General features: G+C 59.0%; 52 protein-coding genes (2 of these 52 running past the window's edge). 32 read left to right on the forward strand and 20 right to left on the reverse strand.

What is annotated here, in order from left to right:
* Positions 1-214, reverse strand: partial view of an isochorismatase family protein gene (locus ACJ8HH_RS03350; protein WP_033637699.1) — the start only. Its footprint begins 518 nt before the window's first position; only the first 214 of its 732 coding nucleotides appear in the window; it begins with the start codon at positions 212-214; the stop codon falls past the left edge of the window.
* A gap of 132 nt (positions 215-346) precedes the next feature.
* Between ACJ8HH_RS03350 and ACJ8HH_RS03355 the strand changes: the two genes are divergently transcribed.
* Complete coding sequence (locus tag ACJ8HH_RS03355) at positions 347-1243, forward strand: LysR family transcriptional regulator (RefSeq protein ID WP_033637701.1); 897 nt, start codon at positions 347-349, stop codon at positions 1241-1243.
* Between the two features lie 168 nt (positions 1244-1411).
* Positions 1412-1909 (forward strand): AAA family ATPase, encoded by a 498-nt coding sequence (locus ACJ8HH_RS03360; protein WP_048321385.1) that lies wholly within the window; start codon positions 1412-1414, stop codon positions 1907-1909.
* Positions 1910-2024: 115 nt separating this feature from the next.
* Here ACJ8HH_RS03360 and cynS read toward each other — a convergent pair whose 3' ends face one another.
* A complete protein-coding gene (gene cynS / locus ACJ8HH_RS03365; RefSeq protein ID WP_033646810.1) occupies positions 2025-2495 on the reverse strand; it encodes a cyanase in 471 nt (156 codons plus the stop codon).
* 19 nt (positions 2496-2514) lie between these two features.
* The gene (locus ACJ8HH_RS03370; protein ID WP_033646809.1) at positions 2515-3168 is read right to left on the reverse strand and encodes a carbonic anhydrase; all 654 of its coding nucleotides are present in this window, start codon (positions 3166-3168) and stop codon (positions 2515-2517) included.
* Between the two features lie 114 nt (positions 3169-3282).
* On the opposite strand from ACJ8HH_RS03370, the gene cynR reads away from it, so the two are divergent.
* The gene (gene cynR, locus ACJ8HH_RS03375; protein WP_049196255.1) at positions 3283-4182 is read left to right on the forward strand and encodes a transcriptional regulator CynR; all 900 of its coding nucleotides are present in this window, start codon (positions 3283-3285) and stop codon (positions 4180-4182) included.
* A gap of 22 nt (positions 4183-4204) precedes the next feature.
* On the opposite strand, the gene ACJ8HH_RS03380 is transcribed toward cynR, so the two are convergent.
* A complete protein-coding gene (locus tag ACJ8HH_RS03380) occupies positions 4205-5509 on the reverse strand; it encodes an MFS transporter (RefSeq protein WP_053088908.1) in 1305 nt (434 codons plus the stop codon).
* A gap of 677 nt (positions 5510-6186) precedes the next feature.
* Here ACJ8HH_RS03380 and ACJ8HH_RS03385 point away from each other — a divergent pair.
* Positions 6187-7779, forward strand: a complete 1593-nt coding sequence (locus ACJ8HH_RS03385) for an ABC-F family ATPase (protein WP_033646804.1) — start codon at positions 6187-6189, stop codon at positions 7777-7779.
* Between the two features lie 51 nt (positions 7780-7830).
* Here ACJ8HH_RS03385 and moeB read toward each other — a convergent pair whose 3' ends face one another.
* Together moeB and moeA are read right to left on the reverse strand one after the other, a co-directional pair.
* On the reverse strand, positions 7831-8586 hold the full coding sequence (gene moeB / locus ACJ8HH_RS03390) for a molybdopterin-synthase adenylyltransferase MoeB (RefSeq protein ID WP_033646802.1): 756 nt from the start codon (positions 8584-8586) through the stop codon (positions 7831-7833).
* Positions 8587-8588: 2 nt separating this feature from the next.
* Positions 8589-9827 carry a molybdopterin molybdotransferase MoeA gene (gene moeA, locus ACJ8HH_RS03395; protein ID WP_197766152.1) on the reverse strand — a complete coding sequence of 413 codons (1239 nt, stop codon included), beginning with the start codon at positions 9825-9827 and terminating at the stop codon, positions 8589-8591.
* Between the two features lie 157 nt (positions 9828-9984).
* Here moeA and ACJ8HH_RS03400 point away from each other — a divergent pair, with 157 nt between their 5' ends.
* The 8 genes from ACJ8HH_RS03400 to ACJ8HH_RS03435 all read left to right on the forward strand — a co-directional run bounded on the left by ACJ8HH_RS03400 (position 9985) and on the right by ACJ8HH_RS03435 (position 17839).
* Positions 9985-10521, forward strand: a complete 537-nt coding sequence (locus ACJ8HH_RS03400) for a DUF924 family protein (protein WP_101427963.1) — start codon at positions 9985-9987, stop codon at positions 10519-10521.
* A gap of 357 nt (positions 10522-10878) precedes the next feature.
* Positions 10879-11835, forward strand: a complete 957-nt coding sequence (locus ACJ8HH_RS03405; RefSeq protein WP_197766153.1) for an isoaspartyl peptidase/L-asparaginase — start codon at positions 10879-10881, stop codon at positions 11833-11835.
* Between the two features lie 19 nt (positions 11836-11854).
* The gene (locus ACJ8HH_RS03410; RefSeq protein ID WP_197766154.1) at positions 11855-13729 is read left to right on the forward strand and encodes a dipeptide ABC transporter ATP-binding protein; all 1875 of its coding nucleotides are present in this window, start codon (positions 11855-11857) and stop codon (positions 13727-13729) included.
* Between the two features lie 23 nt (positions 13730-13752).
* A complete protein-coding gene (gsiB, locus tag ACJ8HH_RS03415; protein WP_033646792.1) occupies positions 13753-15288 on the forward strand; it encodes a glutathione ABC transporter substrate-binding protein GsiB in 1536 nt (511 codons plus the stop codon).
* 52 nt (positions 15289-15340) lie between these two features.
* On the forward strand, positions 15341-16261 hold the full coding sequence (gene gsiC, locus ACJ8HH_RS03420; RefSeq protein ID WP_049213005.1) for a glutathione ABC transporter permease GsiC: 921 nt from the start codon (positions 15341-15343) through the stop codon (positions 16259-16261).
* Between the two features lie 9 nt (positions 16262-16270).
* Complete coding sequence (gene gsiD / locus ACJ8HH_RS03425; protein WP_049233469.1) at positions 16271-17179, forward strand: glutathione ABC transporter permease GsiD; 909 nt, start codon at positions 16271-16273, stop codon at positions 17177-17179.
* A 106-nt stretch (positions 17180-17285) separates the two neighbouring features.
* Positions 17286-17522 carry a type II toxin-antitoxin system CcdA family antitoxin gene (locus ACJ8HH_RS03430; RefSeq protein ID WP_039566839.1) on the forward strand — a complete coding sequence of 79 codons (237 nt, stop codon included), beginning with the start codon at positions 17286-17288 and terminating at the stop codon, positions 17520-17522.
* 2 nt (positions 17523-17524) lie between these two features.
* Entirely contained in the window at positions 17525-17839 is a 315-nt protein-coding gene (locus tag ACJ8HH_RS03435) for a CcdB family protein (protein ID WP_019454426.1), read from the forward strand.
* A 39-nt stretch (positions 17840-17878) separates the two neighbouring features.
* Here ACJ8HH_RS03435 and fghA read toward each other — a convergent pair whose 3' ends face one another.
* Genes fghA through ptrR form a run of 3 tightly spaced genes read right to left on the reverse strand, consistent with a single transcriptional unit; the run spans position 17879 to position 20811 of the window.
* The gene (fghA, locus tag ACJ8HH_RS03440) at positions 17879-18721 is read right to left on the reverse strand and encodes an S-formylglutathione hydrolase (protein ID WP_049213004.1); all 843 of its coding nucleotides are present in this window, start codon (positions 18719-18721) and stop codon (positions 17879-17881) included.
* A 14-nt stretch (positions 18722-18735) separates the two neighbouring features.
* Positions 18736-19860, reverse strand: a complete 1125-nt coding sequence (locus ACJ8HH_RS03445) for an S-(hydroxymethyl)glutathione dehydrogenase/class III alcohol dehydrogenase (RefSeq protein ID WP_033637718.1) — start codon at positions 19858-19860, stop codon at positions 18736-18738.
* Positions 19861-19890: 30 nt separating this feature from the next.
* The gene (gene ptrR, locus ACJ8HH_RS03450; protein WP_049213003.1) at positions 19891-20811 is read right to left on the reverse strand and encodes a putrescine utilization regulator PtrR; all 921 of its coding nucleotides are present in this window, start codon (positions 20809-20811) and stop codon (positions 19891-19893) included.
* 105 nt (positions 20812-20916) lie between these two features.
* Between ptrR and ACJ8HH_RS03455 the strand changes: the two genes are divergently transcribed.
* The 8 genes from ACJ8HH_RS03455 to ACJ8HH_RS03490 all read left to right on the forward strand — a co-directional run bounded on the left by ACJ8HH_RS03455 (position 20917) and on the right by ACJ8HH_RS03490 (position 29920).
* Positions 20917-22074, forward strand: a complete 1158-nt coding sequence (locus ACJ8HH_RS03455) for a YbfB/YjiJ family MFS transporter (RefSeq protein ID WP_033654978.1) — start codon at positions 20917-20919, stop codon at positions 22072-22074.
* Between the two features lie 244 nt (positions 22075-22318).
* Complete coding sequence (folE, locus tag ACJ8HH_RS03460) at positions 22319-22984, forward strand: GTP cyclohydrolase I FolE (protein ID WP_004938969.1); 666 nt, start codon at positions 22319-22321, stop codon at positions 22982-22984.
* Positions 22985-23063: 79 nt separating this feature from the next.
* The gene (gene yeiB / locus ACJ8HH_RS03465) at positions 23064-24236 is read left to right on the forward strand and encodes a DUF418 domain-containing protein YeiB (RefSeq protein ID WP_049213002.1); all 1173 of its coding nucleotides are present in this window, start codon (positions 23064-23066) and stop codon (positions 24234-24236) included.
* 127 nt (positions 24237-24363) lie between these two features.
* On the forward strand, positions 24364-25401 hold the full coding sequence (galS, locus tag ACJ8HH_RS03470) for an HTH-type transcriptional regulator GalS (protein ID WP_033646782.1): 1038 nt from the start codon (positions 24364-24366) through the stop codon (positions 25399-25401).
* 264 nt (positions 25402-25665) lie between these two features.
* The gene (gene mglB, locus ACJ8HH_RS03475; RefSeq protein ID WP_039566832.1) at positions 25666-26658 is read left to right on the forward strand and encodes a galactose/glucose ABC transporter substrate-binding protein MglB; all 993 of its coding nucleotides are present in this window, start codon (positions 25666-25668) and stop codon (positions 26656-26658) included.
* A 99-nt stretch (positions 26659-26757) separates the two neighbouring features.
* Positions 26758-28266: a galactose/methyl galactoside ABC transporter ATP-binding protein MglA gene (mglA, locus tag ACJ8HH_RS03480; protein ID WP_033637724.1), complete on the forward strand. Its 1509-nt coding sequence runs from the start codon at positions 26758-26760 to the stop codon at positions 28264-28266.
* Positions 28267-28277: 11 nt separating this feature from the next.
* A complete protein-coding gene (gene mglC, locus ACJ8HH_RS03485) occupies positions 28278-29288 on the forward strand; it encodes a galactose/methyl galactoside ABC transporter permease MglC (protein ID WP_004938953.1) in 1011 nt (336 codons plus the stop codon).
* A gap of 239 nt (positions 29289-29527) precedes the next feature.
* Entirely contained in the window at positions 29528-29920 is a 393-nt protein-coding gene (locus ACJ8HH_RS03490; RefSeq protein ID WP_033654967.1) for a tautomerase family protein, read from the forward strand.
* Between the two features lie 124 nt (positions 29921-30044).
* On the opposite strand, the gene sanA is transcribed toward ACJ8HH_RS03490, so the two are convergent.
* The 8 genes from sanA to metG form a co-directional block, all read right to left on the reverse strand.
* Complete coding sequence (sanA, locus tag ACJ8HH_RS03495) at positions 30045-30788, reverse strand: outer membrane permeability protein SanA (RefSeq protein WP_039566829.1); 744 nt, start codon at positions 30786-30788, stop codon at positions 30045-30047.
* A 169-nt stretch (positions 30789-30957) separates the two neighbouring features.
* Positions 30958-32655, reverse strand: a complete 1698-nt coding sequence (locus ACJ8HH_RS03500) for an NAD-dependent malic enzyme (protein WP_033637726.1) — start codon at positions 32653-32655, stop codon at positions 30958-30960.
* 221 nt (positions 32656-32876) lie between these two features.
* Positions 32877-33761: a cytidine deaminase gene (gene cdd, locus ACJ8HH_RS03505; RefSeq protein ID WP_049233460.1), complete on the reverse strand. Its 885-nt coding sequence runs from the start codon at positions 33759-33761 to the stop codon at positions 32877-32879.
* Between the two features lie 137 nt (positions 33762-33898).
* Positions 33899-34594, reverse strand: a complete 696-nt coding sequence (locus ACJ8HH_RS03510) for a CidB/LrgB family autolysis modulator (RefSeq protein WP_033646779.1) — start codon at positions 34592-34594, stop codon at positions 33899-33901.
* Positions 34591-34998 carry a CidA/LrgA family protein gene (locus tag ACJ8HH_RS03515; RefSeq protein ID WP_033654965.1) on the reverse strand — a complete coding sequence of 136 codons (408 nt, stop codon included), beginning with the start codon at positions 34996-34998 and terminating at the stop codon, positions 34591-34593. Before ACJ8HH_RS03515 ends, ACJ8HH_RS03510 begins: the two co-directional genes overlap by 4 nt.
* A gap of 138 nt (positions 34999-35136) precedes the next feature.
* Complete coding sequence (locus ACJ8HH_RS03520) at positions 35137-36351, reverse strand: MFS transporter (RefSeq protein ID WP_033646776.1); 1215 nt, start codon at positions 36349-36351, stop codon at positions 35137-35139.
* 130 nt (positions 36352-36481) lie between these two features.
* Complete coding sequence (locus ACJ8HH_RS03525; RefSeq protein WP_048321386.1) at positions 36482-37549, reverse strand: sugar ABC transporter substrate-binding protein; 1068 nt, start codon at positions 37547-37549, stop codon at positions 36482-36484.
* Positions 37550-37771: 222 nt separating this feature from the next.
* Entirely contained in the window at positions 37772-39799 is a 2028-nt protein-coding gene (gene metG, locus ACJ8HH_RS03530; RefSeq protein WP_033637732.1) for a methionine--tRNA ligase, read from the reverse strand.
* Between the two features lie 159 nt (positions 39800-39958).
* Here metG and apbC point away from each other — a divergent pair, with 159 nt between their 5' ends.
* Positions 39959-41071 carry an iron-sulfur cluster carrier protein ApbC gene (gene apbC, locus ACJ8HH_RS03535; RefSeq protein WP_033646773.1) on the forward strand — a complete coding sequence of 371 codons (1113 nt, stop codon included), beginning with the start codon at positions 39959-39961 and terminating at the stop codon, positions 41069-41071.
* 45 nt (positions 41072-41116) lie between these two features.
* Here the strand turns inward: apbC and ACJ8HH_RS03540 are convergent, their stop codons facing one another.
* On the reverse strand, positions 41117-41746 hold the full coding sequence (locus ACJ8HH_RS03540; protein WP_060451424.1) for a phosphatase PAP2 family protein: 630 nt from the start codon (positions 41744-41746) through the stop codon (positions 41117-41119).
* 232 nt (positions 41747-41978) lie between these two features.
* Here ACJ8HH_RS03540 and udk point away from each other — a divergent pair, with 232 nt between their 5' ends.
* The 4 genes from udk (at position 41979) to dcuC (ending at position 46733) form a co-directional block, all read left to right on the forward strand.
* On the forward strand, positions 41979-42620 hold the full coding sequence (udk, locus tag ACJ8HH_RS03545) for a uridine kinase (RefSeq protein ID WP_004938922.1): 642 nt from the start codon (positions 41979-41981) through the stop codon (positions 42618-42620).
* A 126-nt stretch (positions 42621-42746) separates the two neighbouring features.
* The gene (gene dcd / locus ACJ8HH_RS03550; protein ID WP_004938917.1) at positions 42747-43328 is read left to right on the forward strand and encodes a dCTP deaminase; all 582 of its coding nucleotides are present in this window, start codon (positions 42747-42749) and stop codon (positions 43326-43328) included.
* Between the two features lie 44 nt (positions 43329-43372).
* The gene (gene asmA, locus ACJ8HH_RS03555; RefSeq protein ID WP_060451425.1) at positions 43373-45205 is read left to right on the forward strand and encodes an outer membrane assembly protein AsmA; all 1833 of its coding nucleotides are present in this window, start codon (positions 43373-43375) and stop codon (positions 45203-45205) included.
* A 175-nt stretch (positions 45206-45380) separates the two neighbouring features.
* Positions 45381-46733, forward strand: coding sequence for an anaerobic C4-dicarboxylate transporter DcuC (gene dcuC, locus ACJ8HH_RS03560; protein WP_033637736.1), 1353 nt, complete (start codon positions 45381-45383; stop codon positions 46731-46733).
* A gap of 31 nt (positions 46734-46764) precedes the next feature.
* Here the strand turns inward: dcuC and ACJ8HH_RS03565 are convergent, their stop codons facing one another.
* Positions 46765-48348: a TerC family protein gene (locus ACJ8HH_RS03565; protein WP_033646770.1), complete on the reverse strand. Its 1584-nt coding sequence runs from the start codon at positions 48346-48348 to the stop codon at positions 46765-46767.
* A 609-nt stretch (positions 48349-48957) separates the two neighbouring features.
* Between ACJ8HH_RS03565 and galU the strand changes: the two genes are divergently transcribed.
* Positions 48958-49854 carry a UTP--glucose-1-phosphate uridylyltransferase GalU gene (gene galU / locus ACJ8HH_RS03570; protein ID WP_033638708.1) on the forward strand — a complete coding sequence of 299 codons (897 nt, stop codon included), beginning with the start codon at positions 48958-48960 and terminating at the stop codon, positions 49852-49854.
* Positions 49855-49907: 53 nt separating this feature from the next.
* Entirely contained in the window at positions 49908-50801 is an 894-nt protein-coding gene (locus tag ACJ8HH_RS03575; RefSeq protein WP_033637738.1) for a UTP--glucose-1-phosphate uridylyltransferase, read from the forward strand.
* Between the two features lie 201 nt (positions 50802-51002).
* Here the strand turns inward: ACJ8HH_RS03575 and ACJ8HH_RS03580 are convergent, their stop codons facing one another.
* Complete coding sequence (locus tag ACJ8HH_RS03580) at positions 51003-51314, reverse strand: hypothetical protein (protein ID WP_162062228.1); 312 nt, start codon at positions 51312-51314, stop codon at positions 51003-51005.
* Between ACJ8HH_RS03580 and ACJ8HH_RS03585 the strand changes: the two genes are divergently transcribed.
* The 5 genes from ACJ8HH_RS03585 to ACJ8HH_RS03605 form a co-directional block, all read left to right on the forward strand.
* Complete coding sequence (locus ACJ8HH_RS03585) at positions 51250-52386, forward strand: polysaccharide export protein (protein WP_033637739.1); 1137 nt, start codon at positions 51250-51252, stop codon at positions 52384-52386. The genes ACJ8HH_RS03580 and ACJ8HH_RS03585 overlap by 65 nt on opposite strands.
* 14 nt (positions 52387-52400) lie before the next feature.
* The gene (locus ACJ8HH_RS03590; protein WP_033637740.1) at positions 52401-52835 is read left to right on the forward strand and encodes an arsenate reductase/protein-tyrosine-phosphatase family protein; all 435 of its coding nucleotides are present in this window, start codon (positions 52401-52403) and stop codon (positions 52833-52835) included.
* A gap of 12 nt (positions 52836-52847) precedes the next feature.
* On the forward strand, positions 52848-54995 hold the full coding sequence (gene wzc / locus ACJ8HH_RS03595) for a tyrosine-protein kinase Wzc (protein ID WP_039566818.1): 2148 nt from the start codon (positions 52848-52850) through the stop codon (positions 54993-54995).
* A gap of 88 nt (positions 54996-55083) precedes the next feature.
* Positions 55084-55773, forward strand: a complete 690-nt coding sequence (locus ACJ8HH_RS03600) for an acylneuraminate cytidylyltransferase family protein (RefSeq protein ID WP_033637742.1) — start codon at positions 55084-55086, stop codon at positions 55771-55773.
* A 3-nt stretch (positions 55774-55776) separates the two neighbouring features.
* Positions 55777-57671, forward strand: the 5' portion of a protein-coding gene (locus tag ACJ8HH_RS03605; protein WP_033637743.1) for an N-acetylneuraminate synthase family protein. It continues 346 nt past the right edge of the window; only the first 1895 of its 2241 coding nucleotides appear in the window; its start codon is at positions 55777-55779; its stop codon lies off the right edge, out of view.

The raw sequence follows: 57671 nt of genomic DNA on the forward strand, positions 1-57671 counted from the left end.
CGGCGTTATTGACCAGGTTGGTTTGATCGATAGAGGAAATGGTCATGCCGAACATGTCCTGCAGATCGACCAACAGCAACAGGCTGTTCTCGGCGGTCAGCGGCTGCACATAACCCGCCTGGCGGCTGTCGGCGGCGGGGGATTGCGCCAGCGCGGCGACGGGGGCGGCGGCTGCGCTCAGGCCGAGCATCAGGGCGAACAGGGTCTTTTTCATTATTAACTCCATGATTATCAGTAGATTAAATTCACCTCTCACTCAGGGAGGCGGTTGAATAAAGTCTACTGAGGTTGTTGAAGTTAATAATCTGTGTTTTATTGAATTTATAATTAACTATCAGGACATAATATGGACGTGCTACTGACGATGCGCGCCTTTCGTCGCGTGGTTGAGCGCAACAGTTTTTATAAGGCGGCGGAGGATCTGGCGATCACGCCGGCGGCGTTGAGCAAGCAGATTAAGCAGTTGGAAAACCGGTTGGGGACGCTGTTGCTGGTGCGCACCACCCGTAGCATGAGCCTGACCGAAGCCGGGCAGCTCTATTACCAGGAAGCCTGTCGGTTGCTCGGCGAGTTCGACGCGCTGGAGCAGACGGTTGCCGCCAGCGCGCAGCAGGTCTCCGGCACGCTGCGGGTCAATGCGCCGCTTTCGTTCGGCCTGACGGTGTTGTCGCCACTGCTGCCGCCGTTTATGCAACGTTACCCGCAGCTGCAGGTGGAGCTGACGCTCGACGACAGGGTATTGGACGTGGTGGCGGCCGGTTTCGATATTTCCTTGCGCATTCGCCGACGGCTGCCGGATTCTTCCCTCAGCGCCCGGGCGCTGGGTGAAGTGCACCAGCGAATTTGCGCCGCGCCCGGCTATTTGGCGCAGCACGGCGTGCCGCAAACGCCGAATGAATTGCAGCGACACAGCTGTCTGGCCTATTCCCTGGCGGAAAGGCCGGGGCAGTGGCAGTTCACCGCCGGCGAGGAGAGCCTGAGCGTGACGTTCACTCCCAGGTTGATCGCCAACAACAGCCTGATGCTGCGGGATATGCTGGTGGCGGGACTGGGTATCGGTTCGCTGCCGTCGTTCGTGGCGGATCCCGAAATCGCCGCCGGCAGGCTGGTGCGGCTGTTCCCTGAACAGATTGCCGACGTGCATCAGGTTTTCGCGGTTTACCCGACGCGCCGGCATGTGCAGCAGAAAGTGAGTTTATTCACCGAATTTGTGCGAGAACAGGGATTGATGACGGCGAATTGACAACGGCGCACGATTGTCATATTCATTAGCTATGAAAAAATCCTACCGCCCATTCGCGCAAATTATTATCACCCTTCTCCAAAGGGTGGGATAGCGCGTGTGTCGCCAATAAAAACCCGCCGGCAGGCGGGTTTTTTTATCCCCTTCCGGCAACGACCGGAGAACGTCATGAAAACCTACCCTGCAGTTTTACACCTGATGTGTGGCAAGGCCGGCGCAGGCAAATCGACGCTGGCGCAGCGTTTGGCGCAGCAACCGCAAACGCTGTTGCTGGTCGAAGATGCGTGGCTGGCGACGCTGTATGAGCAGGAGATGACCAGCCTGCAAGACTATGCGCGCTGTTCCGACCGGTTGCGGCGGGCGCTGGGCGGGCACCTCGTTCAGCTGCTGCGCGGCGGCTGGTCCGTGGCGCTCGATTTCCCGATGAATACGCCGGACAGGCGGCGCTGGGCCAAAGCGTTGGCGGAGGAGGCCGGCGTTGCGCACTGTCTGCATTTTCTCGACGTCAGCCATGCGCAATGCCTGAGCCGGATAACGCTGAGAAACGTGCGCGGCGAGCACCCGTTTACACTGAGCGAAGCGGAGTTTGAGCGCCTGGCGCAGTACTTTGTTCCCCCGGCGGAAGAGGAAGGAATGACAGTCTTGCGTTATGGCGAACAGGACTGAAAACCGGCGCCATGACGGCGCCGGCAATAGGGTTAGGCTTCGGCGTTAAACGCGTTGTGGAAGGCGACTTCCGCATACGGCAGCGTGGCCTGGAAGGCGATGGCGCGGAAGTAGATTAGAAAGGCTTGGTCGGCAGGTATTTGCCGTCCAGGGTGATCACCGCGCGTTCGCCGCCTTCCGGATCGGCCACCTTCTTGATATCCAGCTTGAAGTTGATGGCGCTGATGATGCCGTCGCCGAACTGCTCGTGTACCAGCGCTTTCAGCGTGGAGCCGTAAACCTGCAGCATTTCATAGAAGCGATAAAGGGTCGGATCGGTCGGCACGCCGCCGGGAATGCTGCCGCGCAACGGGATGGTTTGCAGCAGCTGTACCGCCTCTTCGTCCAGCCCGAGCTTGGCCGCCACGGTGCGTGCCGCTTGTTCCGGCAACGCATGCTGCCCCAGCAGCGCGGCGGTGACGAACGCCAGGCTGAGTCCGGTGCCCTCAGCCAGCGCGTCGAAAGTCAGGTTATGGCGGATCTTGGCGGCCATGATGGTGTCGGTGAGCGCTGCGCGCGGGACGGCGTTGTGCAGAGAGTGTGTCATGTTAGCTCCTTTTGTTGACTTAAAAACGGGCGAGCGCCGGGGTGGCGGTCACCTCGGGATGGGTGGCGAGCGGCACGAAGCGGCGGGTTTCGCCGTCCAGCGCCTCGATAGCGCCGCTGGCGATGTCATAGACCCAACCGTGCAGCGTCAGGCGTCCCTGATCCAGCGCCAGGGCGACGGAAGGGTGCGTTTTGATGTTGTTGAGCTGGGCGATGACGTTTTCGCGCACCATCGATGCGACCCGCGCCTCGTCCGAGGCGTGCGGATAAGCCTGATTGACCGCCTTCGCGGAATCGGCGTAACGCAGCCAGCCGGCGACCGTGGGCAGGTGATCCAGACACTGGCAGGTGGCGATGGCGGTCATTGCGCCGCAGTCGGAATGGCCGCAGATCACGATATCTTCGACGCCCAGCGCGGCGACGGCGTACTCGACCGAGGCGGTAACCCCGCCGGGTTCGGGGCCGAAAGAAGGCACGATGTTGCCGGCATTGCGGATCACGAACAGATCGCCCGGCTCGCGCTGGGTGACCAGCTCCGGCACCAGGCGGCTGTCGGAACATGAGATAAACAGGGTGCGCGGGTTTTGGCGGGTCGCCAACTGCTGAAACAGCGCCGTGCGTTCAACAAAGGCTTCGCGCTGGAACTTCAGGAAGCCTTCAATCACCTCTTTCATCCGTTTCTCCATTGGGTGTCGTTATGCGATGGCGGCATGATGAACGCTTCTGGCTATAGGGTCTAAGACCCATTTATAATGCCAGCTATAGGTTTTACTAATAGCTGGGGCGTTATGCTGCTGCGACACATCCGTTATTTTCTGGCCGTTGCCGAACAGGGCAACTTCACCCGCGCCGCCGAATCGCTGCACGTCTCGCAACCGACGCTGTCGCAACAGATCAAGCAGCTGGAAGACACATTGGGAGCGCCGCTGTTCGATCGCAGCGGCAGAGCCGTGCGCCTGACCGACGCCGGTGAGGCGTGGATGCGCTATGCGCGCTTGGCGCTGCAGGATCTGGATGCCGGCGCGCGGGCGATCCATGACGTGGCGACGCTGGCGCGCGGCCATTTGCGGCTGGCGATGACCCCCACGTTCACCGCCTATCTGGTGGGGCCGGCGGTCGATGCCTTCTACCGCCGCTATCCGGGGATTACGCTGAGCATTGAAGAGATGGCGCAAGAGCGAATGGAGGCGCTGCTGGCGCAGGATAGGCTGGATCTGGGCATTGCCTTCGAGATGGCGCAGTCGGCGGAGGTGGAAGCGGCGCCGTTGTTCAATGAGTCGCTGGAGCTGATGGTCGGCACCGATCATCCCTTGGCATCTCATCGCCGGCCGCTGACGCTGGCGGAGTGGCAACATCTGCCGCTGGCCTTGCTGAGCGGCGACTTTGCCACGCGCCAGTTTATCGATCGCTACTGCACGCAGCTGGGTTTCCGGCCGCAGGTGGCGGTGGAGGCCAATGCGCTAGGCGCCATCGTCGAGATCGTGCGGCGCGGGCAGCTCGCCACGCTGCTGCCGGCCGCCATTGCGCGCGAGAACCGGCAGTTGAAAAAAGTGGCTTTGGCCAACGCCATGCCGGTGCGGCAGGCGGTATGGCTGCAGCGCAAAGGCGCTTACCGCAGCGCCGCCGCGCAGGCGTTTATTGCCCTCTTGCAGGAACAGGGCATTACGCCGGCGCCGGGCAGCCGATAGCCGCACGGCTCGGCAGCAGGCGCTATTCTTTATGACGCTCCCGGAACAGCAGAGTGGCGATCAGGCTGACGGTCAACATGCCGGTGACGTACCACGCCGGCGCCATCGGATTGCCGCTGACGTCCAGCAGCCAGGTGACGACCAACTGCGCCGATCCGCCGAACAGCGTCACGCCAAAGGCGTAGATCATCGAGGTGCCGGTGGCGCGCACGTGGCGCGGCAGCGCCGAGACGATCAGCATAGTGCTGGCCAGCATGTTGATGCCCAGCGCGCCGATCAGCAGGATGCGGAAAACGATCGCCAGCCACAGGGTTTGCGTGGCGCTGAGGAACCAGAAGGTCGGGTAAATCAGGATCAGTGCTGCAAAGATTGAGAACAGCAGCGGCCTTTTGTAGTTCTGCACCCGATCGACGTAACGGCCTGCGCAATAGACGGCGATGATCTGTACCACAGAGGCAATACAGCTGAACAGGTAGGCGGTCGGGCCGGCGATGTGATAGGTCTGCATCATGTAGGTCGGCATATACAGCAGCACCACGTAGACCATCACGGTGCCGGACATGATGATCAATACGCCCAGCAACAGATCTTTGGCATGATTGCTCACCAGATCCCATACCGGATTCAGCGGCGGCCGCGCGTGAGCCGGCGCCTCTCCAGTGTAGGTCTCTTCCAGATGTTTGCGAATATAGATGCCGACGGGAATGATCAACAAACCGATGATGAACGGCACGCGCCAGCCCCAGGCATACAGTGCCTGCTCCGGCAGAAAATAGGTGAGCGCCAGGCCTAAAGAGGCGCCAAGCAGGGCGCTGATGCCCTGGCTTATCGCCTGCCAGCTGACGAAGAAGCCGCGTTGGTTGGCCCCTGCCGACTCCAGCAGCAGCGTGGTGGCCGAGCCCACTTCACCGCCGGCGGCAAACCCCTGAATCAGGCGGCCAACCACGATCAGCACCGGCGCCAGAACGCCGATTTGCGCATGGGTGGGCGCGAAGGCGATCAGCGCGGTGCCGACGCCCATCAGCACGATGGTCATCAGCATGGCGGCCTTGCGGCCGACCCGATCGGCATAGGCACCCAGCACCATGCTGCCCAGCGGGCGCATGATAAAGCCGACGCCGAACACCGCCACCGACATCAACAAGGAGCCGTAGGCGCTGTCGCTGGGAAAATAGAGTTTGCCGATAATGGCGGCAAAGAAGCTGTAGACGGTGAAGTCGAAAATCTCCAGGCCGTTGCCCAGGCTGGCGCCGACAATGACTTTGTAATTTACCGCGCCCTTCCCCGCCGTTTGGCTTTTGGGCAATGCGTTTTCAGCAGTGTTCATCGTTATCTCTCGCGATAGGTGGACGGTGTGTTGTTATTATTTTCTGGCCGGGGTGGTGTTATCCGGGGCGGCGATAACCGAGCCCCGAAACGCCAACAAAACGGCAACGTCACGTTTACATATACTTGTATGTACAATCATATGCAATATGAGAGTAGTTAGCGGGATAACGGTGGTTTGATTTTCACATATTTCTGTATTTAATTGTTTTTATTTGATTTTCTCTTCAGCTGGAACGAATGTGCCATGTCGATTTAGTGAGCTGTAACGCATTAATCCTCTAAAAAACCTTGGTAATTAAGAAGGCGGTCACAAAATGTCGCGTATAGCAGAATGTGTGGCGATAGTCGGAAAAAACTAGAATTAAATAGAGACGTGTTGGCTGTATTAATGATTTTCATAAGGTGAACAGATACGATTTATTCGTGCCTGGGGCGGTTCTGGGGAGAATAAATGTCATTTTTAAGTTTAATTAATATATTTGGCGAATTGGTTTCAAATATTGTACGGCTTGCTGCGTGAAATCTCGCCGTGAATTTTATCGGTATTATTCAACCCAGCTATGACTCATCCGTCGTCACCGCTCAAAATGTCACCAAAACTTCCCGCGATCTCTTAACCCCGTTGTGGCATAATGCGCGCCAAATCACATTCCCTATGTATAAAGAGCGAGCGCTGTGTTAAGCACCAACAACATCACCATGCAGTTCGGCAGCAAGCCGTTGTTTGAAAACATCTCTGTTAAATTCGGCGGCGGCAACCGTTATGGCCTGATCGGCGCCAACGGCTGCGGCAAGTCCACCTTTATGAAAATCCTCGGCGGCGATTTGGCGCCGACCGGCGGCAACGTGTTCCTCGATCCGAACGAGCGCCTGGGTAAACTGCGTCAGGATCAGTTCGCCTTCGAACAGTACAGCGTGCTGGACACCGTGATCATGGGCCACACCGAGCTGTGGGCGGTGAAGGAAGAGCGCGACCGCATCTACGCCATGGCGGAGATGAGCGAAGAAGACGGCTATAAAGTGGCCGACCTGGAAGTCGCCTACGGCGAGATGGACGGTTACACCGCCGAAGCGCGCGCCGGCGAACTGCTGCTTGGCGTCGGCATTCCGGTGGAACAGCACTATGGCCCGATGAGCGAAATCGCGCCGGGCTGGAAGCTGCGCGTGTTGCTGGCGCAGGCGCTGTTCTCCGATCCGGAAATCCTGCTGCTCGACGAACCGACCAACAACCTGGACATCGATACCATTCGCTGGCTGGAGCAGGTGCTGAACGAACGCAACAGCACCATGATCATCATCTCGCACGACCGTCACTTCCTGAACATGGTCTGCACCCACATGGCGGATCTGGACTACGGCGAACTGCGCGTTTATCCGGGCAACTACGACGAATACATGACCGCCGCCACCCAGGCGCGTGAACGTCTGCTGGCCGACAACGCCAAGAAGAAGGCGCAGATCAACGAGCTGCAATCGTTCGTCAGCCGTTTCAGCGCCAACGCCTCCAAATCCAAGCAGGCCACCTCGCGCGCCCGCCAGATCGACAAGATCCAGCTGGAAGAAGTGAAGGCCTCCAGCCGCCAGAACCCGTTCATCCGTTTCGATCAGGACAAGAAGCTGTTCCGTAACGCGCTGGAAGTGGAAGCGCTCACCAAGGGCTTCGACAACGGCCCGCTGTTCAGCAAGCTGAACCTGATGGTGGAAGTGGGTGAGAAGGTTGCGGTGCTGGGCGCCAACGGCATCGGTAAAACCACCCTGCTGAAAACGCTGGTGGGCGACGCGCAGCCGGACAGCGGCAGCGTGAAGTGGTCGGAAAACGCCCGTATCGGTTACTACGCGCAGGATCACGAATACGAGTTTGACGATACCCTGACCGTGTTCGACTGGATGAGCCAGTGGAAGCAGGAAAAAGACGATGAGCAGGCGGTGCGCAGCGTGTTGGGCCGTTTACTGTTCAGCCAGGACGACATCAAGAAGAAAGTGAAGGTGCTGTCCGGCGGTGAGAAGGGCCGCATGTTGTTCGGCAAGCTGATGATGCAGCGCCCGAATATTCTGGTGATGGACGAACCGACCAACCACCTGGATATGGAATCCATTGAATCGCTGAACATGGCGCTGGAGATGTACGAAGGCACGCTGATCTTCGTCTCCCACGACCGTGAGTTCGTCAGTTCGCTGGCGACGCGCATTCTGGAAATCACCCCGAACAAGGTGATCGACTTTACCGGCAACTACGAAGACTATCTGCGCAGCCAGGGCATCGTGTAACCCTCGCGGCAACGCATCAGGGCGGGAATTATCCCGCCCTTTTTTTATCCGTCATTCCTCGCCGCACACCTCGCAGTGCGGATCCTTCGGCAGTTTCATCTCGCGGAACTGCATGCTCATCGCATCGAACATCAACAGCTTGCCGCGCAGCGGCTGACCATAGTCGGCCAGCAGCTTGATGGCCTCCATCGCCTGCAGGGTGCCGATAGTGCCGACCAGCGGCGCCATCACGCCCGCTTCGACGCAGGTGAGGGCGCTGTCGCCGAACAGCCGGCTCAGGCAGCGGTAGCAGGGCTCGCCCGGCTGATAGGTGAACACGCTGAGCTGGCCTTCCATGCGGATCGCCGCGCCGGAAACCAGCGGCCTCTGCTGCGCGTGGCACAGGCGGTTCAGGGCATCGCGCGCCGCCACGTTGTCGGTGCAGTCCAGCACCAGATCGCAGGCGGCGATCTCTGCCGCGACCGCGTCATCTTCCAAACGGCCGTCGATCGCGTCGATGCGGATATGCGGGTTGATGGCGCTCAGTTCCCGCTTGGCTGAAGCGACCTTGCTCTGGCCGATGCGATCGTCGCGGTGCAGGATCTGGCGCTGCAGGTTGGAGAGCGAGACGGTGTCGAAATCCACCAGCACCAGATGGCCGACGCCGGCCGCTGCCAGATATGGCGCGGCGGCGCAGCCCAGCCCGCCCAGCCCGGCGATCAGCACGCGGGCGGCCTTCAGCTTCTCCTGGCCGTCGAAGTCAAAGCCGCGCAGCACGATCTGGCGGTTGTAGCGCAGCGCTTCGGCGTCGGTCAATTCCGGCAGCATGTTCAGCTCCTCAGCAGGGCATTGAATGGCTCGATCTCCACCGTTTCGCCTACCGCCACCGAACCGCGTTCGCGCTCCAGCACGATGAAACAGTTGCCCTGGCTGTAGGAGCTGAAGACGTGCGAGCCCTGGTGGCCGGTGGTGCTGACCTCCAGTTCGCCTGCGGCGTTGCTGCTGAACACGCCGCGCTGAAAATCGAGGCGGCCCGGCGATTTCTTCAACGGGGTCAGCGCCCGTGCGCGCAGGCGCGGCGGCAGGCGCCAGTCGCTGTGGCCGGCCAGCTTCGCCAGCAGCGGTTGCACCAGTTGGTAGAAGGTCAGGGCGGCGGAAACCGGGTTGCCCGGCAGGCCGCAGAACCAGGCGTGGCCCAGTTTGCCGAAGGCGAAGGGTTTGCCGGGTTTGATCGCCAGCTTCCAGAAGCTGACCTGGCCCAGTTCGTCGAGCATTTGTTTGGTGTAGTCGGCCTCGCCGACCGAAACGCCGCCGCTGCTGATGACCACGTCGGCCTGGCTGTCCGCCCGTTCGAAAGCGGCGCGCAGCGCATCGCGATCGTCGCGGATAATGCCGAGATCGAGCACCTCGCAGCCCAGCTGTTCCAGCATCAGGCGCACCGCGAAGCGGTTGGTGTCGTAGATTTGGCCCGCCTGCAGCGGCTGGCCGACCGGCTGCAGTTCGTCGCCGGTGGAGAACACCGCCACCTTCAGCTTACGCATCACCTGCACCCCGGCGACGCCAAGCGAAGCCAGCAGCGGCAGCTGCGCGGCGCCCAGCTTCACGCCGGCCGGCAACACGCTCGCGCCGCGGCGAATGTCTTCACCCGCCAGACGGATATTCTGTCCGGCTTCAACCGGCGCGGTAAAACGCACGCCTTGGTCGCTCACCTCGGTCTGCTCCTGCATCACTACCGCGTCCGCCCCGGCCGGGATCGGCGCGCCGGTCATGATGCGCACGCAGCTGTTGGCCGGCCATTGGGCGTCGAACGGCGCACCGGCGAAAGCTTTCCCGGCGACCGGCAGCGGCGCATTGGCCGCCAGATCGGCGAGGCGCAGCGCATAGCCGTCCATCGCCGAGTTGGCGAACGGCGGCACGTCGAGCGGCGAGACCACCGGCGCGGCGGTGATGCGGCCGGCGGCGGCGGTCAGGGCGACGGATTCGGTCTGCTGCAGTGGGGCGATCTGCCCGAGCATTTTTTCCAGCGCTTGCTCCAGGGAAATGAGATCGGAAGTATGGCAATGATCCATAAAGGGAACTCCGTAATCAGGGTGCGCTAAAATAGCGACAAAGTGCGGGTATTATGGCAGAGAACGCCGGGGGGGAGAACGGGTTATGCCCGCCATCTTTCGCACTGCGGCGCTGGGGCGATCGGGTATAAACTGCGTAAAACAGAGGAGAATCATGATGCATAAACAGGTTATCGACTTCTGGTTCGACGAGATCGAACCGATCATGTGGTTCAAAAAGGACGACGATTTCGATCGTCTGCTGCACAGCCGTTTCGGCGAAATCTGGCGCGCGGCGGCGGCGGGGGAGTTGGCGCACTGGCGCGACACCATCGAGGGGCGCCTGGCGGAGGTGATCGTGCTCGATCAGTTCAGCCGCAACCTGTTCCGCGGCACGCCGCAGTCGTTCGCCTGCGACGGCATGGCGCTGATCCTGGCGCAGGAGGCGATCCGCAGCGGCGAGTGCGAACGGCTGAGCCGCGAGCAGCGCGGTTTCCTTTATCTGCCGTTCATGCATTCGGAATCGCCGCTAATCCACCAGCAGGCGCTGGTGATGTACACCGAGCTCAATAACGGCGACCAGCTGGAGTTCGAGCTTCGGCATAAGGCGATCATCGATCGTTTCGGCCGCTACCCGCATCGCAATGCGATATTGGGCCGCACCAGCACGCCGGAAGAAGAGGCTTTTTTACAGCAGCCCGGATCGGGTTTTTAATCTCGGATCATCTGCGCCCGGCCGGGGAAAAAACAGCAGGCCGGGCGCCGCAATAAGCGTTATTCAGCGCGAACGTTTATTTCCTTACGCCATGCCGCTATTTCCGCACGCGGAATTACCAATAATCTCGGCCGTACGATCGGCGGTTTACGGCTTTTTATAACCTGCTGTTTTTATTCCAATAAGCTATTTCAAGGTGCGAAACGGTCTAAGCGCGCTACGCTAAAAGCGGGACGTGGACGTTATGCTGTACTTCCACTGTAGGACTAAATAGAGTCGAAAAAGACTGAATAATAATGATACCGCGCTCAGCTTATTCGCTGCGCAACGGCGGGATTAACACAGGGTGTCAGGCAAATGAGCAAACCAGTGATTGCCATTCATGGCGGCGCGGGCGCAATTACCCGGGCGGCGCTGAGTGCGGAAAAAGAACGGCAGTATATCCAGGCGTTGTCCGAGATCGTGGCCGCCGGGCAGGCGATACTGGCGCAGGGCGGCAGCGCGCTGGACGCGGTGACCGAAGCGGTGCGGCTGCTCGAAGAGTGCCCGCTGTTCAATGCCGGCAAAGGCTCGGTGTTTACCCATCAGGGCACCCACGAGCTTGATGCCTGCGTGATGGACGGCCGCACCTGCGATGCCGGCGCCGTCGCCGGCGTCAGCCGCATCCGCAACCCGGTGCTGGCGGCGCGCGCGGTGCTGGAAAATAGCGAACACGTGCTGTTTGCCGCCGAAGGCGCCGAGAAGTTTGCCGCAGCCCACGGCCTGGAAATGGTCGCTCCCGATTTCTTCTTTACCCAGGAACGTTTCGATCAGCTGCACCGCGCCCAGGCGGAGCAGGGCCGGGTATTGCTCGATCACGACGGCGCGGTGCAGGCCGGCGATCCGCTCGATCCCGATCGCAAATTTGGCACCGTCGGCGCGGTGGCGCTGGATGCGCTGGGCAACCTCGCCGCCGCCACTTCGACCGGCGGCATGACCAACAAGCAGGCCGGGCGGGTAGGCGACACGCCGATTATCGGCGCCGGCTGCTATGCCAACAACGCCACCGTGGCGGTTTCCAGCACCGGCACCGGCGAGATTTTCATGCGCGGCGTGGCGGCCTATGACGTCTCCGCCCTGATCGAATACGGCGGCCTCAGTCTGCAGGCGGCCAGCGATCGGGTGGTGATGGAGAAACTGCCTGCACTGGGCGGTAGCGGCGGCATGATCGCCGTCGATCGCCACGGCAATATCGCGCTGCCGTTTAACTGCGAGGGGATGTATCGCGGTTTTGGTTATGTCGGCGATGCGCCGTCCGTCGGAATTTATCGCTAAGCGTTCACCGGGAGGGTGTATGACCGACGTTTCATTCCGGCCCGCCGGCGACGAATTGTCATTGCCGCCGCAGCGGGTGCTGACGGTGCGCGATCTGAGCATCAGTTTTCCTCAAGTGGACGGCGCCGTGGAAGCGGTGCGCAACCTGTCGTTCGATCTCGATCGCGGCGAGACGCTGGCGATCGTCGGTGAGTCCGGCTCTGGCAAATCGGTGACTTCGCTGGGGCTGATGCGGTTGGTGGAGCAGGGCGGTGGGCGCATCGCCGGCGGCGTCATGACGCTGCGCCGGCGCGACGGCGCGTTGCTCGATCTGGCGCAGGCCTCGCAGAGCACGCTGCGCACGGTGCGCGGCGCCGACATGGCGATGATCTTCCAGGAGCCGATGACCTCGCTCAACCCGGTATTTCCGGTCGGCGAGCAGATCGCCGAATCGCTGCGCCTGCATCAGAGCATGGACCACCGCAGCGCGCGCCAGGAGGCGCTGCGCATGCTCGATCTGGTGCGCATTCCGGAGGCCAAAGAGGTGCTGGGGCGCTACCCGCATCAGCTTTCCGGCGGCATGCGCCAGCGGGTGATGATCGCCATGGCGCTCTCCTGCAAACCGGCGTTGCTGATTGCCGATGAACCCACTACCGCCCTCGACGTCACCATTCAGGCGCAGATCCTGCAGCTGATCCGCGTGCTGCAACAGGAGATGCAGATGGGGGTGATCTTCATCACTCACGACATGGGCGTGGTGGCGGAGATAGCCGACCGCGTGCTGGTGATGCGCCGTGGGGAGCAGGTGGAACAGAATCGGGTGCGTGAGTTATTCGCCGCGCCGCAACAGGCCTATACCCGGGCGCTGCTGGCGGCGGTGCCGAAGCTGGGGGCGATGGCCGCACTGCCGCTGCCGGCGAAGTTTCCGTTGCCGGGCGGCGAGGGGGATACGGCGCCACAGGATACCGTGCCGCCCGGCGCTGCGCCGATCCTGCGGGTAGAGCATCTGGTCACGCGTTTTGATCTGCGCGGCGGATTGTTCAATCGGGTCACTCGCCGGGTGCACGCGGTAGAAAACGTCAGCTTCGATCTTTACCCCGGCGAGACGCTGGGGCTGGTGGGCGAGTCCGGCTGCGGCAAGTCCACCACCGGGCGCTCTTTGCTGAAGCTGGTGGACAGCCAGAGTGGCACCATCACCTTCGCCGGGCGGCGGATAGATCAGTTGAAGGGGCCGGCGCTGCAGCACCTGCGGCGCGATATTCAGTTCATTTTTCAGGATCCATACGCTTCGCTTGATCCGCGTCTGACGGTCGGTTTTTCCATCATGGAGCCGCTGCTGGTGCACAACGTGATGCGCGGCCGCGAGGCGGAGCAACGGGTGGCCTGGCTGCTGGAGCGCGTCGGCCTGCTGCCGGAGCATGCGCGCCGCTACCCGCACGAATTTTCCGGCGGCCAGCGCCAGCGCATCTGCATCGCGCGCGCGCTGGCGCTGAACCCGAAAGTGGTGATCGCCGACGAGGCGGTGTCGGCGCTGGACGTGTCGATTCAGGCGCAGATCGTCAATCTGCTGCTCGACCTGCAGCGCGAGTTCGGCGTCGCTTTTCTGTTTATTTCACACGACATGGCGGTGGTGGAGCGCATCAGCCACCGGGTGGCGGTGATGTACCTCGGGCAGATCGTCGAGATCGGCCCACGGCAGGCGGTGTTCGACAACCCGCAGCACCCTTACACCCGCAAACTGATGGCGGCGGTGCCGGTGGCCGATCCCGCCCACGCCCACAAACGGCAGCCGCTGCCGGCCGATGAGATCCCGAGCCCGGTGCGCGCGCTGGGCGATGAACCCGTTACCGCACCGCTGGTGCAGGTTGGCGCCGGGCACTTTGTCGCCCGCCACCCGATCGCCGGTGCTTTTTAAAGACCTCAGGAGAGACAAGCGACATGAAGCACACATTCAAACGCAATGCGCTGTTGGCCGCCGTACTGCTGGCGGCGGGAACCGGCCCGGTCTGGGCGGCGAAGGACGCGGTGATCGCCGTGGCCTCCAACTTCACCACCCTCGATCCTTACGACGCCAACGATACGCTGTCGCAGGCGGTGGCCAAGTCTTTCTATCAGGGGCTGTTCGGCTTCGACAAGGACATGAAGCTGGTGAACGTGCTGGCGGACAGCTATGAGGTCAGCAAAGACGGCCTGACCTACACCGTCAAACTGCACCAGGGGATTAAATTCCACGACGGTACCGCGTTCAACGCCGAGGCGGTGAAGGTAAACCTCGATCGCGCCAGCAACCCGGACAGCCACCTCAAGCGCTACAACCTGTTCAAGATGATCGACAAAACCGAAGCGGTGGACGCCAATACGGTGAAGATCGTGCTGAAAGCGCCGTTCTCGGCGTTCGTCAACAACCTGGCGCACCCGGCGGCGGCGATCATCTCGCCGGCGGCGCTGAAGCAATACGGCAAGGAGATCGGTTTCCACCCGGTCGGCACCGGGCCGTATCAGTTCGTCACCTGGAACCAGACCGATTTCGTCAAGGTGAAGAAGTTCGACGGCTACTGGCAGCCGGGGCTGCCGAAGCTCGACAGCATCACCTGGCGCCCGGTGGTGGATAACAACACCCGCGCGGCGATGCTGCAAACCGGCGAGGCGACCTTCGCCTTCCCGATCCCTTACGAGCAGGCCAAGGTGCTGGAGGGCAATGCCAAGCTGGACGTGGTGGCCGCGCCGTCGATCCTGCAGCGTTACATCAGCATGAACGTCACTCAGAAGCCGTTCGACAACCCGAAGGTACGCCAGGCGCTGAACTATGCCATCAACAAGGACGCGCTGATCAAAGTGGCGTTCGCCGGGTACGCGGTGCCGGCGGAAGGGCCGGTGCCGCCGGCCATTGACTTCGCTGCCCGCTATAAGCCGTGGCCGTACGATCCGGCCAAGGCGCGCGAGCTGCTGAAAGAGGCCGGCTACCCGAACGGCTTCACCACCACGCTGTGGTCTTCCCACAACCACAGCACCGCGCAGAAGGTGCTGCAGTTCACCCAGCAGCAGCTGGCGCAGGTGGGGGTAAAAGTGACGGTGACGGCGATGGATGCCGGGCAGCGTGCGGCGCAGGTGGAGAGCGTCGGGGTGAAGGACACCGGCGTGCGTCTGTTCTACACCGGCTGGTCGGCCTCGACCGGGGAAGCGGACTGGGCGCTGTCGCCGCTGTTCTCCACCCAGGCGGCGCCGCCGAAGCAGTTCAACACCGCGTTCTACAGCAACCCGCAGGTGGATAAGGATCTGACCGACGCGCTGGCGACCACCGATCGCGCCGAGAAGCAGAAGCTGTATCAGGACGCGCAGGATCGCATTTGGGCCGATGCGCCCTGGATCTTCCTGGCGACCGAACGTCTGTTGTCGGCCAACAGCAAACAGCTGAGCGGTTTCTACGTGATGCCGGATACCTCGTTCAACTTTGATAACGCCGATCTGAAATAAGGCGCCCATCCCCGCCTGCGGCCAAGCGTCGGCGGGCGGGGGAAGGAATGAGATGCTCAATTATTTTCTGAAACGACTGCTGGGCCTGATCCCGACGCTGCTGATCGTGGCGGTGCTGGTGTTCCTGTTCGTCCACCTGCTGCCGGGCGATCCGGCGCGGCTGGCGGCGGGGCCGGAGGCCGACGAGGCGGTGGTGCAGCTGGTGCGCAAGGATTTGGGGCTGGATCAGCCGCTGCCGCAGCAGTTCGCACACTTCTTCGTCAACGCGCTGCGGGGCGACTTCGGCATCTCGATGGTGTCCAAGCGCCCGGTGAGCGAAGAGATCGCCTCGCGCTTTATGCCGACCTTTTGGCTGACCGTCACCAGCATGCTGTGGGCGGTGGTGTTCGGCCTGGCGATCGGCGTGGTGTCGGCGGTGTGGCGCAACCGCTGGCCGGATCGCCTCGGCATGACGCTGGCGGTGTCGGGGATCTCGTTCCCGGCCTTTGCGCTCGGTATGCTGCTGATGCAGGTGTTCTCGGTCGAACTGGGGTGGCTGCCGACGGTGGGCGCCGACAGCTGGCGACACTACATTCTGCCTTCGGTCACCCTGGGGGCGGCGGTGGCGGCGGTGATGGCGCGTTTCACCCGCGCTTCGTTCGTCGAGGTGCTGCAGGAAGACTACATGCGCACCGCGCGCGCCAAGGGCGTGCGGGAAAGCGTGGTGGTGATGAAACACGGCCTGCGCAACGCGATGATCCCGGTGGTGACCATGATGGGGCTGCAGTTCGGCTTCCTGCTCGGCGGTTCGATCGTGGTGGAGAAGGTGTTCAACTGGCCGGGGTTGGGGCGGTTGCTGGTGGACTCGGTGGAGATGCGCGATTACCCGGTGATCCAGGCCGAGGTGCTGCTGTTCTCGCTGGAATTCATCCTGATCAACCTGCTGGTGGATATGCTGTACGCGGCGATCAACCCGGCGATTCGTTATCAATGAGGACGCGGCATGATTAAGCATTGGCGGCGCAACGCCGCACTGAAGGCGATGCCGCTTATCGATCCCAATGCGGTACGCACGCCGTGGAGCGAGTTTTGGCGGCGTTTTCGCCGCCAGCGGGCGGCGCTGGTCGCCGGTCTGTTGGTGCTGCTGCTGATTGCGGCGGCGCTGCTGGCGCCTTATCTGGCACCGTTCGATGCGGAAAACTATTTCGATTACGATCGGCTGAACGAGGGGCCTTCGCTGATGCACTGGCTGGGCGTGGATTCTCTCGGGCGCGATATCTTCAGCCGCATCCTGATGGGCACGCGCATTTCGCTGGCGGCCGGGGTGTTCTCGGTGCTGGCGGGCGGGGCGATCGGCACCCTGCTGGGGCTGCTGGCCGGCTACTATGAGGGCTGGTGGGATCGCCTCACCATGCGCGTCTGCGATGTGCTGTTCGCGTTTCCCGGTATTCTGCTGGCGATCGGCGTGGTGGCGATCATGGGCAGCGGCATGGCCAACGTGATCGTCGCGGTGGCGATCTTCAGCATTCCGGCCTTCGCCCGCCTGGTGCGCGGCAATACGCTGGTGCTGAAGCACCTGACCTATATCGAATCGGCGCGCAGCATCGGCGCCTCGGACTGGACCATCATCCTGCGGCACATTCTGCCGGGCACTCTGTCTTCGATCGTGGTCTATTTTACCCTGCGCATCGGCACCTCGATCATCACCGCCGCCAGCCTGTCGTTTCTGGGCCTGGGCGCCCAGCCGCCGACGCCGGAGTGGGGGGCGATGCTCAACGAGGCGCGCGCCGATATGGTGATCGCGCCGCACGTGGCGATCTTCCCCAGTCTGGCGATATTCATCACCGTGCTGGCGTTCAACCTGTTGGGCGACGGACTGCGCGACGCGCTCGATCCTAAGCTGAAGGGATGATGCTTTAACGTATGGCGCATATTTGAACGGGCTCAAATGACGTCTCAATGCTACTATCGTTCAATAAACCGTGTTGTTTGCACGAAAATGAGTGAGAGAGGTGCCGATGCCAGTAAAACAACGAACGACGCAAAGTGTGACCATGACGGTGGAACGCAGTTTGTTGAGCCGTGCGCGTGAGGCGGGGATTAATCTCAGCGCGACGCTAACTGCTGCTTTAGATGCTGAGTTACGTCAGCATGAGAGGATAAAATGGCAGGAAGAAAACCGAGAGGCGCTTGAAGCGCTTAACCGATTTAATGATGAGCATGGTTGCTTTAGCGACGAATACAGGACGTTTTAGCGATGCAATTTACGGTGTATGCGAATAGGGGGAACAGCGCGGTTTATCCCCTGCTGCTTGATGTGACGAGCGATATCATTGGGCAATTAAATCGTCGAGTTGTGATCCCTTTGTTGCCCGTTGAAAAATACCCGGGGAGTACGCGACCGGAACGCTTGATCCCGTTGATCAGATTGATTGATGACAACGAGTACGCCGTGATGACATATGAAATGGCCAGCATCCCGGTTCGGGCTTTGGGGGCCGAGTTTTGTGATGTTTCCCAGTATCGGACCAGGATAAAAGCCGCCATCGACTTTCTTCTTGACGGTATTTGAAGAAATCCGGGCGCTTTAATAACCGCCCGGATTTTTTTATCAGCGGAACAGGTGCTCGGCGTGGAAGCGCAGGTGATCTTCCACGAAGGTGGCGATGGTGAAGTAGCTGTGATCGTACCCCGGCTGAATGCGCAGCGTCAGCGGCCAGTCGCGCTGGCGCGCCAGCTCCGCCAACCGCGCCGGCTGCAGCTGGTCGGCCAGGAACTGGTCGTCGTCGCCCTGGTCGATAAGGACCGGCATTTTTTCCGCGCCGCTGGCCAGCAGATGGCAGCTGTCGTACTGCAGCCACTGGCTTTCGTCGCTGCCCAGATAGGCGGTGAACGCCTTGCGGCCCCACGGCACCTGGCACGGGTTAACGATCGGCGCGAACGCCGATACCGAGCGGAAGCGCTGCGGATTGCGAAACGCCATCATCAGCGCGCCGTGGCCGCCCATCGAGTGGCCGAAGATCGACTGACGACCGCTGACGCTGAAGTGCTGTTCGATCAGCGCCGGCAGTTCGGCGCTGATGTAGTCGTACATGCGGAAGTGGCGATCCCACGGCGCCTGGGTGGCGTTCAGGTAGAACCCGGCGCCCTGGCCCAGATCGTAGCCTTCGTCGTTCGGCACTTCGTCGCCACGCGGGCTGGTGTCCGGCATCACCAGCACCAGGCCCAGCTCGGCGGCGATGCGCTGCGCGCTGGCTTTCAACGTGAAGTTCTCGTCGTTGCAGGTCAGCCCCGACAGCCAGTACAGCACCGGCGGCGGGTTGTCATCGCGCGGCGGCGGCAGGTAGATGCTGAATGTCATGTTGCAATTCAGGCTCTGCGCCGCGTGGCGATAGCGCTGCTGCCAGCCGCCGAACATGCGGTGCTCTTCGAGAAGTTCCAATGACAACGTCATCTCTGCCTCCTGGCTTATTGGTCGAAGTGGATGACGGAACGGATCGATTTGCCTTCGTGCATCAAATCGAACGCTTCGTTGATCTGCTCCAGCCCCATGGTATGGGTGATAAAGTCGTTCAGCGCGAATTCACCGTCCAGATAGCGTTCGACGATGCCCGGCAGCTGCGAACGGCCCTTGACGCCGCCGAACGCCGAACCGCGCCAGACGCGGCCGGTGACCAGCTGGAACGGACGGGTCGAGATCTCTTCGCCGGCGCCCGCGACGCCGATGATCACCGATTCGCCCCAGCCCTTGTGGCAGCACTCCAGCGCGGAACGCATCACGTTGACGTTGCCGATGCACTCGAAGGAGAAGTCGACGCCGCCGTCGGTCAGCTCGACGATCACGTCCTGAATCGGCTTGTCATAGTCTTTCGGGTTGATCAGATCGGTAGCGCCCAGCTTGCGTGCCAGATCGAACTTGCTGGTGTTGATGTCGATGCCGATGATGCGGCCCGCGCCGGCCATCTGCGCGCCGATGATCGCCGACAGGCCGATGCCGCCCAGGCCGAAGATTGCCACGGTGTCGCCCGGCTGCACTTTGGCGGTGTTCATCACCGCGCCCATGCCGGTGGTCACGCCGCAGCCCAGCAGGCACACTTCTTCCAGCGGCGCTTCCTTGTTGATTTTCGCCAGTGAGATTTCCGGCACCACGGTGTACTCGGAGAAGGTGGAGGTGCCCATGTAGTGGAAGATCGGCTTGCCATCCTTGAAGAAGCGGGTGGTGCCGTCCGGCATCAGCCCTTTGCCCTGGGTGGCGCGGATCGCCTGGCACAGGTTGGTCTTGCCGGATTTACAGAATTTGCACTCGCCGCACTCCGGGGTGTAGAGCGGGATCACGTGATCGCCGACCGCCACGCTGGTGACGCCTTCACCGACCGCTTCCACCACGCCGCCGCCCTCGTGGCCGAGGATCGCCGGGAACACGCCTTCCGGATCTTTGCCGGACAGGGTGTAGGCGTCGGTGTGACAAACGCCGGTGGCGACGATCCGCACCAGCACTTCGCCTTTTTGCGGTGGCATCAGCTCGACTTCTTCGATCTTCAGCGGCTGGTTCGGGCCCCAGGCAACGGCGGCGCGGGTTTTGATCATCTCCATCATAGTCTCCTCAGTGGTTTTCTTTTTAAATCAGGCGATATCGACAACGTCTGATAAATCGTTGGGGGTGCTTTCATCAACAGCGGCGGTTTCCGTCTGTTCAATAATCAATTCTTTCAGCGCGCGCACGTTCGGGCCGAACGCGTCGCGGCGCCACAGCAGCCAGGTGGCGGTGTCGGCCACGTCCGGCGGCAGGGGGTGAACCCGGACCCGCTCATGGCCCGGCAGCAGGCTGAGCACCGAATGCGGGATCATCGCCAGCCCGGCGCCGCTGGCGACGCAGGCCAGCATGGCGTGATAGGACTGGATCTCCATAATTTGCCCCGGCCGCGCGCCTTCGCGCTTGAACCAGGTCTCCAGCCGCAGGCGGTAGGAGCAGCTGGCGCGAAAGGCGAACAGCGTCTCGCCATTGGCGTCTTTGGCGCTGTGGATCGGCGCGTGATCGAGGCAGGAGATCACCACCATATGTTCAGGATAGGCGATGCAGCCGTTCAGCTCGTCATAGGGTACCGGGCCGTCGACCAGCGCCGCGGCCAGCGTGCCGGCGCGCACCCGATCGGCGATTTCGCCGGAGGTGCCGGTGGTCAGCGACAGCGAAACCTGCGAGAAGCGCTGGTGGTAAGCCGCCAGCAGCGAGGGCAGGCGGGTAGCGGCGGTGCTCTCCATCGAGCCGAGGGCGAAGTTGCCCGCCGGTTCGCCGGCGTGGGTGATGCTCATCGCCTCGTCGCTCAGCGCCAGGATGCGGTTGGCGTAGCACAGAAAGTTATGGCCCATCGGCGACAGGCGCAGGCGTTGTTTTTCGCGGATAAACAGATCGGCGCCCAGCTCCTGTTCGAGCTGGCGCAGTCGGGTGGTCAGATTCGACGGCACGCGGTGCAGCTGCTCGGCGGCGCGGGCGACCGAGCCGGTTTCCGCCACGCAGCAGAACATGCGAAGCTGGGTCAGATCCATAATATTCTCGTTTCGTGATGAACTTGATTAGTATTATTCAGTTTTTGTGAGTTTAATACTGCGGCATGATACTGGCAACTTTCTTTTAACCTTTTGGATGCCGATATGGCTTTACGTATTGCCTTGAGCGGTTTTGCCGCGCTGATCGTTGCGATGGGCATTGGCCGCTTCGCTTTCACCCCCCAGGTGCCGCTGATGATCGCGGAACATCAGTTCACCCTGACCGGTGCCGGGCTGGTGGCGGCGATCAACTATTTGGGCTATCTGTGCGGCGCCTACGACGCGATGCGCGCCACGCGCCACGTCGAGCGGCGCCTGTGGCTTGGCGTGTGGGGCGCGGTGGCGCTGACGCTGCTGTCGGCGCTGGCGCAGGATGAATGGACGCACGGCGCGCTGCGCTTCGTCATCGGCTGGGCCAGCGGCTGGGCGATGGTGCTGGTAGCGGCCTGGACCAATGAGCGGTTGGCGCACTACGGCCGGCCGGCGCTGAGCGCGGCGGTGTTCGCCGGGCCGGGCGCCGGTATCTTCCTCAGCGGCATGCTGGCGGTGGGCATCAACACGCTGGGGCTGACGGCGGCGCAGGCCTGGCTGGTGTATGGCGTGCCGGCGCTGGCGTTGGTGGGGGCGATTAGCGCCTTTCTGCCGCGCAGCGGCGAGCTGCATCGCCCGGACGTGGCCCCGGAACCGCTGCTGCTGACGCCGGCGCTCAAACGCCTAGTGTGGAGCTACAGCCTGGCCGGGTTCGGCTACATCCTGCCGGCGACGTTCTTGTCGCAGATGGCGGCGGCGCGTTTTCCCGGCAGCCTGTTCGCGCAGTTCGTCTGGCCGGTGTTCGGCGGCGCGGCGGTGCTGGGGATCGTTATCGGCATTTTGACCCGCCATCGGCTGACTACCCAGACCCGGTTGGCGATCACGCTGTGGATACAGGCGCTGGGCGTGCTGAGCGCCGAAGTGGTGCCGGGCGTGGCCGGCCTGGCGCTCGGGGCGTTGCTGACCGGCGGCGGCTTCCTCTGCGTGGTGCAGCTCGCCCTTCAGCACGGCCGTGAACTGGCGCCGCGCCATGCGCGCTACATGGCCGGGTTGCTGACCACCGGTTATGCGATCGGCCAACTGGTCGGGCCGATGCTGTCGGCGCTGTCGACCGCCTTGACCCATCGACTGGAGCCGGCGCTGTACGTGGCGGTGGCGGCGCTGTTGGTGGCCGGTGCGCTGGTGGTGAATACCCCGGCGCGGCGGTTGGCGCAAAAAACGGCGATGCGGTGATTGAAATCCATACAAAAAGCGTGGAATCCCGCAGCTGGCCTGATTGTGCTAAATGCGAATATTTCACCTGCGGATGAAGCACAATCACTGGATAATCGCCGCGCTCTCATCTACAGTGGGGGCAAAATCTTGACCGGGTTCACGTTATCCACCACGAAAACTCTGCCGTCACGAGAGCAAGCAATTCGCTGGCCGCACGCCCTACCAGGCCGCCGGCGGGTTCCGTCCGCAGGAGAACAAATACATGACATCATTAAGTAAAGAAGCCGCGCTGGTGCATGCGGCGCTGGAAGAGCGTGGTCTGGAGACGCCGCTGCGCGGGGAAGTGCTGGATCGCGAAACGCGCAAGCGCCGCATCAAAGAGCACATGACCGAAATCATGCAGCTGCTGAACCTCGATCTGTCCGATGACAGCCTGGCGGAGACGCCACATCGCATCGCCAAAATGTATGTCGACGAGATCTTCTCCGGGCTGGACTACGCCAACTTCCCGAAAATCACCGTTATCGAGAACAAGATGAAGGTGGATGAGATGGTGACGGTGCGCGATATCACGCTGACCAGCACCTGCGAACACCACTTCGTGACCATCGACGGCAAGGCCACCGTGGCCTATATCCCGAAAGACTCGGTGATCGGCCTGTCGAAGATCAACCGCATCGTGCAGTTCTTCTCCCAGCGTCCGCAGGTGCAAGAGCGCCTGACCCAGCAGATCCTGGTGGCGTTGCAGACCCTGCTCGGCACCAATAACGTGGCGGTATCGATCGATGCGGTCCATTATTGTGTCAAGGCGCGCGGCATCCGCGACGCGACCAGCGCCACCACCACCACTTCGTTGGGGGGGCTGTTCAAGTCCAGCCAGAATACCCGCCAGGAGTTCCTGCGCGCAGTGCGTCATCACCAGGGGTGATGGCGTTGCGGGGCGACCCGCACGACGACAACAGGCGCCTGCGGGCGCCTTTTTCATGAGCGGAAGACAGCGATAAAAAATGAACAGTCATTCTCTGCCGCGCATCGCCACGCTGGACTGCGTGCGCGGCATCGCCATCCTCGGCATTTTATTGCTGAACATCAGCGCCTTCGGCTTGCCGAAGGCCGCCTACCTCAACCCGGCCTATTTGGGCATGCCGTCATCGCGCGACGCCTGGACCTGGGCGCTGCTCGATCTGTTCGCCCAGGCCAAGTTCCTGGCGATGTTCGCGCTGCTGTTCGGCGCCGGGCTGCAAATGCTGCTGCGGCGCGGCAAAAGCTGGATCCGCGCGCGGCTGTCGTGGCTGCTGCTGTTCGGCCTTGCGCACGCCATCTTCCTGTGGGACGGCGACATTCTGCTGGCCTACGGGCTGATCGGCCTGGTGTGCTGGCGCATGATCCGCGAAGCCAAAGAAACCTTCCAGCTGCTGAAAACCGGCGTGGTGCTGTATTTGATCGGCGTGGCGGTGCTGCTTTTGCTCGGCTTCATCTCGCACGGTGAGCCGGGCAGCTTCTGGCAGCCGGGCGCGGCGGAGCTGCAGTACGAGAAGTTCTGGAAGCTGCAGGGCGGTTTCGAAGCCTGGCGCAGCCGCGCCGATCTGCTCTCGTCCAGCCTGCTGGCCATCGGCGCGCAGTATGGCTGGGAGCTGGCGGGGCTGATGCTGTTCGGCGCCGGGCTGATGCGCAGCGGCTGGCTGCGCGGCAGTTATTCCTCCGGTTATTATTTGCGGCAGGCGGCGTGGCTGCTGCCGCTTTCGGTGCTGATCCAGCTGCCGGCGGTGGCGCTGCAATGGCAGGTGCATTGGGACTATCGCTGGAGCGGTTTCCTGCTGCAGGTGCCGCGCGAACTGGGCGCGCCGCTGCAGGCGATGGGCTATCTGGCGCTGTGTTACGGTTTCTGGCCCACGCTGTCGCGCATGCGCATCGCCCACTGGCTGACCCTGGTGGGACGTATGGCGCTGAGCAACTACCTGCTGCAAACGCTGATCTGCACCACGCTGTTTTATCGCTTCGGCCTCTATGAGCAGTTCGACCGGCTGCAGCTGTTGGCATTTGTGCCGCTGGTCTGGCTGGCCAACCTGGCGTTTTCCGCACTGTGGCTGCGTTACTTCGAGCAGGGGCCGATGGAGTGGCTGTGGCGCAGGCTGACGCAGCTGGCCGCCGGCGAAGCGGAACCCAGGGCGTTAAAGTGAGCGCCTGCCAGCAGGTTAAAAAAATGTATGTAAACGTTTTCTTTCCTGTGACGCAATTCACGCAGAGCAGCGGGCCAATCGGGGTAGGATAGCGCCACCGGCCACTACCCCGATTTCAGGATCCCGCATGCCTCCAGTTCATCCGATCACCATCCGCGACGTGGCGAAACGCGCCGGAGTCTCCGTGGCGACCGTCTCCCGCGTGCTGAATCACAGCGCGCTGACCAGCAAGGAGACACGCGAGCAGGTGCTGCAGGCGGTGGCGGAGCTGGGCTATCGCCCCAACGCCAACGCGCAGGCGCTGGCGACCCAAAGCAGCGATACCCTGGGCGTGGTGGTGATGGACGTCTCCGATCCGTTCTTCGGCGCGCTGGTGAAAGCGGTAGACACGGTGGCGCAGAAACACCACAAATACCTGCTGATCGGCAACAGCTATCATCAGGCGGACAAAGAGCGCCACGCGATCGAAGTGCTGATTCGCCAGCGCTGTAACGCCCTGATTGTTCACGCTAAAGCCCTGAGCGACGCCGAGCTGATCGGCTTTCTGGAGCAGGTGCCGGGCATGGTGCTGATCAACCGGATTATTCCCGGCTATGAGCCGCGCTGCGTCGGGCTGGATAACGTCTGCGGCGCGGAAATGGCGATGCGTCTTTTGCTGTCGCAGGGCCATCGGCGCATCGGCTATCTGGGCTCCAATCACCCGATCGAAGACGGGCCGCTGCGCCAGCAGGGCTATGCGCAGGCGATGGCCGCCGCCGGGCTGGCCACGCCCGACAACTGGCGCGCCTACGGTTCGCCGGATCTGCAGGGCGGCGAGGCGGCGATGGTGGAGCTGCTGGGGCGCAACTTACAGCTGAGCGCGGTGTTCGCCTACAATGACGCCATGGCCGCCGGCGCCATGGCGGTGCTGAAAGAAAACGGTATCACGGTGCCGCAGCATTTCTCGCTGATCGGCTTCGACGACATCCCCATCGCGCGTTACACCAGCCCCAAGCTTACCACGGTGCGCTACCCGATCGTCTCGATGGCCACGCTGGCCACCGAGCTGGCGTTGCAGGGCGCGGCAGGCCTGACGGAGCCGCAGGCCGCTCATCTGTTCATGCCGACGCTGGTGCGGCGCCATTCTGTCGCCCCCTGGCAAAGTGAGGCGACGGTCACTCTCTGACGATTTAATCTTGTGTAACCGTTTTCAATCTGTGAGAAAATTCACAGAATATTAACATCACGCCGTCTATGCTCTAGGCGTTTTCCGGCGCAAAGGCCCTTGCCGCTGCAACCTTTATCTCGCGCTGACACAGCATTTCTCGGAAATAACAAAATCCACGGACGGCAGGTGTTGAGTGGAAATCGCCTGGCCTGGGGTGTGCGCACTGCCGGTGACCATTGGCTCAAAGACGAGTAATACCCTACACAGAACCGGAGACTGACAATGAATAAGAAGGTTTTCACCCTGGCCGCCATGGCCGCAGCCATGATGTTTGGCGCCGCAGCCCATGCTGACACCCGTATTGGCGTCACGATTTACAAATACGACGACAACTTCATGTCGGTGGTGCGCAAGGCGATCGAGAAGGACGCCAAGGCTTCACCGGACGTCACCCTGCTGATGAATGACTCGCAGAACGACCAGTCCAAGCAGAACGATCAGATCGACGTGCTGCTGGCCAAGGGCGTGAAAGCGCTGGCGATCAACCTGGTCGACCCGGCCGCGGCGCCGGTGGTTATCGATAAGGCGCGCGCAAACGATATCCCGGTGGTGTTCTACAACAAAGAGCCTTCCCGCAAGGCATTGGACAGCTACGACAAGGCGTATTACGTCGGCACCGACTCCAAAGAATCCGGCGTGATCCAGGGCGAGCTGATCGCCAAACACTGGCAAGCCAACCCGGCCTGGGATCTGAACAAAGACGGCCAGATCCAGTTCGTACTGCTGAAAGGCGAGCCGGGCCACCCGGATGCCGAAGCGCGCACCACCTACGTGGTGAAAACGCTGAATGAAAAAGGTATCAAGACCCAGCAGCTGCAGATGGATACCGCGATGTGGGATACCGCGCAGGCGAAAGACAAGATGGATGCCTGGCTCTCCGGCCCGAACGCCAACAAGATTGAAGTGGTGATCGCCAACAACGACGCCATGGCGATGGGCGCGGTGGAAGCGCTGAAGGCGCATAACAAGACCACTATCCCGGTGTTTGGCGTCGATGCGTTGCCTGAGGCGCTGGCGCTGGTGAAATCCGGCGCGATGGCGGGCACGGTGCTGAACGACGCCGACAACCAGGCGAAAGCCACCTTCGAGCTGGCGAAAAACCTGGCGGCGGGCAAACCGGCCACCGAAGGCACCCAATATAAAATCGAAAATAAAGTCGTGCGTATTCCTTACGTCGGCGTAGATAAAGACAACCTGTCTCAGTTTGTTAAATAAGAATTGAGATCCCGCTAAGACCCCGCCTGCGGCGCCAACACCAGGAATACCGCCGGCGGGGATGTTTACGACTGCAAGACAGTTAAGCCAGGTGTATTTATGGCCGATAGCTCACGCGAATTTTTGCTGGAAATGACGGATATCTGTAAGTCATTTCCCGGCGTCAAAGCCTTGGACAATGTCAATTTACGCGTCCGTCCGCACTCGATTCACGCCCTGATGGGGGAGAACGGCGCGGGGAAATCGACCTTGTTGAAATGCCTGTTCGGCATTTATAAAAAAGACAGCGGCAGCATTGTGTTTCAGGGCCGGGAGATCGATTTCAAGAGTTCGAAGGAAGCGCTGGAGCACGGCGTTTCCATGGTGCACCAGGAGCTGAACCTGGTGCTGCAACGCACCGTGATGGACAATATGTGGCTGGGGCGCTACCCGACCAAAGGCCTGTTCGTCGATCAGGAAAAAATGCTCAAAGACACCCAGGCGATCTTCGACGAGCTGGATATCGACATCAACCCGCGCGAAAAGGTGGGCAACCTGTCGGTGTCGCAGATGCAGATGATCGAAATCGCCAAGGCGTTCTCCTACGACGCCAAAATCGTCATCATGGATGAACCGACCTCCTCGCTGACGGAGAAAGAGGTCAATCATCTGTTCACCATCATCCGCAAGCTGAAAGAGCGCGGCTGCGGCATCGTTTATATCTCGCACAAGATGGAAGAGATCTTCCAGCTGTGTGACGAGATAACGGTGCTGCGCGATGGCCAGTGGATCGCCACCCAACCGCTGGAAGGGCTGGATATGGACAAGATCATCGCCATGATGGTCGGCCGCTCGCTCAGCCAGCGCTTCCCCGACAGGCAGAACACGCCGGGTGAGGTGATCCTCGAGGTGAAAAATCTGACGTCGCTGCGCCAGCCCTCGATCCGCGATGTGTCCTTCGATCTGCACCAAGGCGAGATCCTCGGCATCGCCGGGCTGGTGGGCGCTAAGCGCACTGATATCGTCGAGACGCTGTTCGGCATTCGCGAAAAGGTGGCGGGCACCATCAAGCTGCACGGAAAAGCGATCGATAACCACAGCGCCAACGAAGCGATCAACCACGGTTTTGCGCTGGTGACCGAAGAGCGCCGATCCACCGGGATTTACGCCTACCTCGACGTGGGCTTCAACTCGCTGATCTCCAATATCCGCAATTATAAAAACAAGCTCGGCCTGCTGGATAACGCGCGGATGAAGAGCGACACCCAGTGGGTGATCGACGCCATGCGGGTGAAAACGCCGGGGCATCACACCCATATCGGCTCGCTGTCCGGCGGCAATCAGCAGAAGGTGATCATCGGCCGCTGGCTGCTGACGCAGCCGGAGATCCTGATGCTGGATGAACCGACGCGCGGCATCGACGTGGGCGCCAAGTTCGAGATTTATCAGCTGATGACCGAACTGGCGAAGAAGGGCAAGGGGATCATTATCGTCTCGTCCGAAATGCCGGAGCTTTTGGGGATCACCGACCGTATTTTGGTGATGAGCAATGGTCAGGTTGCGGGCATCGTTAACACCAAACAGACCTCGCAAAATGAAATCTTACGTCTCGCCTCCCTGCACCTTTAAGGATCGGAATTATGAACGCGCTAAATAAAAAAACCTTATTTACCTATTTCAAGGAAGGCGGCATTTACGTGGTGTTGCTGGTGCTGTTGGCCATCATCATCATTCAGGATCCGACTTTCCTCAGCCTGATGAACCTGAGCAACATCCTGACGCAGTCTTCGGTGCGCATCATCATCGCGCTGGGCGTGGCGGGGCTGATCGTGACCCAGGGCACCGACCTGTCCGCCGGGCGGCAGGTGGGGCTGGCGGCGGTGGTGGCGGCCACGCTGCTGCAGTCGATGGATAACGTCAACAAGGTGTTCCCGCACATGGAAACCTGGTCGATTCCCCTGGTCATCCTGCTGGTGTGTGCGGTCGGTGCGGTGATTGGCCTGGTTAACGGCCTGATTATCGCCTATCTCAACGTGACGCCGTTCATCACCACCCTGGGCACCATGATCATCGTCTACGGCATCAACTCGCTGTATTACGACTCGGTCGGCGCTTCGCCGGTTGCGGGCTTCGATCCGAAGTTCTCCACCTTTGCCCAGGGCTTCTTGCGCTTCGGCGACTTTAAGCTGTCGTACATTACCTTCTATGCGCTGATCGCCATCATATTCGTCTGGATCCTGTGGACCAAGACCCGCTTCGGCAAGAACATCTTCGCCATCGGCGGCAACCCGGAAGCGGCCAAGGTGTCCGGGGTCAACGTGCCGTTGAACCTGATCATGATCTATGCGCTGTCCGGCGTGTTCTACGCCTTCGGCGGCCTGCTGGAAGCGGGGCGCATCGGCAGCGCCACCAATAACCTCGGCTTTATGTACGAGCTGGACGCCATCGCCGCCTGCGTGGTGGGGGGCGTCTCCTTCGCCGGCGGGGTGGGTACGGTGTGGGGCGTGGTGACCGGGGTGATTATCTTCACCGTCATCAACTACGGCCTGACCTATATCGGCATCAACCCGTACTGGCAGTACATCATCAAGGGCAGCATCATCATCTTCGCCGTGGCGCTGGACTCGTTGAAATACGCCAAGAAGAAGTAGATTTACCACTTCGCAGACGACAAAGGCCGGCCTATTGCCGGCCTTGTTACGTTGGGCGGTGTACGGGGCTAGGCAAAATAATAAGGTATTATTTGGCAATGGCTGGCTGGGTGGTTTCGGGTAAGGGATATTGCCCGATCTTGAGGTTGGGTTGGTTACAGCGTGACACAGTTTTCGGGCTACCAACATGACATGAAGTCAGTAAACTGGTTTTATCTACCGTTCTCAGGGAGCAAACTATGCCTGTATTTACCATTACGCTGAAAAGACGTAATACGCTTGATAAGAAAAGAATTTCATCAGCTATTCACGCGGCGGTAGTAAAAACCGGCTATCCTGCGAACGATCAATTCCAGCGCTTTATCAGTCTTGAGGAAGACGATTTATATGTGGATCCCACTTATCCCGATCTGGAATCCCCCCGCAGCGCTAACTTCGTGTTGATTGAAGCTATGCTTTCCTCTGGCTCCCCCGATGCCCGCAAACAATTACTCTTACAGTCACTGGTACAGGAACTCGCCCTGATTGGACTGGACAGCAATGACCTGATGGTCCTCTTCATTGAATTGGACCGTTTGAATAGTTCATTCGGCGGTGGCAGAAGGGCATCCCCACTTTCAATGTCGCAATAAGCTGTCAGCGTACGTAGAGGGGCTTTACGCAAATCATCCGGTATTCGTTAACACGGCGTTTTCTCGCATAATACGCCCTTTTAGCGTATTGCTGGGGGCGCGTGTAAAACCCTCTGCCGGATGATTAAGGCTGTTTGGCTTTCTGCTTCTCTTCTTTCAGCTTGTGCTCCAGCTCCACCAGCTGTTCCGGCGAAACGGCGGGATAGCCCTGGGCGTCTTCCGGCACGGTGTGCATGGCGGAGATCGGGATCAGCGGGCCGAGGAAGCGCGGTTCGCGCTTGAGGATATAGAGATCGGTCAGTGCGCCCAGGCGGGCGAAGATCTCGCGGGCGCGCACCGTCATCATGTCTTTCGGCGACGGCACCGCGTAGCACTGCGCCTGAATGCCCATGTGCAGGGCGATGAACAGCGCGCGCTCGCAGTGGAAACGCTGGGTGATGATGATGAAATCGTTGGTGTCGAACACCTTGCGGGTGCGCACGATGGAGTCCAGGGTGCGGAAGCCGGCGTAGTCCAGCACGATATCGCTCGGCGCCACGCCGGCGGCGATCAGATCGCGGCGCATGGTCATCGGCTCATTATAGCTTTGCTGGGCGTTGTCGCCGCTCAGCAGCAGGTATTTCACCTTGCCGCTGTTATAGGCGTTGATCGCCCCCTGAATGCGGTAACGGTAGTACTGGTTGATCACCCCGGTGCGGTAATACTTGGCGGTGCCGAGCACCACGCCGACCTGGCGGTGCGGCAATGCCTGCAGTTCGTCGTAGACGTAAGGCGCGGTTTTCCAGCTGATCCAGCGATCGAGCGCAATAGCCGAACCCATCAACACCGCAATGATGATGAACAGGCTGATGATCAGGCGTTTCCACATGTTGTTGCCTTACGCGCGCCGGGCTGAAAAAGATGGATCAAGGCTACTTTACCTGACCGACCTACGCAAGACGCGAACCGCCTGAAGCACGCGCGCCGCCGCATTTTTCGGCGTTTTTGCCGCACAAAAAAGCCCGGCGGAGCCGGGCTGGGTCATTTCAGCGCGCCATTCAGAACGAGGTGCGCTTGTAGCTGCGGTACTGCGGCCGCCAGAAGTTGTGTTCGATGGCTTTCGACAGCGCATCTTCGGAGGTGACGATCGCCACGCCCTGCAGCTGCGCGGCTTTACCCACTTCCATGGCGATGCACTTCGACACGCCCTGAATATCGTCGATATTCGGCAGCAGCGCGCCGTGGCCGTCGGTGGCCAGCGGCGAGCAGTCCGCCAGCGCGCGGCTGGCGGCCATCAGCATGGCGTCGGTGACGCGGGTGGCGCCGGAGGCCAGCACGCCGAGGCCGATCCCGGGGAAGATATAGGAGTTGTTGCACTGGGCGATCGGGTACAGCTGGTCTTTATAGCTCACCGGCGCGAACGGGCTGCCGGTCGCCACCAGGGCGGCGCCGTCGGTCCAGTTGATGATGTCTTCCGGACGGGCTTCCACGCGCGAGGTCGGGTTGGACAGCGGCATCACGATAGGGCGTTCACAGTGCTTGTGCATCTCGCGGATCAGCTCTTCGGTAAACAGCCCCGGCTGGCCGGACACGCCGATCAGAATGGTCGGCTTGGCGTTGCGCACCACGTCCAGCAGCGAGATGGCGTCGCTGGCGGTTTCCCAGCCGGCCAGGTTGTCGCTCTTCTGCACCAGCTTGCTCTGGAAGTCGAGCAGGTTCGGCAGTTTGTCGGTCAGCAGGCCAAAGCGGTCGACCATGAATACGCGGGCGCGCGCTTCGTCTTCGCTCAACCCTTCGGACTTCATCTGCGCGATGATCTGCTCGGCGATGCCGCAGCCGGCGGAACCGGCGCCGAGGAAGGTGACGGTCTGATCGCGCAGCTGGCTGCCGGCGGCGCGGCTGGCGGCGATCAGGCTGCCGAGGGTGACCGCGGCGGTGCCCTGGATGTCATCGTTGAAGCAGCAGATCTCATCGCGGTAGCGATTCAACAGCGGGGTGGCGTTGTTCTGCGCGAAGTCTTCGAACTGCAGCAGCACGTTCGGCCAGCGGCGTTTGACCGCCTGAATAAACTCTTCGACGAAGGCGTGGTACTCCTCGCCGGAGATGCGCGGATGGCGCCAGCCCATGTACAGCGGATCGTTGAGGCGCTGTGGGTTGTTGGTGCCGACGTCCAACACTACCGGCAGGGTATAGGCCGGGCTGATGCCGCCGCAGGCGGTATACAGCGACAGTTTGCCGATCGGAATGCCCATGCCGCCGATGCCCTGGTCGCCCAGGCCGAGAATGCGCTCGCCGTCGGTGACCACGATCACCTTGACGTTCTGCTTGGTGGCGTTTTGCAGCATGTCATCGATGCGATCGCGGTTCGGGTAGGAGATGAACAGCCCGCGCGCGCGGCGATAGATATCGGAGAAGTGCTCGCAGGCCTCGCCGACGGTCGGGGTGTAGATGATCGGCATCATCTCGCTCAGGTGCGAGTCCAGCAGGCGGTAGAACAGGGTTTCGTTGGTGTCCTGGATGTTGCGCAGGTAGATGTGCTTGTCGTTATCGTTCTTGAAATCCTGATACTGACGGTAGGCGCGTTCCACCTGTTCTTCGATGGTTTCCACCGCTTCCGGCAGCAGGCCGTGCAGGTTGAAGTGGCTACGTTCTTCCTCGGTGAAAGCGCTGCCTTTGTTCAGCAGCGGAAATTCCAGCAGAATCGGGCCGGCGTAAGGGATGTAGAGCGGGCGTTTGCTTTCGTATTCTAGTTCCATCAGTTTTACTCTTCACGTATCAGATAACTTTATTGCCGACGATCCTAAGAGATAAAGAGCAGATGTACAGCATTTGTTGCCAGATGATGAACCAGGTTGGCGTAATTATCGACAATCAAATGATTTTTTAACTAAAGAAAGTGTCTCTGGCGGCGTCGGGGCATTGTATTTGGCGGGCGGGGCTGTTAGCGGCGGAACCGGATGGCTCCGCCGTTGAGCGCTTAGAACGCGGCGCGGCTGACGTTTTGGCAGCCCAGCGCCGCCAGGGTGACGCGGGTGGCGTCCCATTGGCTGATGATCGCCTCCTGCGGTTCGGCCAGCACGGCGCGGCGGATGTTCAGGCAGTCACCGCCGGAGAGGTTCAGCAGGATCAGCGCGGCCTGCAGCGGCGGCAGGCTCGGGTTGAAGGCGGCGTTTTCCGCATAGCGGCCGGCGTAGATGATGCCGTCCGCCGTTTCCAGCGCCACGCCGCTGTGGGCGTTGCTGTACGGCGCGTGGCTTCGGTTGGCCGCCGCCAGCGCCGCTTGTGCCAGCGCATCGTTCAGCGCCAGCTGATGGCCATGATCGACCTCGTCCATCAGCAGCGAGGCGACATCCAGATCTTTCGGGCCGAAGGCGTCCGGCAGATAGTCCGCCAGCGTGGCCGGCGCGCGGCCCGGCAGACGGATCTGCAGCTCGCCGCCGCTGTTCAGTTCATTCATAAACTGGCGGCAATGGCCGCACGGCGTGTAGTTGACGGTGACCGAGGCCAGCGCTTTTTCGCCGCGCAGCCAGGCGTGCGTTACCGCACTCTGTTCCGCATGCACGGATTGCTGCAGCGGCGCGCCGCTGAATTCCATATTGGCGCCGAAATAGAGGTTGCCGCTTTGCCCGCGCGCGATGGCGCCGACGTGGAAGTGCGATATCGGGGTTAACGAGCAGGCCGCCGCCAGCGGCAGCAGCGCGAATGCCAGCGCATCATCGTCCAGCCCGCAGCCTGTGCGGATCGCCGCCGCTTGCTCGGCCGTGAACATCGCCGGAAAGTCAGGCGCGTCCAGATAGGGCTGCAGGGCGGATTGCAGTGTCGCGGGCAGGGCGCTGAACGCGGTGTGAAAACGCGGGTGCATAGAAAGTCTCTCTACAGGTTAACGGGATAACATTCTAGGCAGGCCAGAGACATTAAAGTGTGATTAATGTCTCTTAATTGATGAAATTAGTGCAATGAGATACATAAATGCGAGATGTATCGCAAGTTTCACCCTGTTCAACTGAACAGGTGCAGCAGCACCGGGAACAGGAACGGTGCCAGCAGCGAGGTGATGATGCCGCAGATCACCAGCGCCAGCGAGCCGAAAGCGCCTTCCTGGTAGTCCATCTCCGCGCAGCGTGCGGTGCCCAGCGCGTGGGACGCGGTGCCCATCGCCAGGCCGCGCGCCGAGTGGGTGGTGATTTTCAACAGGTTGAACAGCGTATGGCCGAACACGGCGCCGAGGATACCGACGAAAATGACGCAGACCGCGCTGATCGCCGGAATGCCGCCGAGCGAGTCCGCGACGGCCATGGCGATCGGCGTAGTGACCGATTTCGGCAGGATAGAGGCGGCGATTTCCGGCGTGGCGCCCAGCCACAGGGCGATGGCGCCGCCGCTGATCATGGCGGTCAGGCTGCCGATGAAGCACACCGCGATAATCGATTTCCAGCGCGCGCGGATCTGGTGCAACTGCTCATACAGCGGGAAGGCCAGCGCGACGACCGCCGGCTGCAGCAGATCGTTGAGGATTTTGCTGCCCAGGAAGTAACGCTCATAGGGGATGCCGGTGAGCAGCAGCAGCGGGATGATCACCGCCATGGAAACCAGCAGCGGGTTGAGCAGCGGCATATTCAGCTTGCGCGCCAGCCAGCGCGCGGCGAAATAGACCGCCAGCGTCAGCGGCAGCGACCACCAGATTTCATGGATCATGAGTTACCCTCCGTGTCGTCGGGTTTGCCGGCGATGCGGCGCTCGCGATGAAAATAATGTGAGGTATAGCCGACCACCACCAGCACCATCAGCGTACTGATCAGGCAAGAGATAACCAGCGGGCCCAGATGCGCGACGATCTGGTCGTAGTATTTCATCACCCCGACGCCGATCGGCACGAACAGCAGCACCATGTAGCGGATCAGCAGATGGCAGCCGGGTTTAACCCATTTGGCCGGCATAATCTGGGTAGAGAGCAGGGCGAACAGCAGCAGCATGCCGAGAATGCTGCCGGGAATGGCGAACGGCAGCAGCGCCGCCAGCGCGTTGCCGACGAACAGACAAAGGTAGATGAGGAGCAGAGCCCTCAGGTATTTCCAGCATAGTGTGAGCACGTTGGCCATTGTCTTTTCCCGTTTAACCGATGCATTCATCATACAATTAAACTGTGAGCCATGCCACAGATCGCGCCATGAATTCTCGCTATGGGCGCCATGCCCGATCGGCGGGTTGACAGCCCGGAATGGCCGCTACGCGCGGATTCAGCGCGCGTCTTCGGCGGTTGCCGCAGCCTGTTCTGCCAGCCGATGGCCAAGGAAGAAAAACAGCAGGCTAAGCAGCGCGCAAACGATCAACATCACGAACATCAACGGCGGCGCGGCATAGCTGAGCAGCATACCGCTCAGAACCGGATTGATGGCGCCGCCCAGCGCGCTGAGGTTTTGCACGCCATAGTAGCTGCCTTTCAGATGCGGCGGCGCGATAAAGTCGATGAACATGTATTCCACCGGAATGACGATGATTTCGCCGAGGGTAAACACCGCCATCGCCACCATCCACAGCCAGACCGCCTGGCCGGCCATCATGAAACCGAGCAGCCCGACGATGAAAAACAGCGTGCCCAGCACCAGCCAGCGCAGCATGTTTTCCTGGCGCATGCCGCGGCTGAGCAAGTATTGCAGGGCGATAACGATGCCGGCGTTGACGATCATTACCAGCCCGATGATTTTGTAGGCGAACTCGGCGCTGGAGACGGTGATCAGGTACTGCGACAGATAGCCGGTGAACTGACCGAACACCACGGCGCCCAGGGTGCTGCCGAGAGTGAAGTAGATAAGCCGCCGATCGCTGCGCAGGATAGTCACCGTCTGGCGGAAGTTGGGGAGCGCCGCCGGTGCGGCGGCGGTTGGCGCCGGGCGCTGTTCCCGGCCGCGCAAGCGCAGGCTCAGCGCCGCCACCGTCGCCAGCGCCAACCCGCCCGACAGATAAAACGGCAGCAGCGGGCTAAGCCCGGCCACCAGCACGCCGAGCGCAGAGCCGATCGCCCAGCCGACGTTGACCAACGTATAGTTGATAGAGAAAGCCTTGATGCGCTGCTCGACCGGCAGCCAGTCGGCGAAGCAGGCCTTGATGGTGATACTCAGCACCGAATAGCAGGTATGCAGGATCGCCAGCACCACGATGACGCCGCCGGGGCGCGGGATCCAGGGAATGGCGAAGAAGCTCAGCGCAAACAAGACAATCGACAGCAGGATCAGGCGGTTTTTGCTGAATTTGTCCACCAGATAGCCGCCGTACAGGCTGGCAAGGATGCCGAGGGTCAGGCTGACGCCCAGGATCACGCCCACGCTCTTCGGCAGCAGATGGAAATGCTCGGTGAGGTAGATGGTGATGAACGGCAGCGTCACGCCGCGGCCGATGGTCAACACCAGCGAACTGGCCAGCAGTACGTTGATCAGCGAGGGGAATCCCTTCATTCGAAGCCTGTTTATGCATACAGTTATGGGCGATGCAGATAACATAGCGTATTTTGGCGAGGACGGAAGGGGAAAGCCGATAATTAGGTTAAAAACAGAGGCTGCGTCGCCAGCCTCGTCAAAAACAGCACTATTTACCGTGTTCGGCCTGCAGCGTGGCGAACCACGGCTGGACGAAATCGCTGCTGCTGCCCCAGCCGGGGATGATCTTCGCCAGCCCGGCGACGTTGACCGGCCCCGGCTGCGCCAGCAGCAGCGCTTGCGGAATGACCGTCGCTTTGAACTGATAGCTGTCCGGCGTGCTTTCCCCGGCGATCTTGTTGGCCACCAGGCGCAGGTTGACTGCGCCGATAAGCTTCGGATCCACCGCCACGCTGACCTGCCACGGGCTGCCGGCCTCGCGCATCAACTGCAAGTCCTGGTTGGAGATATCGATGCTGTACAGCTTGATTTCGGTGCGGTCGTTCTCTTTCAGCGCCTTGTAAGCGCCCTGGGTGAAGGCATCCCAGGTGCCCCAGATGGCGTCAATCTTGCCTTTCGGGTATTTCGCCAGCACCGCGCCTACCTTGTTGGCAGTATCGCCCTGCACGTCGGAGGAGACCGCGCCGATCGATTCCAGCTCGTGAATGCCCGGATGCTGTTTCAGCAGCTGCTGATAGGCGGCCTGGCGGCGTTCCATCGGCGGGAAGCCGGCTACCCAGAGTTTGATGATGTTGGCCTGGCCGTTGAAATCCTTCACCAACTGGCCTAAGGAGGCGTTGGCCAGTGAAGCGTCGTCCTGCTGTGAGACGGTGACGCCGGGAACGCTGCCGCTGACGTCGGTATCGAAAGCCGCGACGGCGATGCCGGCCGCCGCGATGCGTTTGACCAGCTCGGTGGAATAGGGGGCTCGCCCCTGCGAGAGAATGATGCCGTCATATTTCTGGCTGATAGCCTGGTTGACGAAGTCCTGGAAGCGCGCGTCGTCGCCGTTGCTGAGGAAGGTGTCCACTTTGAAGCCCAGCTTGCGCCCTTCCTGAATGGCACCCGCCAAAAATTGCGTGGTGTTGTCGTCGGAGCCGAGATTGCGGATCACCGCGATGCGCACCGGCCCCTGATGCTGAGCGATGGCGGCCGGCACGGCGGCGGTTTCCGCCGCCTGCAGCGGCAGGGCGGCCAGCAGGCAGAGGGCGAGCAGCGAAGTCTTGAGGTTTTTCATTATTATAGGCTCCAAAAAAGCAGGTTAACGATCCCGGTGAAGGTCTGTTATAGCAGTCTTTCTATCTGGACGTCTATTTGTTGTTGCTGAGCATCATAGCGGGATGCGGCGGGCGAGGGAATCAGAGCGGTTATGACGTTTTCTTACTGTTTATAACGTTGGGTTTGAGGCATTAAAAAAGGGCCGAGCAAGCTCGACCCTTGATGTAACGCGCCGGCGCGGTTACTTGACCTGCATGCCTGGCTGCGCGCCGCTGTCCGGGCTCAGCAGGAAGATCTCTTTCCCGCCGGGGCCTGCCGCCATCACCATGCCTTCCGAAACGCCGAAGCGCATTTTGCGCGGCGCCAGGTTGGCGACCATGATGGTCAGGCGGCCTTCCAGCGCTTTCGGATCCGGGTAGGCGGAGCGAATGCCGGAGAAGATCTGGCGCGATTCGCCACCCAGATCCAACTGCAGCTTCAGCAGTTTGTCGGAGCCTTCGACAAAGTCGGCGCTCTTGATCAGGGCGATGCGCATGTCCACCTTGGCGAAGTCGTCAAAGGTGATGGTTTCCTGAATAGGATCATCGGCCAATGGACCGGTCACCGGCTTGGCTGCGGCCATGTCTTCTTTCGAGGCGTTGACCATCTCGCTGACCTTGTCCAGATCGATGCGGTTGAACAGCGCTTTGAATGCGTTCACCTGGTGGCCCAGCAGCGGCTGCGGGATTGCGTCCCAGCTCAGCTCGGCGTTGAGGAACGCTTCGGCGCGTTCGGTCAGCGAAGGCAGCACCGGCTTCAGGTAAGTCATCAGCACGCGGAACAGGTTGATGCCCATCGAGCAGATGGCCTGCAGATCGGCGTCGCGGCCTTCTTCCTTCGCCACCACCCAAGGTGCCTGCTCATCCACGTAGCGGTTGGCCAGATCGGCCAGCGCCATGATTTCACGGATCGCGCGGCTGAACTCACGGCCGGCGTAAGCTTCGGCGATGCTCTGCGCCGCGTCAACGAAGGTCTGGTACAGCGCCGGATCGGCCAGGCTGTCGGCCAGCTTGCCGCCGAAGCGCTTGTTGATAAAGCCGGCGTTGCGCGACGCCAGGTTCACCACCTTGTTGACGATATCGGCGTTTACGCGCTGCACGAAGTCTTCCAGATTGAGATCGATGTCATCAATGCGTGAAGAGAGCTTGGCGGCGTAGTAATAGCGCAGGCAGTCGGCGTCCAGATGCTGCAGGTAGGTGCCGGCCTTGATGAAGGTGCCGCGCGACTTGGACATTTTGGCGCCGTTCACCGTCACGTAGCCGTGCACGAACAGGTTGGTCGGTTTGCGGAAGTTGCTGCCTTCCAGCATCGCCGGCCAGAACAGGCTGTGGAAGTAGACGATGTCCTTGCCGATAAAGTGATACAGCTCGGTGGTGGAGTCTTTGCGCCAGAACTCGTCGAAGTCCAGATCGCCGCGCTTGTCGCACAGGTTCTTGAAGGAGCCCATGTAGCCGATCGGCGCGTCCAGCCAGACGTAGAAGTATTTGCCCGGCGCATCCGGGATCTCGAAGCCGAAGTAAGGCGCATCGCGGGAGATGTCCCACTGCTGCAGGCCGGATTCGAACCACTCCTGCATCTTGTTCGCCACTTGCTCTTGCAGCGCGCCGGAGCGCGTCCACGCCTGCAGCATTTCGCTGAAGGCCGGCAGGTCGAAGAAGAAGTGCTCGGAGTCGCGCATCACCGGTGTCGCGCCGGAAACCACGGACTTCGGATCGATCAGTTCCGTCGGGCTGTAGGTGGCGCCGCACACTTCGCAGTTATCGCCGTACTGATCCGGCGATTTGCATTTCGGGCAGGTGCCTTTCACGAAACGATCCGGCAGGAACATGCCTTTCTCCGGATCGTACAGCTGAGAAATGGTGCGGTTCTTGATAAAACCGTTTTCTTTCAGGCGGCTGTAAATCAGGGTGGACAGCTCGCGGTTTTCATCGCTATGGGTCGAATGGTAGTTGTCATAGCTGATGCCAAAGCCGGCGAAATCCTGTTGGTGCTCCTGGCTCATCTCCGCGATCATTTCTTCCGGTTTCACGCCCAGCTGCTGCGCTTTCAGCATGATCGGCGTGCCGTGCGCGTCGTCCGCGCAGATGAAATGCACTTCGTGGCCGCGCATTCGTTGGTAACGCACCCAGATATCCGCCTGGATGTGCTCGAGCATGTGGCCGAGATGGATGGAACCATTTGCGTACGGTAGCGCGCACGTCACCAATAATTTTTTCGCGACTTGAGCCATAGTGAGAACTTGCTTTCTGTAATGAATAAAAGGGCCTTCGATGTTAACCGATCGCGCCCTTCGCTGCTAGGGCGGTTTCTTGCAGGTTATATGCGTCAGCGGCAGCGCAGTTCTGATATGCTTAGCCGGAAGCTACCCATTCAAAATCAAGGAGCCGGGATGAACGCAAAATCCCCTGAGCAGACCAACCCCGAAGTTCTGCGCGCCCTGGTGACCGGTGTACTGGCCGCCTTTGAACACCCGACGTTGAAAAACAACCTGACCGCATTGAAGGCCATTCATCACTGCGCGTTGCTGGACGATGTGCTGCATATCGAACTGACGATGCCGTTTGCCTGGCAGAGCGGTTTTGAGGCGCTGCAGGCGAGCGTCGGCCCCGAATTGCTGCGCGTGACCGGCGCTTCCGCCATCGACTGGAAGCTGAAACACGACATCACGACGCTGAAACGCGCCAACGGCCAGGCCGGCATCAAAGGCGTGCGCAACATCGTCGCCGTCAGCTCCGGCAAAGGTGGGGTGGGCAAATCCAGCACCGCCGTCAACCTGGCGCTGGCGCTGGCCGCCGAGGGTGCCAAGGTCGGCATTCTGGACGCCGACATTTACGGCCCGTCGATCCCCAACATGCTGGGCACCGAACATGAGCGGCCGACTTCGCCGGACGGTCAGCACATGGCGCCAATCATGGCGCACGGCCTGGCGACCAACTCCATCGGCTATCTGGTGACCGACGACAACGCCATGGTGTGGCGCGGCCCGATGGCCAGCAAGGCGCTGATGCAGCTGCTGCAGGATACGCTGTGGCCGGATCTGGATTATCTGGTGCTGGATATGCCGCCGGGCACCGGCGACATCCAGCTGACGCTGTCGCAGAACATTCCGGTAACCGGCGCGCTGGTGGTCACCACGCCGCAGGATATCGCCTTGCTGGATGCCGCCAAGGGCATCGTGATGTTCGAGAAAGTGCATGTGCCGGTGCTGGGCATCGTGGAGAACATGAGCGTGCATATCTGCAGCAACTGCGGCCACCATGAGCCGATCTTCGGCACCGGCGGCGCCGAGAAGCTGGTGCAGAAATACCACAGCCGTCTGCTGGGGCAGATGCCGCTGCATATTTCGCTGCGCGAAGACCTGGATCGCGGTACGCCGACGGTGATCAGCCGCCCGGACAGCGAATTCGCCGAGATGTATCGTCAACTGGCCGGCCGCGTGGCCGCGCAGATGTATTGGCAGGGCGAGGCGATCCCGACGGAGATCGCGTTCCGCGCGCTGTAATCTGCCTATCGCACTGCAAGAACCCGGCTCAAGCGCCGGGTTTTTTTATGGGATGCGGGTGGGGTTGTGCAAATCTGCCCGGGTATAAGGGCGTTCGATCTGCGCCAGCGTTTTGGCGATATGCTCCAGCAATCCCTGGGTGGGGGCCGGCTGCCGCTGCCCCATCAGCGCCAAGGGCAAGGCCAGCGCGATGGCGAAGTGCGGCCAGGAGAGATGCGGGCGCGCTTTGTTCCGTTGCAGCCGCAGGAACAGTGCGCTGGCCAGGTAGCCTAAAATCAGCCCGCTGATCACCTCTGATACCGAGTGCACGCGAATTTCCAGCCGCGACACGCCGATGGTAAAAGGCAATATCCACCCGGTCAGCAAAGCGATGCTGCGTATCGGGTGGGAAAATCGGCCGCTCAACGTCCAGAGCAGTGGCGGCCAGATGCTGGCCGCGAGGGCTGAATGGCCGCTGAATCCGGTGAAATCAAAGCGCTCGCTGCCGATGCCCCAGCCCATAAAGGCCAGTTTGGACAGGCAGACCACCCCGCCGGTGAATCCGAAGATCAGCGCCCACTGCCAACCCGCCGCGCGGGTGGCGGGAGACATGAGCAGCAATAAAAACAGAATCAGCGCGCAGGGCAGCAACAACATGCTGTCGCCGAAAAAAGTCAGAAAATACCAATCCAGCACATCAATCTCCGATGAAAGGGGGGCGGGGAGCAAAAGTCAGCGCCGGGGAGTGTAACCCGTTACGGCGCGTTGCCCTAGCCGCGAGATTCTTAAAATGCCGCGTGCCCGTGGCGTGGCAGCCCGAATTCGCCCGCCGCCGCGCAATATACAGTGGCGCAATCCCCGGCGACTCCCTATAATTGTCGCGTTTTAGTTCCCCCCCTTCACAATACGAAATCAGGTCTTTAATTTTATGACTGACAATCCGCATCAGTGCGTCATTATTGGTATAGCTGGCGCATCTGCCTCCGGAAAAAGCCTTATCGCCAGCACGTTGTACCGCGAACTCCGCGAGCAGGTCGGCGATGAGCACATCGGCGTTATTCCAGAAGACAGTTACTATAAAGACCAGACTCACCTGACCATGGAAGAACGGGTCAAAACCAACTATGACCACCCGAGCGCCATGGATCACAACCTGCTGTTCCAGCATCTGCAAATGCTGAAAGCCGGCAAGGCGATCGAGCTGCCGCTGTACAGCTACACCGAACACACGCGCAAGAAAGAAACCGTCCATCTCGAACCTAAAAAAGTGATTATTCTGGAAGGGATCTTGCTGCTGACGGATATCCGCCTGCGCCAGGAGATGAACTTCTCGATCTTTGTCGACACGCCGCTCGATATTTGCCTGATGCGCCGCATGAAGCGCGACGTCAATGAGCGCGGCCGCTCGATGGATTCGGTGATGGCGCAATACCAGAAAACCGTGCGCCCGATGTTCCTGCAGTTTATCGAACCTTCCAAACAATACGCCGATATCATTGTCCCGCGCGGCGGCAAAAACCGCATCGCGATCGATATTCTGAAAGCCAAAATCAGCCAATTCTTTGAATAATGCCGCTTACATGGCCGGAAATGCGCATTTCCGGCCGGCGGCCAACTATTTGCACCCCGACGTAGACCTTTCGCCCGTTGTGTGGCAATTTTTGTTTAGTTACGCGTTTTGATGGAGAAGAAAGACATGAGACTGTGCGACCGCGATATAGAAGCCTGGCTGGATAGCGAGAAACTGGTGATTTCCCCGCGCCCGCCGCTCGAACGCATCAACGGGGCCACAGTAGATGTCCGTTTGGGCAATCAGTTCCGCGTGTTCCGCGGCCATACCGCGCCTTTTATCGATCTTAGCGGGCCGAAAGATGAAGTCAGCGCCGCGCTGGATCGCGTGATGAGCGACGAGATTGTCCTGCCGGAAGGCGAGGCGTTCTTCCTTCATCCCGGCGAACTGGCCCTGGCGGTGACGTTCGAATCCGTGACGCTGCCGAACGATCTCGTGGGCTGGCTCGACGGCCGTTCTTCTCTGGCGCGTCTGGGGCTGATGGTGCACGTGACCGCGCACCGTATCGATCCGGGCTGGCACGGGCGCATCGTGCTGGAGTTTTACAACTCCGGCAAGCTGCCGCTGGCGCTGCGGCCGGGGATGCTGATTGGCGCCTTGAGCTTTGAGCCGTTGTCCGGCCCGGCGGCCCGGCCATACAACAGCCGGCAGGACGCAAAATATCGCGATCAGCAGGGCGCAGTAGCCAGTCGAATCGACAAGGACTAACGGCGCGGGATGCACCGTCGGTGTGGCGCTGACAAGAGGGTGGCATGAGAAGATTACTGACGACATTGGCGATTTTACTGGTGGTCGTGGTGGCGGGGATGTCCGCGCTGGTACTGCTGGTCAATCCGAATGATTTTCGCGGTTACATGGTCAAAAAGGTCGAGCAGAAGAGCGGCTACCAGCTGACGCTCGAAGGCGACCTGCGTTGGCATATCTGGCCGCAGCTCAGCATTTTGGCCGGGCGCATGACGCTGACCGCGCCGGGCGCCAAGGCGCCGGTGGTGAGCGCGGAAAACATGCGCCTTGACGTCAAACTGTTGCCGCTGCTGTCGCATCAGCTGTTTGTGAAACAGGTGATGTTGAAAAACGCCGTCATTCGCCTCACCCCCGACAGTGAAGAGCACTCGCAAGTGGACGCCCCGATTGCGCCGGCCGGCAGCGGAGCTGATGCGGCAGACGCGGCCTGGAAATTCGATATCGATAACCTGCGCGTCGTGGACAGCCTGTTGATTTGGCAGCGCGCCGACAACGAGCAAATCAATGTCCGGGACATCAATCTTACCCTGCAGCAAACGGAGAAACGGCAGGCGCGGCTGGACATCTCCAGCCGGGTCAACCGCGATCAGCGCGACCTGGCCTTCAGCATGGCGGCCGATATCGATCTGCAGCAGTTCCCGCACCAGATCGGTGCCAAGGTGACCCAGTTCAATTACCAATTGACGGGGGCAGATATTCCGAACGGCGGTATTCAAGGCGAGGGCAATGCTCAGGTGGTCTATCAGCAGACGCCGGCGCAGATTGCCGTCAGCCAGCTGAACGTCAGTGCCAATAACAGCCAGTTGACCGGCGATATCAGCGCCAGCCTGGGGGCGGTGCCCGGCTATGTGGTGAACCTGAATTCGGCTAATCTCGATCTCGACGCGCTTTCCGGTTGGCAATCCAGCACCAATACCGCCGAGCAGCCTGCCGTGACCGCCGCGCCGGTGATCGCCAGCCAGGTTGACGATCGGCAGCAGAACCTGGAAGCGCTGCGCGATTTCAATGCACAGCTGAATCTGCAGGCGGCGCAGTTGACCTACCGCGGTATGAACGTTACCCAGTTAGCCGTCGCGGCGGATAATCAACGCGGCCTGCTGACGCTGCATAAACTTGCCGGGCGATTGGCCGGCGGCGATTTCTCCTTGCCGGGATCGCTCGATGCTCGCGGCAATAAACCGGTGATAAACGTGCAGCCGACCCTGAACCAGGTTGAGCTCGGCACGGTGCTCAAAGCCTTCGACATGCCGCAGATGCTGACCGGCAAATTCAGCATGAAAGGAGATTTGACCGGCGATCGCCTTTCTTCACAGTCATTTGAGCACCGTTGGCGCGGTACGGCGCAGTTGGCAATGCAGGATGCGCAGTTGCACGGCCTGAACATTCAGCAATTGATCCAACAGGCGGTGGCGCGCAACGATAACAGCGTGCGCGGGCAAGACAGCTATCAGCGCTATACCGAAGTCAAAAGCGTCTCGGCGCGGGCCAGCCTGAGCCAGGGCACTGTCAAGCTCAGCAGCCTGACGGCGGATTCGCCTTTGCTGGCGCTGACCGGCGCCGGCAGTATCGATATGCCGGGAAAACAGTGCGATATGGCGCTTAACGTGCGCGTCACAGGCGGCTGGCAAGGGCGCGGCGAACTGATCGAGCAACTGCAAAAAACGCCGATCCCGCTGCGGGTTTACGGGCCGTGGCAACGGCTGAATTACCAACTGCAGGTCGATCAGGTGCTGCGCAAAACGCTGCAGGATCGGGCTAAAGATGCGCTGAACAAATGGGCTGAAAAGAACAAGGATTCGCGCGAAGGCCAGGATCTGAAAAAGCTGCTCGACAAACTGTAATCCCTCCTGACGCGGGCCGTTTTACGGCTCGCGTCAATATCGGCGTTTCCCGCGATAATTTCCCTCCGTTACCTTGATGAAGGTCATGAAGACTCACGCTCGATTTGTGCAGAGTAAGAGCATATTTTGCTATGACTATGCGCCTGAGCGCGAAAACATAACGAGTTGAGGAAACATGATAGAGCTTCTTATTGGCGCGGCGGTGGCGGCGGGCGTGGGCCGTTACATCATCAAAGGATATTCCGCCACCGGTGTCTTGATGGTGGGCGGGTTACTGCTGCTTGGCATCAGCGCCCTGATGGGGAAAACGCTGTTGCCGTCCGGCGCCGCGTCTACCGGCTGGCGCGCGACCGATATTATCGAATACGTCAAGATCTTGCTGATGAGCCGCGGCGGCGATCTGGGCATGATGATCATGATGCTGTGCGGTTTCGCCGCCTACATGACGCATATCGGCGCCAACGACGTGGTCGTCAAGCTGGCCTCGCGCCCGTTGCAGATGATCAACTCGCCTTATCTGCTGATGGTGGCGGCCTATTTTGTCGCTTGCCTGATGTCATTGGCGGTCTCTTCCGCCACTGGTCTCGGCGTATTGCTGATGGCGACGCTGTTCCCATTGATGGTGAACGTTGGCATCAGCCGCGGGGCGGCGGCGGCCATTTGCGCTTCGCCGGCGGCGATTATCCTGGCGCCGACCTCCGGCGACGTGGTGCTGGCGGCCAAGGCGGCGGAGATGCCGCTGGTGGACTTCGCGTTCAAAACCACGCTGCCTATCTCGATTGCCGCCATCGTCTGCATGGCCGTGGCGCACTTTTTCTGGCAGCGTTATCTCGACAGGAAGAGTGATGAACAGCATCACATCGTGGACGTCAGCGAAATCAAAACGCATGCACCGGGGTTCTACGCGATACTGCCGTTTACGCCGATCCTCGGCGTGCTGATCTTCGACGGCAAATGGGGGCCGGAGCTGCACATCATTACCGTGCTGGTAGGGTGCATACTGTTGGCGGCCGCGATCGAGTTCGTGCGCAGCTTCAGCGCCAAACAGGTATTCAGCGGCCTGGAAGTGGCGTATCGCGGCATGGCGGACGCATTCGCCAGCGTAGTGATGCTGTTGGTGGCCGCGGGCGTCTTCGCGCAGGGGTTGAGCACCGTCGGCTTTATCAGCGGATTGATCGGGTTGGCGCAGTCGTTCGGCACCGGCGGTTTGATCATGATGCTGGTGTTGGTGGTGATTACCATGCTGGCGGCCATGACCACCGGCTCCGGCAATGCGCCGTTCTATGCGTTTGTCGAACTGATCCCGAAACTGGCGGCGCAGATGGGCGTGAATCCGGCCTACCTGGTGATCCCGATGCTGCAGGCGTCTAATCTCGGCCGTACGCTGTCGCCGGTCTCCGGTGTGGTGGTGGCGGTCTCCGGGATGGCGAAAATCTCGCCGTTCGACGTGGTGAAGCGCACTTCGGTGCCGGTGATTGTCGGGCTGGTGGTGGTGATCGTGGCGACGGAGCTGCTGGTTCCCCAGTAACACAAAGGCCGGGCAATGCCCGGCCTCAATGTTAAACCTCGTAGTCCTCCGCTGGGAGAGGCGGGGTGATCTTCACTTTAAGGATGCGGTGGCTGTTGACCTCCAACGGCTCGAACAGGTAGTCACCGATCCTGATTTGTTCGCCTTCTTGCGGCACGCGCTGGCTGTGTTCCATCAATAGCCCCGCCAGCGTGTGGTATTCGCGCTTTTCTTCCAGCGGCATCGGCAAGTACAACACCAGATCTTCCAGCGGCATATAGCCGTTGGCGATCCAGCTGCCGTCCTCGTTTTGCTGAATGTCGTGGCGTGCGTCCACCTCTTCGCCGGCCTCCGGCAGGTTGCCGGCGATGGTTTCCATCACGTCCGTCAGGGTGACGACGCCTTCGACGGAGCCGAACTCATCGACCACAAAGGCAAAGTGCGTCTGCGCCTGGCGGAATTGTTCCAGGGCGCTTAACAGCGTGAGCTGTTCCGGGAAGATCAACGGTTGGCGTATCAGCGCACGCAGATCCAGCGGCGCCTGCGCCAGCTGCTGTTTGAGGACGTCGATGGTGTGGATCACGCCCAGCGGCTCATCGCTGGCGCTGCTTTCCACCACCACGATACGCGTGTGCTGATTACGCTCCAGCAACTGCGTCAGCTTTTCCTGCGGATCGTTCAGCTCAAGGTATTCGACGTCGTGACGCGAGGTCATGATGCTGCTGACGGTGCGCTGCGCCATGCCCAGCACGCGTTCGATCATGCGCCGCTCTTGCTGGTTGAAGATCTCGCCGTTTTCGCTGTCGCTGTCCGCCAGTAGGTTGGCGGAATGGCTGTCGACCTCCGCTTCTTCATGTTTGCCGCTCAGCATGCGCAGCACAGCCTCGGCGGTACGTTCGCGCAGTGGCCGCACCTTTGACAGGAAACGACGGCGGTTGAACTGCGCCAGTTGGTTCAATGCCTCGATCATTACCGAGAAGCCGATCGCCGCGTAGAGATAGCCTTTCGGAATGTGGTAGCCGAAGCCCTCCGCCACCAGGCTGAAACCGATCATCAGCAGGAAGCTCAGGCACAGGATAACAATAGTCGGGTGAGCGTTGACGAAACGCGTCAGCGGCTTGCTGGCCAGCAGCATCAGGCCGATGGCGATACAGACCGCGATCATCATCACCGCCAGGTGATCGACCATCCCAACGGCGGTGATCACCGAGTCGAGCGAGAAAACGGCGTCCAGCACCACGATCTGCGCCACCACGGGCCAGAAACGCGCGCCTTTGCGTGCGCCGTGCTGCTCTTCATCCTTACCTTCCAGCCGCTCGTTCAGCTCCATGGTGGCCTTGAACAGCAGGAATATCCCGCCGACCAGCATGATCAGATCGCGGCCGCTGAAGGGGTGCTCCGCAACGATGAACATCGGTTTGGTCAGCGTCGCCAGCCACGAGATGGAGGCGAGCAGCGCCAGACGCATGACCAGCGCCAGCAACAGACCGACGACACGGGCCTTATCTCTTTGTTGTTTTGGTAGTTTGTCCGCCAGAATGGCGATGAAGACAAGGTTGTCTATACCCAGCACGATTTCCAGCACGACCAACGTGGCCAGGCCGGCCCAAATTGTTGGATCAGCGATCCATTCCATACGCCCAATTTCACCTGTAAGTTCTACGGCTTATGCCGCTCGGGAATGATGGGCGTTGAGGCGGCAAAATTCAACTTTAATCGGGAGGACGTGGATCAGAATAGGAGGATTGCCGCAAACATCGATCGGCGCCGAGTGGCCAAAGGAGCCAGGGGCCGGAGGGCGCAAATATCTACCGGGATGTATGCGCTCAGAAAAGAAACGCCTTATTAAATTTATTTAAATCAAAACATTAAAACAATTTTCCTTGACTATGATTCTTATCGGTATAAGGCATGAGTAGTCTTATTCTGAAAACGGCTGGCTGGGGGGATCTAAGGCTTGTATCACTTAGACATTAGTATAAGAATCTTAGTCATATAACGGCAGTAACTAGCATTGTTTGGTTATAAAGGCACCGGTTTTTTTACTTTTTTGTGAACGGCATGGCAGTTCAAACGAAGAATGAGAGCCGTTTTGCATAAAAATTGTTTGGCTCATGCAATGACGTGGTGGATACGTCATAACAGTACTTTGGTAGCTGCAAGCCAAGGGCGGTAGCGTGCCCGATTGAATCCCTTTGTTCACGCTGCGCAGGTGAATGCAGCGCTACGATGAATTGGAATGAAAATGCAAACAAGACTCAAGGCAGTGATCCCCGTTGCGGGGTTGGGAACCCGTATGTTGCCGGCGACCAAGGCGATTCCTAAAGAAATGTTGCCCGTGGTCGATAAGCCCTTAATCCAGTACATTGTTGCTGAATGCGTGGCGGCGGGGATTAAAGATATCGTATTGGTTACGCACTCATCGAAAAACGCGATTGAAAACCATTTTGACACTTCGTTTGAGTTGGAGGCCATGCTCGAAGCGCGTGTGAAACGCCAGCTCCTGAGTGAAGTGCAAAGTATTTGCCCGCCGGACGTTACCGTGATGCAGGTGCGTCAGGGACAGGCGAAAGGGTTGGGGCATGCGGTGCTGTGCGCCAAGCCAATGGTGGGTGATTCTCCTTTCGTTGTGCTGTTGCCCGATGTTTTATTGGATGATTCTACGGCGGATTTGCGTAAGGAAAATCTGGCTAAAATGATCCAGCGTTTTGGTGATACGGGTTACAGCCAAATCATGGTTGAACCGGTGCCGGAACAAGATGTGTCCAAATACGGTGTGGTAGATTGCGCTGGCGCGACGATCGCGGCAGGAGAAAGCGCGCCGATGACTGCGGTGGTTGAGAAGCCGGCCCGCGAGGATGCGCCTTCCAATCTGGCCGTCGTCGGCCGATATGTGCTTGCCGCCGATATTTGGCCGTTACTTGAGAAAACCCCTCCCGGCGCGGGCGATGAGATTCAACTGACCGATGCGATTGCGATGTTGATGGATGAGCAAACGGTGGAAGCATTCCATATGAGCGGCAAGTCCCACGATTGCGGCGACAAGTTTGGCTATATGAAGGCGTTTGTGCAGTATGGTCTGCGTCACGGTACGGAAGGTGAGAATTTCAGCCGCTGGTTGAAGCAGACGTTAGGAAAGTAACAGGTTGTCGCCACCGCGGCTGAAAGCGATCACGAGATTGAATGAGGTCTACCATGACGAAGTTGAAAGCGGTTATTCCCGTTGCCGGATTGGGCATGCGTATGCTGCCGGCGACCAAAGCGATTCCGAAAGAGATGTTGCCAATCGTTGATAAGCCGTTGATTCAATACATTGTCAACGAATGCGTCGCGGCGGGGATTAAAGAGATCATCCTGGTGACGCATTCTTCCAAGAACGCCATTGAAAACCATTTCGATACCTCATTCGAGCTGGAGGCGATGTTGGAGGCGCGCGTGAAACGGCAATTGCTGGATGAGGTGCAGTCGATAACGCCAAAAGGCGTGACGCTGATGCACATTCGCCAAGGGCAGCCTAAAGGACTGGGGCATGCCGTTCTCTGCGCTAAGCCGTTGGTCGGTGATTCTCCTTTTGTCGTGCTGTTGCCGGACATCTTGCTGGATGACGCGAAAGCCGATTTGAAGAAAGACAACCTGCCACACATGATTGCGCGCTTTGAGCAGACCGGTCTGAGCCAGGTTTTGGTGCAAAAGGCAGACGAACACGTACTGCACGATTATTCCGTGGTGGAGTGTGAGGCCAGCAGCCTGGCTCCTGGCGAAAGTGCTCGTATCACATCAATTATCGAAAAACCGGCGCCGGAAACCAAGTTGGAATCCAACTACTCGGCGGTGGGGCGCTATGTCTTGTCTGCAGATATTTGGCCGCTGCTGGAGACCACGGAACCGGGAGCCTGGGGGCGCATTCAACTGACCGATGCGATAGCAGAATTGTTGAAACGCAAACCGGTAGAGGCGACAGAGCTGGTGGGGGAATCGTTCAACTGCGGCGAAAAACTGGGTTACCTGCGCGCTTTTGTCACTTATGGCTTGCGTCACCCGACCCAAGGCAAAGCGTTCCGCGAGTGGGCTGAACGGCTGTCGCTTTGAGTAAAACTTATCGCTTCTCTCGATGAGGGCCGTTGCCATCATGGCGGGAGTAGCTAGAATAGTTGTTGAATTTTGGGGAATTTCACTGTTCCAATTTTTATTTTAGTATACATTCTACTGCGAGTAGCCAAGTTGCTATGGCGAGAGAATTTTATGCGTATGGCCGTCTGATTCTGACAAGTCGCTGTTATTTTTAAAAAATTAAAGCTTTAAACTTGCCTCCGCACTGATTTTTACCGGTGCCGGGCATTTCAGTTTATTTACCTCGCTCATAATAGCTTTGCTCTTATCAACGGCAGATAAACGTTCTTGATAATTGCAAACAGAGCTCATGTTTTGAGACGGCACAGCAAGCGACAGACAGTTTGATAAGGTTACAGAGACGCTGCCACGGTTGGCGCGCATAGTAGCTTTGCAGATACATTTACCTGAAAGTGATGATAATTTGATGGCAAAACGACAATTGAAAGTGATATCGCTATTGATATCGATCAGCGTAATCAGTGGATGCACCGTGTTTCCTGGAACCCATTTATCGACCAGCGGAAAAGAAGTCGTAAAACAAGAAGATGCTGACTTCGATATCGATAAGATGGTTAACATTTACCCGATGACACCGAAGTTGTTGGACTCGATGCGTCCGACAAAGGTGGTTGCTCAGCCGAATGCGCAGTTGGACGCATCGCTACGCACGTATGAATACCGGATCGGGGTAGGTGACGTCCTTAATGTCACCGTTTGGGACCATCCAGAATTGACCACGCCTGCGGGCCAATACCGCAGCGCCAGCGACACAGGCAACTGGGTACACTCCGACGGCACGATTTTCTATCCTTATATCGGTAAGGTTAACGTGGTGGGTAAAACCGTTACCCAAATTCGCGATCAGATCGCCTCCCGTTTGGCTCAGTACATCGAAAGCCCGCAGGTTGACGTTAATATCGCCGCTTTCCGCTCGCAAAAAGCTTACGTGACGGGCGAAGTTACCAAATCCGGGCAGCAGCCTATCACCAACGTACCTTTGACGGTGATGGATGCGATCAACGCCGCCGGCGGGCTGACGGAGAATGCCGACTGGCGCAACATCATCCTGACCCACAACGGCAAAGAACAGCGTCTTTCATTGCAGCAATTGATGCAGAATGGGGATTTGACTCAGAACCATCTGCTCTATCCTGGGGATATTCTGTATATTCCGCGCAACGACGATCTTAAAGTGTTCGTCATGGGTGAAGTTAAAACCCCATCGACGCTAAAAATGGATCGCAGCGGCATGACGCTGACGGAAGCGCTGGGCAATTCTCAGGGGATAAGCCAAGCTGCGGCAGATGCGACCGGTGTCTTCGTTATCCGCCCACTGCACGGAACACAGGGCGACAAACTGGCTAATATTTATCAGCTCAACATGTCCGATGCGACAGCATTGGTGATGGGGGCTGAATTCCATCTGCAACCGTATGACATTGTTTACGTGACGGCAGCGCCTATCGCGCGTTGGAACCGCCTGATCGTTCAGCTGGCACCAACCATCGATAGCTTCAACAATCTCACGGAAGGCTCACTGCGTATCCGTAATTGGCCGTAGTAGGGAGGCTAGCCATGTTTGATTCTATCTTGGTTGTCTGCGTAGGTAATATTTGCCGCTCCCCTACGGGGGAGCGTCTCTTGAAGCAGCATCTGCCGGACAAAGAGATCGCTTCCGCAGGCATCGGTGCCTTGGTTGGCAAAACCGCGGATAAGAGCGCTATTTCCATTGCGGAAAAACATCAGCTGTCGTTAGAAGGGCATGAAGCCAGGCAGTTGACGAAAGAAATGTGCCGGGAATATTCATTAATTCTGGTTATGGAGAAAGGGCATATTGATGCTGTTTGCCGCTTGGCGCCGGAGGTCAGAGGCAAAACCATGCTTTTCGCCCATTGGTTGGGGCAGAAAGAAATTCCCGATCCTTACAGAAAGAGCGCCGAAGCGTTTGAGTTTGTTTACCGCCTTCTTGATGATGCAGCCCAAAAATGGGCCCAGGCATTAAATCGTTAACCAGAGATTACAATGACTGATAATACGAAACCAGGCTTATCAACAGCCAATAATCATGATGAGATTGATCTAAGTCGCTTGCTGGGAACTTTAATTGATCACCGCTGGCTCATCATCGGGATTACAGCGTTATTCTCTGTTGCCGGTATCATTTATTCCCTGTTCGCCACGCCTATATATCAAGCTGACGCCATGGTTCAGGTTGAGCAAAACGTCGGGAACTCGTTGGTCAACGACCTATCTCAAATGTTGCCTAACAGTCAGCCGGGTTCTTCCACGGAGATTGAACTGATCAAGTCACGCATGGTGACGGGTAAGACTGTCGATGATCTGAATCTTGAAACGGTGGTGCAGCAGAAGTACTTCCCGATTTTTGGCCGCGGCTGGGCTCGTTTGACGGGTAGCGAACCTGCCAAAATTGCGCTGTCCCGTCTCAATGTGCCTGCCAACTCTGACGATGTTGAGCTGGAATTGACCGTGATTGATGCCCAGCAATATGTGCTGAGCAACAACGGCACCGAGATTATCAAGGGGAAGGTTGGCGCGCTGGAGAGTGGCCATGGGATTTCTTTGCTGGTTAGCGAAATTTCGGCGGAGCCAGGCACTGTCTTTGAAATCGCCAAGTTGCCGCGTTTGGTGGCGACCAACAATCTGCTGGATGCTTTGACGGTTGAAGACAAAGGTAAAGACACCGGCGTGCTGGCGTTGAGCCTGGTCGGGGATGATCCTGTCTTGGTGCGAAACATTCTTGACAGCATCAGCAAAAATTACCTGTTGCAGAACGTCGAACGTAAATCGGAAGAGGCGGCTAAAAGTCTGGACTTCCTGAAAGATCAGTTGCCTGAAGTTCGTAGTTCTTTGGATAGTGCCGAAGATAAACTCAACCGTTTCCGTCAGGCGAATGATTCTGTCGATTTGTCCCTTGAAGCGAAGTCTGTTTTGGACACGATTGTGGGGGTTGAGGCTCAACTGAACGAGCTGACGTTCAAAGAGGCGGAAATTTCCAAGCTTTATACCAAAGAGCACCCGGCTTATCGTGCGTTGATGGAAAAACGCGCCACGTTGCAACAAGAAAAAGATAAGCTGAACAAGCGCGTTAGCGTTATGCCGAAGACCCAGCAGGAAATCTTGCGTTTGACCCGTGATGTACAGGCAGGGCAAGAGATCTACATGCAGTTACTGAATAAACAGCAAGAACTGGGCATCACCAAGGCAAGCACAGTCGGTAACGTACGTATTGTGGATCCTGCCGTTACGCAGCCTCGTCCGGTTAAACCGCAAAAAACCATTATCGTTTTGATAGTCACGTTGTTAGGCGGTCTATTCTCCACCGGTTTCGTTTTGCTTAAAACCATGCTGCATCGCGGCATCGAAAGTCCGGAACAGTTGGAACAGCAGGGGATCAACGTTTACGCGAGTATTCCGCTGTCCGAATGGCAGCAAAAGAGCGACCGCGAGACCATGCTGTCCGGCAAGCGCAGCAGTAACAGGAGTTACACCCTACTTGCCGTGGGCAACCCGGCGGACTTGGCGATTGAAGCCGTCAGAAGCTTGCGTACCAGTCTGCATTTTGCCTCGCTGGAAGCCAAAAATAACGTTCTGATGATTTCCGGTGCCAGCCCAAGCATCGGTAAAACGTTTGTCAGCATTAACCTGGCGGCGGTGATCGCCCAGGCGGGTCAGCGCATTTTGGTCGTTGACGCCGATATGCGCAAAGGTTATGCCCACTCGTTGTTGAACTGTGAATTGGGATTGGGGTTGTCTGACGTGTTGTCCGGCCAGGCGTCGGCGCAGCAAGCGATCAAGCAAACATCGATCGAGAATCTCAGCTTTATCTCGCGCGGCAAGATTCCTCCGAACCCATCGGAGTTGTTGATGCACAACCGCCTGACAGAGTTCCTGGAGTGGGCGGGCAAAGAGTATGACATCGTGTTGGTCGATACCCCACCGATCCTGGCGGTAACGGATGCCGCTATTGTGGCGCGCAATGTCGGCACGACGCTGTTGGTTGCACGTTACGGCGTGAACTCGCTGAAAGAGATTGAGGTGAGTATTCGTCGCTTCGAACAAAACGGCATGGAAATTAAAGGTATTATCCTTAACGCCGTTGAAAATAAATCGGGTAGCGCCTACGGCTACTACGCTTACGAATATAAATAAACTCCCTTCTATGTAAAAGCTCCTCATTATGAGGAGCTTTCTGATTCATTCAAAAGTAATGCATAAAATCCAATTTCGGAGAGAATAAATGAGTAATCTTGCAATTATTCCGGCAAGGGGTGGGTCGAAAGGTATTCCCAAAAAAAATATTAAAGAAATTGCAGGTAAACCATTAATCGCTTGGAGCATAGAGCAGGCATTAAATTCTTCGAGTATTGATCGTGTTATTGTTTCTACAGATTGTGAAGATATCGCTGCCGTAGCCAGAGAATATGGCGCGGAAGTCCCGTTCATGCGTCCGGCCCATCTGGCGAACGATACCGCTGCGACTGAGCCCGCGCTTTTGCATACGCTGGAGTGGTTGGCTGAACATGAGAGTTACCACCCTGAGTATACCGTCCTGTTGCAGGCTACTTCTCCTGTTCGCAAAGATGATGCGATTGATTCTGCAATCAGAAAGATTATTGAAAAGAAAGCCGATTCACTGCTGAGCGTATGTGAGTTTTGGCATTTCTTGTGGGAAAATGAAGATAATCCGAAAGCCTATTACGACTACTTAAACCGTCCGCGTCGGCAAGATATTAAGCCTGAAAATATCAAACTTAAAGAAAATGGTTCAATTTACGTTACGAAAAGCGAAATTCTCCTCAGTACCGGTAATCGTCTTGGTGGCAAAGTTGTAGCGCATAAGATGTCGGAAGAGGAAAGCTTTGAAATTGACACCATGCTGGACTGGGCGGTTGTTGAAGTAATTTTGAAAAATTGGAGTGGGAGATAATTTATGTTAATTCAGAAAAAAATATCTGACTTTTTAGTGTTTGAAACCGAATCAATCATTAAAGCCTTAGAAAAAATCAACTCGAATAAAAAGCGCATTATTTTTGTTGTCACTGAAGACGGCAAGCTGTGCGGCTCTTTCTCAGACGGTGATTTCCGTCGTTGGATCACTAACGGCGACTTCGATCTGAGCCGCGAAATGTCGGAAGTGATGAATCAGAACGTCCGCTATAAAAAAGTGGATGCGCCACGCAATGAGATTGAATCGCTGTTTTCGAATGGCGTTGACGTTCTGCCGCTGGTTGATGATTATCGTCGTTTGGTCGCCGTTGCGCTGCAAAGCGAAAAAGGCCTGACGATTGGCAAACACACTATCACGGAAACCTCGCCGACTTACATTATTGCTGAAATTGGCAACAACCATAATGGCGATATTAAGCTGGCTAAGCATCTGGTTGACCTGGCGGTTGACGCGGGCGCCGATTGCGTCAAGTTCCAAATGCGCGATCTGAGCTCTTTGTATAAGGGCGGCAACGATAAAGACAAATCCGCCGATCTTGGCGCACAGTACACGCTGGATCTGCTGAGAAAATTCCAGCTCAGCAATGAAGAACTGATTGAAGTGTTCGATTATTGCAAGGAGAAGGGGCTGACCCCGCTGTGTACTCCTTGGGATCTGAAGAGCCTGGAAGTGTTGGAAAACTACGGCATGGAAGGTTATAAGGTCGCTTCCGCTGACTTCACTAACCACGAAATGTTGGCCGCGTTGGCCGCTACGGGCAAACCGCTGATTTGTTCTACCGGTATGTGCAGCGAAGCAGAAATCAAAAGCTCGGTAGACTTCTTGAAATCGAAAGGTGCCGAGTTTGTGATCCTGCATTGCAATTCTACGTATCCGACGCCGTTCAAAGACGTCAACCTGGCCTATATCAAACGTCTGCAGCAGGTGACGGGCTGCTTGGTCGGCTATTCTGGCCATGAGCGTGGCATTTCAGTGCCGATCGCCGTGACCGCGCTGGGCGCAAGAGTGATCGAAAAACACTTCACCATCGACAAATCCATGGAAGGCAACGACCACAAGGTGTCGTTGTTACCCCCTGAGTTCAAAGAGATGGTCGTACGTATCCGCGAAGTTGAAGAGTCCATGGGCAACGCCGGCGAACGTACTATCACCCAAGGGGAAATGATCAACCGCGAAACTCTGGCAAAAAGTTTGATTATCAATCGCGATCTGAAAAAAGGTGAAATCATCACTCGCGAGATGGTTGAAGTCAAGAGTCCGGGGCAGGGTCTGCAGCCTCTTTATCTGGAGCAATTGGTCGGTAAGAAAGCCAATCGTGACCACGAAAAAGGCGGATATTTCTATGAGTCGGATCTAAATGATGTGGCGATAGAAGCCAAGGACTATGATTTCAATCGTCCGTTCGGCATTCCAGTGCGCTACCACGATTACGGCAAGTTGAAGAATAAATCCAATCTGGACTTCGTCGAGTTCCATCTGAGCTATCAGGATATGGAACTCGATTTGACAGAATTCTTCTCCGGCGCTGAAAATATCGGTTTTGCGGTACATAGCCCCGAGCTGTTCGCCAACGATCATATTTTGGATCTGGCGACGGATGATCCCGTTTATCTTGCTCATTCGATCAAACAGCTGCAGCGTGTCTGCGATGTGACTCGCGCGTTGAAGCAATATTTCCCGAAAACTGAGCGTCCGGTCATCGTGGTGAATGCAGGCGGTTTCAATACCACCGGTTTCTTGCCAAAAGAATCACGCCAGGCGATGTACGAACGCATTGGCGCCGCTCTGGGTGAAATCAATCAAGAAGGTGTTGAAATCATCATCCAGACGATGCCTCCGTTCCCATGGCACTTTGGTGGTCAAAGCTACCATAACCT

It is taken from the genome of Serratia sp. CY32780, from assembly GCF_052169135.1.
Taxonomy (GTDB): domain Bacteria; phylum Pseudomonadota; class Gammaproteobacteria; order Enterobacterales; family Enterobacteriaceae; genus Serratia; species Serratia sarumanii.

Bases quoted from the DNA above. Each gene is read 5' to 3' on its own strand.
- ACJ8HH_RS03355 (WP_033637701.1), top strand. From the start codon at position 347: ATGGACGTGCTACTGACGATGCGCGCCTTTCGTCGCGTGGTTGAGCGC.
- ACJ8HH_RS03360 (WP_048321385.1), top strand. From the start codon at position 1,412: ATGAAAACCTACCCTGCAGTTTTACACCTGATGTGTGGCAAGGCCGGC.
- cynS (WP_033646810.1), bottom strand. From the start codon at position 2,495: ATGACACACTCTCTGCACAACGCCGTCCCGCGCGCAGCGCTCACCGAC.
- ACJ8HH_RS03370 (WP_033646809.1), bottom strand. From the start codon at position 3,168: ATGAAAGAGGTGATTGAAGGCTTCCTGAAGTTCCAGCGCGAAGCCTTT.
- cynR (WP_049196255.1), top strand. From the start codon at position 3,283: ATGCTGCTGCGACACATCCGTTATTTTCTGGCCGTTGCCGAACAGGGC.
- ACJ8HH_RS03380 (WP_053088908.1), bottom strand. From the start codon at position 5,509: ATGAACACTGCTGAAAACGCATTGCCCAAAAGCCAAACGGCGGGGAAG.
- moeB (WP_033646802.1), bottom strand. From the start codon at position 8,586: ATGCTGCCGGAATTGACCGACGCCGAAGCGCTGCGCTACAACCGCCAG.
- moeA (WP_197766152.1), bottom strand. From the start codon at position 9,827: ATGGATCATTGCCATACTTCCGATCTCATTTCCCTGGAGCAAGCGCTG.
- ACJ8HH_RS03400 (WP_101427963.1), top strand. From the start codon at position 9,985: ATGCATAAACAGGTTATCGACTTCTGGTTCGACGAGATCGAACCGATC.
- ACJ8HH_RS03405 (WP_197766153.1), top strand. From the start codon at position 10,879: ATGAGCAAACCAGTGATTGCCATTCATGGCGGCGCGGGCGCAATTACC.
- ACJ8HH_RS03410 (WP_197766154.1), top strand. From the start codon at position 11,855: ATGACCGACGTTTCATTCCGGCCCGCCGGCGACGAATTGTCATTGCCG.
- gsiB (WP_033646792.1), top strand. From the start codon at position 13,753: ATGAAGCACACATTCAAACGCAATGCGCTGTTGGCCGCCGTACTGCTG.
- gsiC (WP_049213005.1), top strand. From the start codon at position 15,341: ATGCTCAATTATTTTCTGAAACGACTGCTGGGCCTGATCCCGACGCTG.
- gsiD (WP_049233469.1), top strand. From the start codon at position 16,271: ATGATTAAGCATTGGCGGCGCAACGCCGCACTGAAGGCGATGCCGCTT.
- ACJ8HH_RS03430 (WP_039566839.1), top strand. From the start codon at position 17,286: ATGCCAGTAAAACAACGAACGACGCAAAGTGTGACCATGACGGTGGAA.
- ACJ8HH_RS03435 (WP_019454426.1), top strand. From the start codon at position 17,525: ATGCAATTTACGGTGTATGCGAATAGGGGGAACAGCGCGGTTTATCCC.
- fghA (WP_049213004.1), bottom strand. From the start codon at position 18,721: ATGACGTTGTCATTGGAACTTCTCGAAGAGCACCGCATGTTCGGCGGC.
- ACJ8HH_RS03445 (WP_033637718.1), bottom strand. From the start codon at position 19,860: ATGGAGATGATCAAAACCCGCGCCGCCGTTGCCTGGGGCCCGAACCAG.
- ptrR (WP_049213003.1), bottom strand. From the start codon at position 20,811: ATGGATCTGACCCAGCTTCGCATGTTCTGCTGCGTGGCGGAAACCGGC.
- ACJ8HH_RS03455 (WP_033654978.1), top strand. From the start codon at position 20,917: ATGGCTTTACGTATTGCCTTGAGCGGTTTTGCCGCGCTGATCGTTGCG.
- folE (WP_004938969.1), top strand. From the start codon at position 22,319: ATGACATCATTAAGTAAAGAAGCCGCGCTGGTGCATGCGGCGCTGGAA.
- yeiB (WP_049213002.1), top strand. From the start codon at position 23,064: ATGAACAGTCATTCTCTGCCGCGCATCGCCACGCTGGACTGCGTGCGC.
- galS (WP_033646782.1), top strand. From the start codon at position 24,364: ATGCCTCCAGTTCATCCGATCACCATCCGCGACGTGGCGAAACGCGCC.
- mglB (WP_039566832.1), top strand. From the start codon at position 25,666: ATGAATAAGAAGGTTTTCACCCTGGCCGCCATGGCCGCAGCCATGATG.
- mglA (WP_033637724.1), top strand. From the start codon at position 26,758: ATGGCCGATAGCTCACGCGAATTTTTGCTGGAAATGACGGATATCTGT.
- mglC (WP_004938953.1), top strand. From the start codon at position 28,278: ATGAACGCGCTAAATAAAAAAACCTTATTTACCTATTTCAAGGAAGGC.
- ACJ8HH_RS03490 (WP_033654967.1), top strand. From the start codon at position 29,528: ATGCCTGTATTTACCATTACGCTGAAAAGACGTAATACGCTTGATAAG.
- sanA (WP_039566829.1), bottom strand. From the start codon at position 30,788: ATGTGGAAACGCCTGATCATCAGCCTGTTCATCATCATTGCGGTGTTG.
- ACJ8HH_RS03500 (WP_033637726.1), bottom strand. From the start codon at position 32,655: ATGGAACTAGAATACGAAAGCAAACGCCCGCTCTACATCCCTTACGCC.
- cdd (WP_049233460.1), bottom strand. From the start codon at position 33,761: ATGCACCCGCGTTTTCACACCGCGTTCAGCGCCCTGCCCGCGACACTG.
- ACJ8HH_RS03510 (WP_033646779.1), bottom strand. From the start codon at position 34,594: ATGATCCATGAAATCTGGTGGTCGCTGCCGCTGACGCTGGCGGTCTAT.
- ACJ8HH_RS03515 (WP_033654965.1), bottom strand. From the start codon at position 34,998: ATGGCCAACGTGCTCACACTATGCTGGAAATACCTGAGGGCTCTGCTC.
- ACJ8HH_RS03520 (WP_033646776.1), bottom strand. From the start codon at position 36,351: ATGAAGGGATTCCCCTCGCTGATCAACGTACTGCTGGCCAGTTCGCTG.
- ACJ8HH_RS03525 (WP_048321386.1), bottom strand. From the start codon at position 37,549: ATGAAAAACCTCAAGACTTCGCTGCTCGCCCTCTGCCTGCTGGCCGCC.
- metG (WP_033637732.1), bottom strand. From the start codon at position 39,799: ATGGCTCAAGTCGCGAAAAAATTATTGGTGACGTGCGCGCTACCGTAC.
- apbC (WP_033646773.1), top strand. From the start codon at position 39,959: ATGAACGCAAAATCCCCTGAGCAGACCAACCCCGAAGTTCTGCGCGCC.
- udk (WP_004938922.1), top strand. From the start codon at position 41,979: ATGACTGACAATCCGCATCAGTGCGTCATTATTGGTATAGCTGGCGCA.
- dcd (WP_004938917.1), top strand. From the start codon at position 42,747: ATGAGACTGTGCGACCGCGATATAGAAGCCTGGCTGGATAGCGAGAAA.
- asmA (WP_060451425.1), top strand. From the start codon at position 43,373: ATGAGAAGATTACTGACGACATTGGCGATTTTACTGGTGGTCGTGGTG.
- dcuC (WP_033637736.1), top strand. From the start codon at position 45,381: ATGATAGAGCTTCTTATTGGCGCGGCGGTGGCGGCGGGCGTGGGCCGT.
- ACJ8HH_RS03565 (WP_033646770.1), bottom strand. From the start codon at position 48,348: ATGGAATGGATCGCTGATCCAACAATTTGGGCCGGCCTGGCCACGTTG.
- galU (WP_033638708.1), top strand. From the start codon at position 48,958: ATGCAAACAAGACTCAAGGCAGTGATCCCCGTTGCGGGGTTGGGAACC.
- ACJ8HH_RS03575 (WP_033637738.1), top strand. From the start codon at position 49,908: ATGACGAAGTTGAAAGCGGTTATTCCCGTTGCCGGATTGGGCATGCGT.
- ACJ8HH_RS03585 (WP_033637739.1), top strand. From the start codon at position 51,250: ATGGCAAAACGACAATTGAAAGTGATATCGCTATTGATATCGATCAGC.
- ACJ8HH_RS03590 (WP_033637740.1), top strand. From the start codon at position 52,401: ATGTTTGATTCTATCTTGGTTGTCTGCGTAGGTAATATTTGCCGCTCC.
- wzc (WP_039566818.1), top strand. From the start codon at position 52,848: ATGACTGATAATACGAAACCAGGCTTATCAACAGCCAATAATCATGAT.
- ACJ8HH_RS03600 (WP_033637742.1), top strand. From the start codon at position 55,084: ATGAGTAATCTTGCAATTATTCCGGCAAGGGGTGGGTCGAAAGGTATT.